Annotated in this window: 45 protein-coding genes; 32 read left to right on the top strand and 13 right to left on the bottom strand. The window is 71.8% G+C overall.

All coding sequences use genetic code 11. The features are described 5' to 3' along the window. The coding region (locus AB0G10_RS27920) for a hypothetical protein (protein WP_360927802.1) at nt 1-303 on the top strand (303 nt) is incomplete at its 5' end. Nucleotides 304-771: 468 nt separating this feature from the next. Here AB0G10_RS27920 and AB0G10_RS27915 read toward each other — a convergent pair. Further along, on the bottom strand, nt 772-942 hold the full coding sequence (locus AB0G10_RS27915; RefSeq protein WP_360927799.1) for a hypothetical protein: 171 nt from the start codon (nt 940-942) through the stop codon (nt 772-774). Nucleotides 943-1284: 342 nt separating this feature from the next. On the opposite strand from AB0G10_RS27915, the gene AB0G10_RS27910 reads away from it, so the two are divergent. Further along, nucleotides 1285-2058 (top strand): NAD-dependent deacylase, encoded by a 774-nt coding sequence (locus AB0G10_RS27910; protein ID WP_360927796.1) that lies wholly within the window; start codon nt 1285-1287, stop codon nt 2056-2058. 78 nt (nt 2059-2136) lie between these two features. On the opposite strand, the gene AB0G10_RS27905 is transcribed toward AB0G10_RS27910, so the two are convergent. Then, nucleotides 2137-2595 (bottom strand): MaoC family dehydratase, encoded by a 459-nt coding sequence (locus AB0G10_RS27905; RefSeq protein ID WP_360927793.1) that lies wholly within the window; start codon nt 2593-2595, stop codon nt 2137-2139. A gap of 230 nt (nt 2596-2825) precedes the next feature. Here AB0G10_RS27905 and AB0G10_RS27900 point away from each other — a divergent pair, with 230 nt between their 5' ends. The 4 genes from AB0G10_RS27900 to AB0G10_RS27885 all read left to right on the top strand — a co-directional run bounded on the left by AB0G10_RS27900 (nt 2826) and on the right by AB0G10_RS27885 (nt 12494). After that, nucleotides 2826-5108: a bifunctional diguanylate cyclase/phosphodiesterase gene (locus AB0G10_RS27900; protein WP_360927790.1), complete on the top strand. Its 2283-nt coding sequence runs from the start codon at nt 2826-2828 to the stop codon at nt 5106-5108. 295 nt (nt 5109-5403) lie between these two features. After that, nucleotides 5404-6960 carry an MFS transporter gene (locus tag AB0G10_RS27895; RefSeq protein WP_360927787.1) on the top strand — a complete coding sequence of 519 codons (1557 nt, stop codon included), beginning with the start codon at nt 5404-5406 and terminating at the stop codon, nt 6958-6960. A 22-nt stretch (nt 6961-6982) separates the two neighbouring features. Then, complete coding sequence (locus AB0G10_RS27890; protein ID WP_360927784.1) at nt 6983-7588, top strand: TetR/AcrR family transcriptional regulator; 606 nt, start codon at nt 6983-6985, stop codon at nt 7586-7588. A gap of 88 nt (nt 7589-7676) precedes the next feature. Further along, nucleotides 7677-12494, top strand: a complete 4818-nt coding sequence (locus tag AB0G10_RS27885; RefSeq protein ID WP_360927782.1) for a DUF4011 domain-containing protein — start codon at nt 7677-7679, stop codon at nt 12492-12494. Here AB0G10_RS27885 and AB0G10_RS27880 read toward each other — a convergent pair. After that, nucleotides 12445-14268, bottom strand: a complete 1824-nt coding sequence (locus AB0G10_RS27880) for a polysaccharide biosynthesis protein (RefSeq protein ID WP_360927779.1) — start codon at nt 14266-14268, stop codon at nt 12445-12447. The genes AB0G10_RS27885 and AB0G10_RS27880 overlap by 50 nt on opposite strands. Nucleotides 14269-14411: 143 nt before the next feature. Here AB0G10_RS27880 and AB0G10_RS27875 point away from each other — a divergent pair, with 143 nt between their 5' ends. The 14 genes from AB0G10_RS27875 (at nt 14412) to lexA (ending at nt 28291) form a co-directional block, all read left to right on the top strand. After that, nucleotides 14412-15830, top strand: coding sequence for a polysaccharide biosynthesis tyrosine autokinase (locus AB0G10_RS27875; protein ID WP_360927776.1), 1419 nt, complete (start codon nt 14412-14414; stop codon nt 15828-15830). Beyond that, complete coding sequence (locus AB0G10_RS27870) at nt 15827-16585, top strand: TylF/MycF/NovP-related O-methyltransferase (protein ID WP_360927773.1); 759 nt, start codon at nt 15827-15829, stop codon at nt 16583-16585. Before AB0G10_RS27875 ends, AB0G10_RS27870 begins: the two co-directional genes overlap by 4 nt. Further along, nucleotides 16582-17388 (top strand): transketolase, encoded by an 807-nt coding sequence (locus AB0G10_RS27865; RefSeq protein ID WP_360927770.1) that lies wholly within the window; start codon nt 16582-16584, stop codon nt 17386-17388. The genes AB0G10_RS27870 and AB0G10_RS27865 overlap by 4 nt, the downstream gene beginning before the upstream one ends. Further along, nucleotides 17389-18327, top strand: coding sequence for a transketolase C-terminal domain-containing protein (locus AB0G10_RS27860; protein ID WP_360927767.1), 939 nt, complete (start codon nt 17389-17391; stop codon nt 18325-18327). It begins immediately after the preceding gene. After that, nucleotides 18302-19411, top strand: coding sequence for a DegT/DnrJ/EryC1/StrS family aminotransferase (locus tag AB0G10_RS27855; protein WP_360927765.1), 1110 nt, complete (start codon nt 18302-18304; stop codon nt 19409-19411). The genes AB0G10_RS27860 and AB0G10_RS27855 overlap by 26 nt, the downstream gene beginning before the upstream one ends. A gap of 1 nt (nt 19412) precedes the next feature. Then, entirely contained in the window at nt 19413-20408 is a 996-nt protein-coding gene (locus AB0G10_RS27850; protein ID WP_360927762.1) for a glycosyltransferase family 2 protein, read from the top strand. Then, a complete protein-coding gene (locus AB0G10_RS27845; RefSeq protein WP_360927759.1) occupies nt 20405-21442 on the top strand; it encodes a DegT/DnrJ/EryC1/StrS family aminotransferase in 1038 nt (345 codons plus the stop codon). The genes AB0G10_RS27850 and AB0G10_RS27845 overlap by 4 nt, the downstream gene beginning before the upstream one ends. Then, nucleotides 21435-22742 carry a GNAT family N-acetyltransferase gene (locus tag AB0G10_RS27840; RefSeq protein WP_360927756.1) on the top strand — a complete coding sequence of 436 codons (1308 nt, stop codon included), beginning with the start codon at nt 21435-21437 and terminating at the stop codon, nt 22740-22742. The genes AB0G10_RS27845 and AB0G10_RS27840 overlap by 8 nt, the downstream gene beginning before the upstream one ends. Next, entirely contained in the window at nt 22739-23998 is a 1260-nt protein-coding gene (locus tag AB0G10_RS27835; RefSeq protein ID WP_360927754.1) for a hypothetical protein, read from the top strand. The genes AB0G10_RS27840 and AB0G10_RS27835 overlap by 4 nt, the downstream gene beginning before the upstream one ends. Then, nucleotides 23995-25230 carry an O-antigen ligase family protein gene (locus AB0G10_RS27830; RefSeq protein WP_360927751.1) on the top strand — a complete coding sequence of 412 codons (1236 nt, stop codon included), beginning with the start codon at nt 23995-23997 and terminating at the stop codon, nt 25228-25230. The genes AB0G10_RS27835 and AB0G10_RS27830 overlap by 4 nt, the downstream gene beginning before the upstream one ends. A 20-nt stretch (nt 25231-25250) precedes the next feature. Further along, nucleotides 25251-25505: a hypothetical protein gene (locus AB0G10_RS27825; protein WP_360927748.1), complete on the top strand. Its 255-nt coding sequence runs from the start codon at nt 25251-25253 to the stop codon at nt 25503-25505. A 371-nt stretch (nt 25506-25876) separates the two neighbouring features. Beyond that, nucleotides 25877-26437: a helix-turn-helix domain-containing protein gene (locus tag AB0G10_RS27820; RefSeq protein WP_360927745.1), complete on the top strand. Its 561-nt coding sequence runs from the start codon at nt 25877-25879 to the stop codon at nt 26435-26437. Continuing rightward, nucleotides 26434-27627, top strand: a complete 1194-nt coding sequence (locus AB0G10_RS27815; protein WP_360927742.1) for an MFS transporter — start codon at nt 26434-26436, stop codon at nt 27625-27627. Before AB0G10_RS27820 ends, AB0G10_RS27815 begins: the two co-directional genes overlap by 4 nt. Nucleotides 27628-27661: 34 nt before the next feature. Further along, nucleotides 27662-28291: a transcriptional repressor LexA gene (gene lexA / locus AB0G10_RS27810; protein ID WP_360927739.1), complete on the top strand. Its 630-nt coding sequence runs from the start codon at nt 27662-27664 to the stop codon at nt 28289-28291. A gap of 465 nt (nt 28292-28756) precedes the next feature. On the opposite strand, the gene AB0G10_RS27805 is transcribed toward lexA, so the two are convergent. The 3 genes from AB0G10_RS27805 to AB0G10_RS27795 are packed head-to-tail and all read right to left on the bottom strand — an operon-like array spanning nt 28757 to nt 32153. Continuing rightward, nucleotides 28757-29872, bottom strand: coding sequence for a hypothetical protein (locus tag AB0G10_RS27805; protein WP_360927736.1), 1116 nt, complete (start codon nt 29870-29872; stop codon nt 28757-28759). Between the two features lie 38 nt (nt 29873-29910). Then, a complete protein-coding gene (locus AB0G10_RS27800; protein WP_360927733.1) occupies nt 29911-31104 on the bottom strand; it encodes a hypothetical protein in 1194 nt (397 codons plus the stop codon). Then, a complete protein-coding gene (locus AB0G10_RS27795) occupies nt 31101-32153 on the bottom strand; it encodes a hypothetical protein (protein ID WP_360927731.1) in 1053 nt (350 codons plus the stop codon). Before AB0G10_RS27795 ends, AB0G10_RS27800 begins: the two co-directional genes overlap by 4 nt. 142 nt (nt 32154-32295) lie before the next feature. Here AB0G10_RS27795 and AB0G10_RS27790 point away from each other — a divergent pair, with 142 nt between their 5' ends. Then, on the top strand, nt 32296-32880 hold the full coding sequence (locus AB0G10_RS27790; protein ID WP_360927728.1) for a TetR/AcrR family transcriptional regulator: 585 nt from the start codon (nt 32296-32298) through the stop codon (nt 32878-32880). A 41-nt stretch (nt 32881-32921) separates the two neighbouring features. Here the strand turns inward: AB0G10_RS27790 and AB0G10_RS27785 are convergent, their stop codons facing one another. After that, nucleotides 32922-33179 (bottom strand): IclR family transcriptional regulator C-terminal domain-containing protein, encoded by a 258-nt coding sequence (locus AB0G10_RS27785; protein WP_360927726.1) that lies wholly within the window; start codon nt 33177-33179, stop codon nt 32922-32924. A 51-nt stretch (nt 33180-33230) separates the two neighbouring features. Between AB0G10_RS27785 and AB0G10_RS27780 the strand changes: the two genes are divergently transcribed. Further along, a complete protein-coding gene (locus AB0G10_RS27780; RefSeq protein ID WP_360927723.1) occupies nt 33231-34541 on the top strand; it encodes a hypothetical protein in 1311 nt (436 codons plus the stop codon). A 65-nt stretch (nt 34542-34606) separates the two neighbouring features. On the opposite strand, the gene AB0G10_RS27775 is transcribed toward AB0G10_RS27780, so the two are convergent. The 3 genes from AB0G10_RS27775 to AB0G10_RS27765 are packed head-to-tail and all read right to left on the bottom strand — an operon-like array spanning nt 34607 to nt 35722. Next, nucleotides 34607-34933 (bottom strand): hypothetical protein, encoded by a 327-nt coding sequence (locus AB0G10_RS27775; RefSeq protein WP_360927720.1) that lies wholly within the window; start codon nt 34931-34933, stop codon nt 34607-34609. A gap of 49 nt (nt 34934-34982) precedes the next feature. Next, nucleotides 34983-35321, bottom strand: a complete 339-nt coding sequence (locus AB0G10_RS27770; RefSeq protein ID WP_360927717.1) for an L-rhamnose mutarotase — start codon at nt 35319-35321, stop codon at nt 34983-34985. A 32-nt stretch (nt 35322-35353) separates the two neighbouring features. Continuing rightward, nucleotides 35354-35722, bottom strand: coding sequence for an Mth938-like domain-containing protein (locus AB0G10_RS27765; RefSeq protein WP_360927714.1), 369 nt, complete (start codon nt 35720-35722; stop codon nt 35354-35356). 22 nt (nt 35723-35744) lie between these two features. On the opposite strand from AB0G10_RS27765, the gene AB0G10_RS27760 reads away from it, so the two are divergent. From AB0G10_RS27760 to AB0G10_RS27735, 6 genes are all read left to right on the top strand, one after another. After that, nucleotides 35745-36590 carry an alpha/beta fold hydrolase gene (locus tag AB0G10_RS27760; RefSeq protein WP_360927711.1) on the top strand — a complete coding sequence of 282 codons (846 nt, stop codon included), beginning with the start codon at nt 35745-35747 and terminating at the stop codon, nt 36588-36590. A 16-nt stretch (nt 36591-36606) separates the two neighbouring features. Further along, on the top strand, nt 36607-37032 hold the full coding sequence (locus AB0G10_RS27755; RefSeq protein ID WP_360927708.1) for a MarR family winged helix-turn-helix transcriptional regulator: 426 nt from the start codon (nt 36607-36609) through the stop codon (nt 37030-37032). Between the two features lie 290 nt (nt 37033-37322). Continuing rightward, nucleotides 37323-38666 (top strand): NAD(P)/FAD-dependent oxidoreductase, encoded by a 1344-nt coding sequence (locus AB0G10_RS27750; protein WP_360927706.1) that lies wholly within the window; start codon nt 37323-37325, stop codon nt 38664-38666. Nucleotides 38667-38717: 51 nt separating this feature from the next. Beyond that, nucleotides 38718-39377, top strand: a complete 660-nt coding sequence (locus AB0G10_RS27745) for a thymidine kinase (protein WP_360927703.1) — start codon at nt 38718-38720, stop codon at nt 39375-39377. Nucleotides 39378-39498: 121 nt separating this feature from the next. Next, nucleotides 39499-40812 (top strand): S1 family peptidase, encoded by a 1314-nt coding sequence (locus tag AB0G10_RS27740; RefSeq protein WP_360927700.1) that lies wholly within the window; start codon nt 39499-39501, stop codon nt 40810-40812. Between the two features lie 90 nt (nt 40813-40902). Next, complete coding sequence (locus AB0G10_RS27735; RefSeq protein WP_360927697.1) at nt 40903-41466, top strand: hypothetical protein; 564 nt, start codon at nt 40903-40905, stop codon at nt 41464-41466. On the opposite strand, the gene AB0G10_RS27730 is transcribed toward AB0G10_RS27735, so the two are convergent. Continuing rightward, nucleotides 41457-42350 (bottom strand): lamin tail domain-containing protein, encoded by an 894-nt coding sequence (locus AB0G10_RS27730; RefSeq protein WP_360927694.1) that lies wholly within the window; start codon nt 42348-42350, stop codon nt 41457-41459. The two genes, AB0G10_RS27735 and AB0G10_RS27730, sit on opposite strands and share 10 nt — an antisense overlap. Nucleotides 42351-42418: 68 nt before the next feature. On the opposite strand from AB0G10_RS27730, the gene AB0G10_RS27725 reads away from it, so the two are divergent. Together AB0G10_RS27725 and AB0G10_RS27720 are read left to right on the top strand one after the other, a co-directional pair. Next, the gene (locus AB0G10_RS27725) at nt 42419-44191 is read left to right on the top strand and encodes an ABC transporter ATP-binding protein (RefSeq protein ID WP_360927691.1); all 1773 of its coding nucleotides are present in this window, start codon (nt 42419-42421) and stop codon (nt 44189-44191) included. A gap of 2 nt (nt 44192-44193) precedes the next feature. Further along, complete coding sequence (locus tag AB0G10_RS27720) at nt 44194-46119, top strand: ABC transporter ATP-binding protein (protein ID WP_360927958.1); 1926 nt, start codon at nt 44194-44196, stop codon at nt 46117-46119. A gap of 276 nt (nt 46120-46395) precedes the next feature. Here the strand turns inward: AB0G10_RS27720 and AB0G10_RS27715 are convergent, their stop codons facing one another. Beyond that, nucleotides 46396-46782 (bottom strand): serine hydrolase domain-containing protein, encoded by a 387-nt coding sequence (locus AB0G10_RS27715; protein WP_360927688.1) that lies wholly within the window; start codon nt 46780-46782, stop codon nt 46396-46398. A 177-nt stretch (nt 46783-46959) separates the two neighbouring features. On the opposite strand from AB0G10_RS27715, the gene AB0G10_RS27710 reads away from it, so the two are divergent. Next, nucleotides 46960-47379: an RDD family protein gene (locus AB0G10_RS27710; protein WP_360927686.1), complete on the top strand. Its 420-nt coding sequence runs from the start codon at nt 46960-46962 to the stop codon at nt 47377-47379. 39 nt (nt 47380-47418) lie between these two features. Here the strand turns inward: AB0G10_RS27710 and AB0G10_RS27705 are convergent, their stop codons facing one another. After that, nucleotides 47419-49944 (bottom strand): M14 family zinc carboxypeptidase, encoded by a 2526-nt coding sequence (locus AB0G10_RS27705; protein WP_360927683.1) that lies wholly within the window; start codon nt 49942-49944, stop codon nt 47419-47421. Between the two features lie 192 nt (nt 49945-50136). Between AB0G10_RS27705 and AB0G10_RS27700 the strand changes: the two genes are divergently transcribed. After that, nucleotides 50137-50961, top strand: a complete 825-nt coding sequence (locus AB0G10_RS27700) for a hypothetical protein (protein WP_360927681.1) — start codon at nt 50137-50139, stop codon at nt 50959-50961. Nucleotides 50962-51020 lie beyond the last annotated feature (59 nt).

Genomic DNA, 51020 nt, shown 5'->3' with positions numbered 1-51020 from the left:
CACCACCGAACCGGCCGCTGGCCCACGCCCGCACCTTCGCTGTGCTGCGCGATGTGGGTCTGCCACCGCTACGCCGACCGCCGGCTGATCCGTCACCGCCGCGCCGACCGCTGGCTGATCTGTCACCACCGAACCGGCCGCTGGCCCACGCCCGCACCTTCGCTGTGCTGCGCGATGTGGGTCTGCCACCGCTACGCCGACCGCCGGCTGATCCGTCACTGCCGCGTCGACCACTGGCTGATCCGTCACCACCGAACCGGCCGCTGGCCCACGGCCGCACCTTCGCTGTGCTGCGCGGTGTGAGTCTGCCACCGCTACGCCGACCGCCTGTGGATCGGTCGGCCTTGAGCCGGCCTCGGGTGGATCTGTCACCGTCGGGCTGATCAGTTCGGCATCCGGCGGTGCCTTGCTGATCCGTGAGGGGTCGGCTGCCGGCGGCGGAGTCGGCATTGGCTGATCGGGCGCTGCGGGAATGGGTGGTGGATCGGGTCGGGATCCTTGTAATCGGCGTAATCGGGTGGCTTGGCGGCGCTTTAGGCCCCATGCTCGGTGGCGCTCGTGGTCGCGGCGGAAATTGTCGGCTATTGGGGAATAGGACTTTGATCTGGTGCGGTCTCGCATCGCGGTTATCTGGGCTCTGGTGAACAGTCCCTGTTGCGTCATACATTGATTGTCCCCGCGCCCGGAGCCGCCCCGTCAGCGTTTGATCTCGTCTTGTTCGGCGGATGGCGCTGAATGCGGTTCGGGGAAACCGTAAACGGAAAAGGGGGCTCAGGATTTGAGCAGCCAGGTCAGCAGCATCGTCACCAGGATCAGGGCGCCGGCTGCCAGGGTCACCACGGCCACCAGGGCGGAGACTTCGGACTCGGAGCGTTCGGGTCTTGCGCCGGGGGCTGTCCAGTCTTCGACGGCTGACCATACGCGGGCGCCTGCCAGTCGCATCCGGCGCTTCCAGACGCGGGGAGCGCGGGGGGAACCGAAGCGCGGCGATCCGGAGCGGGGCGAACCCGAGCGAGGCGGACCGGAGCGGGGCGAACCAGAGCGGGGCGAACCAGAGCGGGGAGAGCCCAAGCGGGGAGAGCCCGAGCCGGGCGGACCTGAACCGGGTGGACCGGAGGGGGGCGGACCGGAGCGGGCGGGGGTCACTGGTTGTCCACTCCGGACATTCGACGCACCTCCACGCACCGCCTCACTCGACCGGTCAACGACCGATGTGCGGATCAGTGATGCGGGGTGACGTACGCCGCTGGGACAATCCCCTGAGGGAACGGCAGAGGGGATCGGATGCCTGACGTGCGGGAGGCCGCGAAACTCCTGGAGAACGCCGCCCGGGTGGTGGTCTTCACCGGGGCGGGGATCTCGGCGGAGAGCGGGGTGCCCACATTCCGCGACGCGCTCACCGGATTGTGGGAACGGTACGACGCTCAGTCGCTCGCCACCCCGCAGGCGTTCCGGGACGACCCCGAGCTGGTCTGGGGCTGGTACGAGTGGCGCCGCCTCAAGGTCAGCAGCGTCCGCCCGAACCCCGGTCACCTCGCCGTGGCCGCCGTCGAGGCCCGCATCCGGGACACCACGGTGATCACGCAGAACGTCGATGACCTGCACGAACGCGCCGGCTCCAAGAATCCGGTCCACCTGCACGGAAGCCTGTTCGCGCCCCGATGCTCCGAGTGCGGCGCGAGCGCGGACCCGCCGGCAGAAGAGGACGAGCCCGGCGAGGGACGCCGTATGCCGCCGCCTCCGTGCGTACGATGCAAGGGGTTGATTCGTCCCGGTGTGGTGTGGTTCGGCGAAGCGCTGCCGGAGACGGCCCTCGAAGCAGCGGCCCGTGCCGTGTCCGATTGTGATGTGCTGCTGACGATCGGCACGTCGGGACTGGTCTATCCGGCCGCCGAGATCCCCCGGCTGGCCGCGCGGGCCGGCGCCGCCGTCGTCCAGGTCAATCCGCAGCCCACCCCGATGGATTCGGTGGCCCTGGTCAACCTGCGTGGCAGCGCCGCCCGCGTCCTCCCCGAGCTGGTGAACCTGGCGTGGCCCGACGCGATGAGCGAGACCTAGGAGACCGCCGTCACCGGCCGCGAGTCGAGACCGGATTCGTTCATCGCGAAGGCCGACAGCCGGGACCGGGATCGTTCATCACGCGTAATGCCGGTAGACCGGCCTCGCCACACACGCCGGCTTCGACGAGCCCTCCACCTCGACGGTGAAGTCGAAGGTGCTCTGCACGCCGTTGCCGGCGACCTCCTCGACGCTGACCACCGTGGCGGACAGCCGGATCCGCGCGCCGACCCGCACCGGGCTCGGGAAGCGGACCTTCTCCAGGCCGTAGTTCACCCCCATCGTGATCCCCTCGACCTGGAGCAGCGCGCCGAAAAGCGGGATGACCAGCGACAACGTGAGGTATCCGTGGGCGATCGGACCGCCGAACGGGCCGGCCTTCGCACGCTCCACGTCGACGTGGATCCACTGGTGGTCACCGGTGGCGTCGGCGAACGTGTTCACCCGCTCCTGGGTGATCTCCAGCCACTCCGAGTAGCCGAGGTCCTTGCCGACGAGCGACTTGAGGCCGTCGAGTCCGCTGACGGTGGTGGTCATTCTCAGTCTCCTTGCGAAGAAGGCGGGAGCGAACGTGTCCGATACCAGGGTATGGGGGAATCGGGCCGGTCGATGTGGACGGACCGCGGCCCATCGCCGCGGGAGTGTCCGGCCGGCGACGATGGGCCACAGCCGGACCGAGCCTCACATCCCGGGCGGTCCGAGCACCACCGCGCAAATCGCCGGTCCACCGGACTCCGCTCGGCCACACTTCTGCCGATCGGGAAGGCATGGGCACGGCGCCGCTGCGGCACCTGTGGTGGATCTACCTGATCGTCGCGTCGGCGGCCGCCGTCGCGTACGTCGCCGTCCCCCTCAACGCCGCCACCCGCTGGATCTACGTGGCGGTGAACTGCACCGCGCCGATCGCCACCTGGTACGGCACGACCCGCTGGTCGCCGCAGCGCCGGAGCGGCTGGCTCGTGATCATCTCCGGTCTGGTCCTCTCCGGGTTCGGCGACGTGCAGTTCGCCGGCTACACGGCCCGCGGCATGCAGGCGCCGTTCCCGTCCGCCGCCGACGTGCTCTACCTGCTCGGGCACGTCGCGATCGCGGCCGGCGTGGCGATGCTGGCGGCCCGGGCCGGGCGCACCGCGTTCATCGACTCGGCGGTCATCCTCACCCCGCTGGCCGTCGTCGCCTGGATCCTGGTGATCGGGCCGATGCGTACGTCCGGCGGCTCCTTCGCCGCGGAGTTCGTGGCGGTCGCCGCGCCGGCGAGCACCCTCGTGGTGGTGTACTGCGCGCTCGCCCTGGCCCTCGGCGTCGAGCTGCGCACACCCGCGGTCCGCGCCCTGCTGCTCGGCCTGATCGCCTGGTTCGTGTCGGACGCCCTCTACACCCATCGGAGCCTCTCCGGCACGTACGCCGAGGGCGGGCCGATCGACCTCGGCTGGATGGCGATGCCGATCCTGATCGCCACGGCCGGCCTGCACCCGTCGATGGTCACCACGACGCCCCGGCGGTCGGCGGTCACGATGCTCACCGTGCCGCGGGCCGTCACGCTCTTCGGAGCCGCGCTGGTGCAGCCGATCGTGCAGCTGTTCGGGAAGCCGGGAGAGCCTGCGCCGGACGACACCCCGCTCGTCCTCGGCTCGGTGATCTCCGTGTCGCTGGTCGCGGTCCGGCTGATCGCGCCGATCCACGAGCTGGCCCGGCGGGCCGGCCACGACCCGCTCACCGGGCTGGTCAACCGCAGCCTGCTGATGGACCGGCTCGGCCTCGCGCTGAGCTCACTGCCGGCCGGGGACCACCGCCGGGACCCAGCCGATAAAACCGGACAGAATAACCATCGACAAGCGCGAGTAGCGCTGCTCTTCTGCGACCTCGACCACTTCAAGACGGTCAACGACAGCCTCGGCCACGACGCCGGCGACCAGCTGCTCGTCGCGATCGCCGGGCGGATGCGGGAGACGGTCCGGGGCGGGGACGTGGTGTGCCGGCTGGGCGGGGACGAGTTCGTGATCCTGATGCCGGCCGTCTCCGACGAGGAGGCCTCGGAGGTCGCCGGCCGGGTCGCCGCGGCGCTCGCCGAGCCGCTGCGCCTCGCCGACGGCAGCGAGTTCTTCGCCTCGCTGTCGATCGGGTTGCGGACCACCGGGGACGTCACGGCCGACCCGGAGGCGCTGCTGCAGGACGCCGACACCGCGATGTACCAGGCCAAGGCGGCGGGGCGGGGCCGGATGGTCCGCTTCGACGTGCGGAGCCGGGCCGACGCCGCCCAGCGCCTGCGCCGGGACGCCGACTTCCGGCGGGCGCTGCACCACCCGGGCGAGCTGTTCTGCCTCTACCAGCCGGTCTTCCGCGTCGACGACGGCACCCTCAGCTCGGTGGAGGCCCTGGCCCGCTGGCAGCACCCGGACGACGGGCTGCTGCTGCCGGCCGCGTTCGTCGGCGTGGCCGAGGCGACCGGGACGGTGGCCCAGCTCTTCGCCGCCGTTCTGGAGCAGTCCCTGCACGAGCAGCGCGCCTGGTACAACAGCACCGGCCGGTGGATCCCGATCGCCGTGAACCTCTCCCCGCGCCAGCTGGAGGCCACCACGGCCGACGCGGTCCTGGCCGCCCTGAGCCACGCCGGCACCCCGGCGTCCGCCCTCACCCTCGAGCTGACCGAGACCGGCCTGGCCGACCCGGCCACCGTCGACGCGGCTCTCGGCCCGCTGCGCCGGGCGGGGGTGAAGCTGGCCGTCGACGACTTCGGCACCGGCTACTCGTCGATGGCCCGGGTCGCCGACCACGGCTGGGACATCGTCAAGATCGACCAGACCTTCGTGTCCGGCATCGCTGGTGACCCGGCTCGCCGGTCGCTCGCCGACGCGATGGTGGGGATGGCGCACGCCCTGGGGATGGTCTCGGTCGCCGAGGGCGTCGAGGACGCCGCCGACCTGGCGGTCCTGCGGGAGCTGGGCTGCGAGTACGCGCAGGGCTTCCTCCTGGCCCACCCCTCCGACGCGGCGGCGGTCCTCGACCTGATCCCCCGGAGAGCCGGCGACAGACCCGACCGGGTGGCCTGAGCACGGCGGCGCGGAAATGGGTGGCGCCGCCGAGCAGGGAACGGTTGGGTGGAGGGCGCGGAGCCGCCGGGGACGGCGGCGGGTCGCGCCGGGCGGAGATGGCCGCAGGTGTGGTGCGCCACGGGACCGCCGCTGATGCGGTCGGTGCGGTGTGGTTCGTACAAGAGAAGGTTCTTGAAAAAGAGACCGAGGACACTTCCGATACGAGACCGTTCCGTTTTGCGCGGCCGCGCGTTAGCTTGCATTGAGATACGGAACGGTTCCGTTTCGCAAAGGTTTCGGGGGAACGTTTCACGTGGAGACCCAACAACAAGGGCACCCCAGGCGCTGGGCCATCCTCGGCGTGCTGGTGATCAGCCTGCTCGTCGTCGTGCTCGACAACACCGTGCTCAACGTCGCGATGCGCACGATCGCCGACCCGCAGGCCGGCCTCGGCGCCAGCCAGAGCGAGCTCGAATGGGCGATCAACTCCTACACGCTCGTGTTCGCCGGGCTGCTGTTCACCGCCGGCATCCTCGCCGACCGGCTGGGCCGCCGGCTGAGCCTCACCTTCGGACTGATCGTCTTCGGCCTCGCCAGCCTGTTCTCGGCATACGCCACCACGCCCGACATGCTGATCGCGGCCCGCGCCGTGATGGGTCTGGGCGCCGCGTTCGTCATGCCGGCCACCCTCTCGATCATCGCGAACGTCTTCGACCCGAAGGAGCGCCCGCGCGCCATCGGCGTCTGGGCCGGCGCGGTCGGCCTGGCCGTGGCGATCGGCCCGGTGCTCGGCGGCGTGCTGCTCGAGCACTTCTGGTGGGGCTCGGTCTTCCTGATCAACGTGCCGATCGTCGTGGTCGGCGTGGCGCTCGTGATGATCCTCGTCCCGGAGTCGAAGGACCCCAGGCCCAACAGCATCGACGTCGTCGGCGTCCTGCTCTCGATCGTCGGCCTCACGCTGATCACCTACGGCGTGATCAAGGGTGGCGAGGACGGCTTCGGCGAGCCGCTCGCCTGGGGCACGCTCGTCGCCGGCATCGTGGTCATGGCGGCGTTCATCCTCTACGAGCGCCGGATCACCTTCCCCTCGCTCGACGTGCGGCTCTTCACGAACCGGCAGTTCAGCGCGTCCACCGGCATCATCGGCCTGGTCTTCTTCGCGGCCATGGGCTCGATGTTCTTCGGCGCGTTCTACCTGCAGATGGTCCGCGGCTACGGCCCGCTCGCCAGCGGCGCGCTGTTCGTGCCGTTCGCCCTCGGTCAGATGATCTTCGCGCCGCTGAGCTCCACCATGGTCAAGCGGTTCGGCCCGAAGGCGGTCAGCACGGTCGGCCTGATCCTGGTCGCCGGCGCGCTCGCCATCTGGGTGTTCATCGGCGCCGAGACCCCGATCTGGATCGTCGCTGTCACGTTCTTCGTGCAGGGCGTCGGCATGGCGAACGTGATGCCGCCGGCCACCGAGGCGATCATGTCGGCGCTGCCGCGGGAGAAGGCCGGGGTCGGCTCGGCGGTCAGCAACACGATCCGCCAGCTCGGCGGCGCGCTCGGCGTCGCGGTCCTCGGCGCGGTCGTCTCCTCGGTCTACCGCGACCACCTGGAGGCGCCGGCCGGTCTGCCGGACGCCGCCGCCGACCTGGCCCGCGAGTCGATCGCCGGCGCCTACGCGGTCGCCGGCCAGGCCGGGCCCGCCGCGCCCGCGCTGCTGTCCGGCGCGAATGACGCATTCGTCACGGCGATGCACTACGCCTCGGTCGGCTCGACCGTGTTCGCCCTGCTCGGGGCGCTGGTCGCCGCCCTCTGGCTTCCCGGCCGCAAGCAGGAGAGCCGACCTGAGGCGTTGCAAGAAGACCGCACGCTGGTCGACGCGTGAACCCCCGGTAACAATGAACACCATGACCACCAGCACCGACGCCGGCCAGGAGCGTAAGGCTCCTGGCCGGCCCCGCAGCGCCCAGGCCGACGAGGCCATCCTCGACGCGGTGCTGGCGTTACTCAGCGAGGGGCAGAGCGCGGCCGCCGTCTCGATCGAGGCGGTGGCCGCGAAGGCCGGCGTCGGCAAGGCCACCATCTACCGCCGCTGGCCGAACAAGGAAGCGCTCTTCGGCGACGCGGTCCGCGCCATGAAGGGCCCGCTGCCGGAGCTCGCCGGCGAGTCGGTCCGCGAGGATCTGATCGCGCTGATCACGGCGAACCGCTCGCCGAACGCCCAGCGGAACGGCAAGGTCACCGCCTGCCTGCTGCCCGAGCTGATCAAGGACGAGGAGCTCGGGCGGATGCACCGGGCGATCGTCGAGCCGCGCCGCGAGGTGATGCGCGAGGTGCTGCGCCGCGGCGTCCGGAGCGGCGAGCTGCGGGCCGACCTCGACGTCGAGATGACGGCGCTGATGCTCTCCGCCCCTTCGATGATCCAGTCGATGCTGCGCCTGCAGGACCTGGTTCCCGACGAGGGCTTCGCCGAGAAACTGGTCGACTCGGTTCTCCGGGGAGCCCACGCCTAAGGATCAAGAGCCTGCCGGGTACGAGGGACCGGCCGTGATCCTTACTGATTCGCCAGCGAAAATGGTTCATTTACGTTGCAATCGGTGCATGAGAGATGACCCGTCCGAATCCGCACAGGCTCGGACCGAGGTTCGGGCGGCGCTGCACGCGTGGCGGGACAGCCTCGTCGACCTCGGCGACACGAACCGGCTGATCAACTTCCCGACCGACCATCCGGACCTCGTCGAGATCGTCGGGCCGGAGCCCGCGACCGTGGTGGGCCTGCTGCACCGCGGCGGCGAGTGTCACCTGGCCGGCACCGGCGGCGACCAGCAGCGCTACGCCGGCGACGACGAGGTGCTGCGGACCGAGATGCCGGAGCTGGCGCTCGACGCGGCGCTGCGCCGGATGCTGAAGAAGGCCCGCCAGGAGTACCTCGACCGCGGCGTGTCCGTGCTGCACCTCGTGCTCGGCCTGCTGCGCTGGCGGGACGAGGAGGAGAACCCGTTCGCCAGCCCGATCATGCTGCTGCCGGTGGAGCTGGTCACGTCCGGCCCCGGCGACCCGCCCCGGCTGCGGCTGCGCGACGACGAGGCCGTGATGAACCCGGCCCTCGCGATCCGTCTGCGCCGCCTCGGCATGGAGCCGCCGGCGCCGGAAAGCCACGCCGAACCGGACGTCGCGGCGATCTGGTCCGGCCTGCAGGGCGCCGTGTCCCGGCGCCGGGGCTGGCACGTGGAGCGGACCGTGCTGCTCTCCTGCCTCACCTTCCACAAGGAGGCGATCTACCGCGACCTGCTGGTCAACGAGGACCGCATCCTGTCGCACCCGGTCGTGCAGGCGCTCGCCACCACCAGCGGCAGGCAGGCCGGCACGTTCCGGTTCGCGCCGGTCCCGCCCGCCGTGGTGGACCGGGTGGCCCCGCCCGAGCACGTGCCGCTGGTGCTGGACGCCGACGCCTCGCAGCGGGCCTGCATCGCGGCGGCGGTGGCCGGCCACAGCTTCGTGATGGACGGCCCGCCCGGCACCGGCAAGTCGCAGACGATCGCCAACATGATCGGCGGCCTGCTGCACGCCGGGAAGCGCGTCCTCTTCGTCTCGGAAAAGGCCGCGGCGCTCGACGTCGTGCACCACCGGCTCGTCGAAGCAGGCCTCGACCGGTACGTCCTCGAGCTGCACGGTCACAAGGCCGGCCGCAAGGAGGTGGCGACCGCCCTCGCCGCCGCGCTGGACGACGGACCGGCCCGGCTCGACGGCCCGGAGCAGGCCGACCGGCGCGGCACCCGGGAGCGGCGGGAGCAGCTCAGCGCGTACGCCACCGCGATGAACGAGGTCCGCACCCCGCTCGGCCGCAGCCTGCACCACGTGCTCGGGATCTGCGCCCGGCTGGAGGAGGCGCCGGCCGCGCCGGTCCCGGTGATCCAGCCGGAGTCGGTGACGCCGGAGTCGGTCCGCCGGGTCATGCAGGCGGTCGGGCAGCTCGCCACGTCGTGGCGCACCGTGGTGGCCCGCGACGAGCTGCCCTGGCGGGACGTGATCCGGCGGGAACCGCTCGACCCGGCGCTCTCCGCCGCCGAGCGGGCGCTCGCCGGGCTGACCCGGGCCGTGCAGGCCGACCGGGCGCCGGTGGAGGCGTTCGGGCTGAACGGCACCGAGGACGCCGCCCGGCTGGCCCGGCTCGCGGCGCACGCCGGTGAGCGGCCGGCGCAGGTCCGCGACGAGTGGCTGACGGCGCCGGCGCTGGACGGCGTACGGCAGGCCGCCGAGGCGCTGGGCCGGGACCTCACCACGGTCCGGGCCGCCCGGGAGGCCGCCACCCGGCGGGCCGGCGCGGCCTGGTCGGCGCTGCCGGACCCGGCGGCCCTGCCGGTCGTGCCGGACCTGTCCGGCCTGGTGCCGCCGGTGCCCGACCTGGGTCCGCTCACCGCGGCCGAGGCGGACCGGCAGGCGAAGACGTGCCTCGAGGCGGCCGACACCCTGGAGCGGCACCGGGCCGTCATCGACCGGGTCACCGCGCGGATGGGCCTGCCGAACGCCGTGAAGGTGGCCGACATCGAGCGGGTCGCCACCATCGCCGAGCTGGGCCGCGGCCCGCACCGGCCGGAGCCGTTCTGGTTCGGTCCCGGCGTGGCCGGCACCGTCGCGGCCGGGGCGCAGGCGCTGCGCCGGGCCCTGGAGAACCTGGTCGCCGCGGAGATGCGGGCCCGGCCGTTCTTCTCCGAGGCGATCCTGACCCAGCCGGTCGAGGAGCTGTCCGACCGGTTCGCCCGGGTGCACCGGGGCTGGCGCAAGATGCTCGGCGCGTACCGGCACGACCGGCGGATCATCGCGGCGTTCGTGCAGCCCACCGCCGCGGTGCGGGACGCGCTGCCCCGGCTGGAGACGGCGGTGGCCTGGCAGCGGGCCCGGCAGGACCTGACCGCGGCGGAGTCGGCGTACGGCGCCGCGCTCGGCCGGTACTGGCAGGGGCCGGGGACCGACTTCGCGGCGATCGACGAGGCGCTCGGCGTCGTCGAGACGGCGCTGCGGGCCGCCCCGCCGGCGTCGGTGCAGGCGGTGGCCGCGTACGTCTGCGCGCCCGAGCCGGACCCGGAGCTGATCCGGCTCGCCACCGACGCCCGCGACGCGGTCTCGGCGAAGAAGACCGACCTGTTCCAGAGCCCGATCGACACGGCCCTCGCGTGGCTGCGGACGAACGCGACGGCGCTCGCCGCGGTGGCCGCCGTGGTGCACGCCTACGACGTGGCGACCGGCCGCACCCTGGACCACGCCGAGGTGCAGCGGCTCGCGGCGCTGCGCCGGGAGGTCGCCGAGGCGGAGGCGTCGATCGCCGGCAACGCGGCGGCGTACACCGAGGCGTTCGGGGACGCGTTCCGCGGCGGCGAGACCGACGAGGCGGCGCTGGCGGCCGCGGTGAACTGGGCCGCCACCACGCGCAGCCTGCTCACCGGCGCCGAGCAGCCGCTCACCCCGGCCCAGGCGAAGGCGCTGCGCGAGCTGCGCCCGGTGTCCGGCCTGGACCGGCTGGCGCGGGAGTGGGCGCAGGCCCGGGAGGCGGTGCTCGACGCGTTCGGCACCGGCCGCCGCACCGAGTTGGAGGCCGAGCTCGGCGACCACGAGCGGGCTCGGCGGTTCCTCCAGCGGATCCGCGGCGACGCGGACGGCCAGGAGGAGTGGTTCTCCGCGCTGGACGCCCGCGCCGTGCTCAGCGGGCACGGCCTGGACGGGGTCGTGGAGTTCTGCGCCGACCGCCGGCTCGACGCCGAGCAGGTGCAGCCGGCCGTGGAGCGGGCGCTCTACCGGGCCTGGGCGGACGCGGTGATCCAGGCCGACCACCGGCTGCGGCCGTGGCGCTCGGCCGACCGGGACCGGCTGGTCGCCGAGTTCCGGGCGCTGGACGGCCGGCTGGCCGCCGCCGCGGTGGCCGACATCGCCGAGTCGGTCGCCTCCCGGCGTCCGGACGGCGACAGCCCGGCCGCCGACCTGCTGCGCCGCGAGGCCATGAAGGCGAGCCGGCACCTGCCGGTCCGGGAGCTCATCGGCCAGGCCCGGGAGCTGGTCCTCGGGCTGCGGCCGTGCTTCCTGATGTCGCCGCTCACGGTCAGCCAGTCGCTGCCCGCGGACATCCGGTTCGACGTGATCATCTTCGACGAGGCCTCCCAGGTCACCCCGGCCGACGCGATCAACTGCATCTACCGGGGCGCCGCGCTGATCACCGCGGGCGACGACCGGCAGCTGCCGCCGACGTCGTTCTTCGACCGGGCCCTCGGCGCCGGCGAGGAGCCGGAGCAGGAGCTCGCGGTCCTCGACTTCGAGTCGGTGCTGGAGCTGGCGAAGGGCTGCGGCGCGTTCGCGAGCCTCGGCCTGAACTGGCACTACCGCAGCCGGCACGAGGCGCTCATCGCGTTCTCGAACCACGCGTTCTACCAGGGCCGGCTCAGCGTCTTCCCGAGCGCGAACACCGGCGGCCCGGACACCGGTGTGGCGCTGCTGCCGGCCGGCGGCGTCTACCGGCGCAGCACCGGCCGGGACAACCCGGTCGAGGCGGAGCGGGTGGCCGAGCGGATCGTGCACCACTTCACCACCCGGCCCGGCCTGTCGCTCGGCGTCGTCACCTTCTCGGTGGCGCAGGCCGAGGCGATCGAGCGGGCCGTCGAGGTGGTCGCGCAGGGCCGCCCCGAGCTGGAGCGGATCCTCGACGACGACCGGCTGCACGGCTTCTTCGTGAAGAGCCTCGAAGCGGTGCAGGGCGACGAGCGGGACGTGATGATCTTCTCGATCGGGTACGGCTTCGACGAGGGCGGCAAGATCAGCGCGAACTTCGGGGCGCTGAACCGGCCGAACGGGTGGCGCCGGCTCAACGTGGCGATCACCCGGGCCCGCTACCGGGTCGAGATCGTCACCTCGATCCTGGCCCGGGACGTGCCGGAGACCGACAACGAGGGGGTCCGGCTGCTCGCCTCCTACCTCGACTACGCCGAGCGGGGCCCGGCCGCGCTGGACATCCCGGTGCCCTCCTCGCAGCTGCCGGACGGCGCGGACGGGCCGTTCCAGGAGTCGGTCATCGAGACGCTGCGGTCCTGGGGCTACCCGGTGCAGGCGAACCTCGGCTGGGCCGGCGGCCGGGTCGACCTCGGGGTGCGGCGCCCGGACCGGCCGGAGACCGGATACCTGCTCGGCATCCGGTGCGACGGCAGCGCGTACGGCGGGTGCACCGCGGCCCGGGACCGGGACCGGCTCAGCGAGCAGGTGCTGCTCGGGCTGGGCTGGAACCTGCACCGGATCTGGGCGATCGCCTGGTACCGGGACCGGGCCGGCGAGGAGGCCCGGCTGCGGGCCGCGCTGGAGATGGCCGGCGGTGGCCCGCGGGCCAAGCTCACCGAGCGGCGGAACCTGGTTGCAGTGCCGTCGCCCGCCAGTTCGTGAGATCCCGCAACTGAGTGATCAGCTGTTCCGGATCGGCTCCCGGGTCGATCCGGAACAGCTGCGCCGCTTCCAGGGGCGGCACCGCGACGTGCGAGATCAGCGGGTGGAAGGGCCGCTGGTCGTGCTCGTCCGCGCCGAACAGGGTCTCGTCGAGCTTCTCCCCCGGCCGCAGCCCGGTGTACCGGATCTCCACCGGCCTGTGCGCGAGCTGGACCATCTGCCGGGCCACCTCGGCGATCCGCACCGGCTCGCCCATCTCCAGGACCAGCGCCTCCCCGTCCCGGCCGATCGCGGCCGCCTGGATCACCAGGTGCACGGCCTCCTGGGTGGTCATGAAGTAGCGGGTCACGTCCGGGTGGGTCACGGTGACCGGGCCGCCGTCGGCGATCTGCGCGCTGAACGTCGTGAAGACCGAGCCGCGGCTGCCGAGCACGTTGCCGAACCGGACGCTCAGGAACATGCCGGGCCGCCGGCTCGCGGTCCAGGCGGTGAGCCGCTCGGTGATCCGCTTCGAGTAGCCCAGGACGCTCGTCGGGTCGGCGGCCTTGTCGGTCGAGATGTTGACGAACCGTTCCACCTCGCCGGCCGCGTCGAGGACGTTGAGCGTACCCAGGACGTTGGTCTTGAGGGCCTCGGCCGGGTAGTTCTGGAGCAGCGCGAGGTGCTTGAGCGCGGCGGCGTGGAAGACCACCTCGGGCCGGCGCCTGCGGAAGATCTCCCGGATCCGCTCGCCGTCGCGCAGGTCGGCGAGGATCACCGCGGGGTCGTCCAGCTTGGCCAGCGGGTTGATCGAGAGCTGGACGGCCTGCAGCGCGCTCTCGTCGCGGTCGAGCATCATCAGCTCGGCCGGGTGGAACCGGGAGATCTGCCGGCACAGCTCGGAGCCGATCGAGCCGCCGGCGCCGGTCACCAGCACCCGCTTGCCGGTGAGGTACCCGGCGATGGCGTGCAGGTCGGTCTCGATCTGGTGCCGGCCGAGCAGGTCGGTGACCTGCACGTCGCGGATGTCGCCGACCCCGACCTGGTGGTCCATCAGCTCGCTGGTCGAGGGCACCACCTTGAAGACGGCGCCGGCCTCGACGGCCCGGTCCCGGACCGCGCGGACCAGCTCGGCCTCGGCGTTGGCGACCGCGAAGACCAGCGTGCCGGCGCCGGTGCGGGCCAGCACGGCCGGGATGTCGTCCCGGCCGCCCAGCACCGGCACGCCGAGGATGTGCAGGCGGCGCTTGTCCGGGTCGTCGTCGAGCAGCCCGATCGGCAGGTAACGGCTGTTCGGGTCGTGCAGCATCGAGCGCAGCAGCAGCGCCCCGGCCTCACCGGCGCCGAAGAGCAGCACCGGGATGGCGGTCCGCTGGTCCGGGCGGCGGCGGCGCTGCCGGCGGGCGCGCTGGGCGTAGCGGACCGCGAGCATCAGGACGAGCGCGACCGCGCCGCCGACGAAGGGCGCCGGCGCGGGCACCGGGCGGCGGGAGAAGAGCACGTCGAGCACGAGGAGGACGGCCGCGGTGCCGGCGGCGGTGACCGCGACGGCGCGGACCTCCTCGAAGCTCGCGTACGGATACCGTCCCCGGTACAGGTGCCGGGCGTGGCCGAACGCGAGCTGCAGCACGACCGCGAGGGCCGAGGCCAGCAGGAATCCGGCGAGCCGGCGCCGGTCCAGGTCGGCGCCGTAGCGCATGAGGACCGCGGCGAACAGGCCGGCCACCCAGGCGGCCGCGTCCACGGCCGCCGGGAGGAGCCGGCGGTGACTGCGGGTCCAGGAGCGTAGAGACAACGTCGTCCTCCCAGCAGCAAACAGCCGGTCCCCGCGACGTTATCACCATATTTGCCCGCAAAAGCGGATCTTGCGGATACCCCTTCTTCGGGAGTAACCGGACCCTATCGTGACAATCAGCCAGGGTGACGGGGAGGTCGGACGTGGGCCTGCGCGATTACCTCGGCGTCGCCAAGCGCCACTGGTGGCTCCTGGCGGTCTGGGTTCTCGTCGCGCTCGCCGGCGCCATGGTCGTGAACCTGCGCACCACCCCGGTCTACGCGGCCCGCGTCACGTTCTTCTTCACCGCCCCGATGGCGGCCGCCGCCGAGCTCTACCCGGCCAGCATGTTCAGCTCCAGCCGGCTCGCCACGTACGCCGAACTGCTCACCAGCGACGAGATCGCCGCCCCGCTCGCCGCGCTGCCGGAGGTGGACCTGACCGCCGCGGAGATGGCCGAGCGGATCAGCTCCGAGACGATCGCCGACACGGTCCTGATGGAGGTCACGGTGGAAGACCCGTCCCGGAAGCGGGCCCTGTTCGTGGCGCAGCGGCTCGCCGTGATGTTCAAGGACGCCGTGGAGAAGCTCGAGTGGCAGGAGACCGCGGACACCTCGGCGATCAAGGTCGAGGTGGTGGACGGCCCGCACCTGGAACCCGACCCGGTCGAGCCGCAGCCGCTCAACAACGTCGCCCTCGCCCTGATGGGCGGCCTGATCATGGGCGCCGGGTCGGCCGTGGTCCGGGAGATCGCGGACAGCACCGTCCGCAGCGCCGACACCCTGCGCACGCTCGCCAGCGCGCCGGTCCTGGCCCGGATCCCGCTCGACGGCCGGGTCCCGGCGAAGGCCGGCCCGTTCGTGTCGGCCAGCGACTCGCCGCGGACCGAGGCGCTGCGCCAGGTCCGTACCCTGCTCCAGTCGGCCGCCGCCGAGACCTCCCTCAAGACCCTCGCGGTGACCAGCGCGGTCCCCGGCGAGGGCCGGTCCGCGACCGCGTGCAGCCTGGCGCTGCTCTTCGCCGAGACCGGCCAGCGGGTCCTGGTCGTCGACGCCGAGCTGCGCCGGCCCCGGCTGGCCCGGTTCCTCGGCCGGGAGACCACGACCGGCCTCTCCACCGTGCTCAGCGGCGGCGCCACCGTGGAGCAGGTGATCCAGCCGTGGGGCGCCGGCCTCTGGCTGCTCGCCGGCGGCCAGTCGCCGCCCAACCCGAGCGAGCTGCTCAGCTCGCCGCGGATGACCGAGGTGGTGGACGAGGTGCGCCGCCGCTTCGACGTGGTGATCTTCGACTGCCCGCCGCTGCTGCCGGTCACCGACGGCGAGGTGCTGGCGGCCCGCGCCGACGGGACCGTCCTGGTGGTCCGCTACGCCAAGACCACCGGCGCCGAGGTGACCGGCGCGGTCCGGGCGCTGAACGGGGTGAACGCCACGCTGCTCGGCTGCGTGCTCAACATGGTGCCGCTCAAGGGCCCGGACGCGTTCCCGAGCTTCGACCAGTACGGCGGGACCGAGCCGAAGGCCCGCCGCGGCGGGCGCCGGCGGGCCAACTTCTGGTCCCACCGGGCCGTGGGGGTGGCCGCATGAGCTCCGTCAAGAAGGGCGCGCCGGGAAGTCTCTCGACCGAGGCCGAGCGGCAGGTGCCGGGCCGGATCGCGGAGATCTTCGCGGCCAGCCCGGACGACCTGCCGGTCCGGCTCGCGAACGCGGCCCGCTATCTGCGGCGCGGTCAGGTGACCCGCTTCGCGGCCCTCTACGAGCTGTTCAAGCTGGTTCTGCCGGTGAAGGGCTCGATCGTCGAGTGCGGCGTCTTCCGGGGCGCCAGCTTCATGACGTTCGCCCAGCTCAGTGCGGCCCTGGAACCGACCAACCTGACCCGGCGGATCTACGGATTCGACTCGTTCGGCGGCTTCCCGTCGGTGTCCGAGCAGGACCGGCCGCAGACCACCGAGGCCCGGCCCGGCGACCTCGCCGCGAACAGCTACGACGAGCTGAACCGGCTGCTCGAGGTCTACGACAACGACCGGTTCCTCGGCCACCTGCCGAAGGCCCGGCTGATCAAGGGGGACGTCACCGCGACCGTCCCGGCGTTCGTCGAGGAGAACCCGCACCTCGTGGTGAGCCTGCTCTTCCTCGACCTGGACCTGTACGAGCCGACCGTGGCGGCGCTGCGGCACTTCGTCCCCCGGATGCCGCGCGGCGCCGTGCTCGCCTTCGACGAGCTGGACAACCCGCTCTGGCCCGGCGAGACCTCGGCCGTGCTGGACGAGATCGGGCTGAACCACCTCGAGCTGCGGCGGTTCGAGTTCGATCCGTACATCGGCTACGCGGTGATCCGATGACCTCGGCCGACCTCGCCCGCGCGGTACGGGCCCACGTCCTGCGGATGACCAGCAGCGGCCGCAGCTCGCACGTCGGCTCCGCGCTCTCCTGCGCCGACCTGCTCGCCGTGCTCTACGCCGACGTGCTCCAGGCCGACCCGGAGCACCCGGACTGGCCGGACCGGGACCGCGTGATCATGAGCAAGGGGCACGCCGGCGCGGCCCTCTACGCGGTCCTCGCCGAGCGCGGCTTCTTCGACACCGCGGTGCTGCACCGGCACTACCAGAACGGCTCCTACCTGTCCGGGCACGTGAGCCACGTCGGCATCCCGGGCGTCGAGTTCTCCACCGGCTCGCTCGGCCACGGCCTGCCGGTCGGCGCCGGCCTGGCCTGGCGGGCCCGGCAGACCGGCCGGTCCTGGCGCACCTACGTGCTGCTCGGCGACGGCGAGTGCGACGAGGGCAGCGTCTGGGAGGCGGCCATGTTCGCCGGGCACCACGAGCTGGCGAGCCTCGTCGCGATCGTCGACTACAACCGGATGCAGTCGCTCGGCACCACCGACGAGACGCTGACCCTCGAGCCGTTCGCGGCGAAGTGGCGCGCGTTCGGCTGGGACGTCGCCGAGGTGGACGGGCACGACCACGCCGCGCTGGTCACGGCGCTGCGGGTGCCCCGGACCGCCGAGCCGGGCCGGCCGCGCTGCGTGCTCGCGCACACGGTCAAGGGCAAGGGCGTCTCGTTCATGGAGAACCGGGTGCTCTGGCACTACCGGCACGCGTCCGCCGAGGAGCTCGAGCGGGCCCTGGCCGAGGTGGGCGCGTAGATGAGGAACCGCTTCTTCGCCGGCCTGCTGACCGCCGCGCTCGTCGACCCCGACCTCGTGCTGGTCACCGCCGACCTCGGGTTCGGTGCGGTGGACGAGTTCGCCGCGGCCCGGCCCGGCCAGTTCGTCAACTGCGGGGTGGCCGAGCAGAACATGGCCGGGCTGGCCGCCGGGATCGCGCTCGGCGGCGGGCGGGTCTTCACCTACTCGATCGCGAACTTCCCGACGCTGCGCTGCCTCGAGCAGATCCGCAACGACATCTGCTACCACCACGCCGACGTGACGGTGGTGGCGGTCGGCGGCGGGCTCGCGTACGGGGCGCTCGGCATGTCGCACCACGCCACCGAGGACCTGGCGATCATGCGGGCCCTGCCCGGGATGGCGGTCGCGGCGCCCGGCGACCCGGCCGAGGTGGACGCCGTGCTCGCCGATCTGCTCGCCGGGGGCGGGCCGGCGTACCTGCGGCTCGGCAAGACCGGCGAGCCGGCCGTGCACCGGGCCGGGGTCACGGCGCCGCGCGGGACGTCGATCCTGGCCCGGAGCAGCAGCGAGAGCGAGGTGCTGCTCTGCTCGACCGGCGCCATCCTCGACGAGGTCTGCCGGGCCGCCGAGCGGCTCGACGCGGACGTCCGGTCCTTCCCCTGGCTGGACCCCTTCGACACGGCGGCGGTCCGGGACGCGGCGTCGCGGTACCGGGCGATCGTCACGGTCGAGGAGCACTCGGTCGTGGGCGGCCTGGGCAGCGCGGTCGCCGAGGTGCTCGCCGAGACGGCCGCCGCGGTCCCGCTGCTCCGGATCGCCCTGCCGGCGCAGTCGTCGTCGGTCGTCGGGGATCAGCAGTACCTTCGCGCCGCGTTCGAGCTGGACGCCGAGTCGATCGTCCGGCGCGTCCGCAACCACCTGGAGGCGAACCGTGGACTGGCGAGTCAGATTCGTTGACTACCCCGAGCAGTGGCGGCGGCAGCGGGCCGAGCTGCTGCCGATCATCGAGGACACCATCGCCCGGGGCGACCTCATGCTGCGGCACCAGCTGCACGACTTCGAGGAGCACCTGGCCGCGTTCAACCACTCGGCCCGCGGCGTCGGGGTGAGCAACTGCACCGACGGCCTGCGGCTGCTCGCGCACGCCCTGGACATCGGGCCGGGCGACGAGGTGGTGAGCGTGGCGCACACGTTCATCGCGACGGTCTCGCCGTTCGTGCTGCGCGGCGCGAAGCCGGTCTTCGTCGACATCGGCCCGGACCACCTGATGGACACGTCGCAGCTGGCCGGGGCGATCACCGAGCGGACCAAGGTGATCATCCCGGTGCACCTGAACGGCCGGACCGTCGACATGCACGCGGTCGGCGAGGCCGCCGCGTCGGTGGGCGCCGTGGTCCTGGAGGACGCCGCGCAGGCCCTCGGCGCCACCTTCGACGGCCGGACCGCCGGCACCTTCGGCCTGGCCAGCACGTATTCCTTCTACCCGGCGAAGCTGCTCGGCGCGCTCGGCGACGGCGGCGCCGTGCTCACCGACGACCACGACCTGGCGAACCGGCTGCTGCGGCTGCGCGACCACGGCCGGGTGCAGAAGGCCGAGATCGACGGCTGGGGCTACAACTGCCGGCTCGACAACCTGCAGGCCGCCATCCTCGACTACCGGCTGGCGCGGCTGCCCGGCTGGATCGAGCGCCGCCGGGAGCTGGCCCGCCGCTACGACGAACGGCTCCGGGACGTCGGCGGCCTGCGGATCCCGGTCGGCCCGGACGCCGACCCGCGGCGCCGCGACGTCTACCAGAACTACCCGGTCACCACGGCCGAGCGGGACCGGCTCGCCGAGCACCTGCGCGCCGACGGCATCGAGACCCTGATCTCCTGGCCGATCCCGATGCACCACCAGCGCGGGCTCGGCCTCGAGCACTGGTATCTGCCGCGCACCGAGGAACTCTGCGAGCAGGTGCTGTCGCTGCCGATGCACGTCGAGCTGGAGGACTGGCAGATCGACCACGTGGCGGACAGCGTACGACGATTCTTCGGGGCATGACGTGAACCTCCCCTTCCTCAGCGTCGTCATCCCGTGCTGGAACGAGGCCCGGTTCATCGGCCCGTTCCTCGACTCGGTGCTCGGCAACTCCTACCCGGCGGACCGGATGGAGGTGCTGCTCGTCGACGGGATGAGCGAGGACGGCACCCGGGAGATCGCCCGCCGGTACGCGGTCCGCGACACCCGGCTCGTCCTCGTCGACAACCCGGGGCACAGCAAGCCGGCCGCGCTGAACCTCGGCATCAGGCAGGCCAGGGGCGACGTGATCGTCCGGCTCGACGTGCACGCCGAATACCCGCCGGACTATTTGGAGAACTGCGTCCGCGGCCTGATCGAGCACCCGCAGGCCGACAACGTGGGCGGGGTGCGGGTCTCCCGGGCCCGCGACGACACCCTGCTCGGCCGGGCCATCGCGCTCTCCACGACCAGCGTCTTCGGCGCCGGGAACTCGAAGTACCGGGTCGGCGTGGCCCAGCCGCAGTGGGTCGACACGGTCTTCGGCGGCTGCTACCGCAAGTCGGTCTTCGACCGGATCGGGCTCTTCGACGAGCAGCTCACCCGGGCCCAGGACCGCGAGTTCAACCAGCGGCTGCGCGCCGCCGGCGGCAACATCCTGCTGCTCCCGGAGATCACCTGTACGTACTACGCCCGCAGCGACCTCCGCGAGTTCTGCTCGTGGACCTTCGAGGCCGGATACTGGCCGTTCAAGGCCAGCCGCATGGTGGGCCGCTGGATCGGCTCGTGGCGCAACGTCGTACCGATGGGGTTCGTCGTCGCCCTCGCGGCCGGCGCCGCGGCAGCCCCGGTGAGCCGCACGGCCCGGCGCGCGACCGGCGCGGTGGCCGCCGCCTACGGGCTCACGGCCCTCACCTTCGCGGCCCGGCTCGCCCGCCGGCACCGCGACCCCGGCCTGGCCGCGGCGATGCCGGCGGTCTTCCTCGCCACCCACGTGATCTACGGCGTGGGCTCCCTGAAAGGCGCCCTGGAGCGGAAATGAGCGACGTCCTGCACTACTACCGCGGCCGGGTGGCCCTGCACGCGATCCTCGAGGGGCTCGGGGCCGGGCCGGGCGACGAGATCGTGGTCCAGTCCTACACCTGCGCCGCCGTGGTGGAGCCGCTGCTGCGCCTCGGCGTGCGCCCGGTCTTCGCCGACATCTCCCGGGACACCTTCGGCATCGACCCGGCCGGGCTGGCCGGGCTGCTCACGCCGCGCACCCGGGCGGTGATCGTGCAGCACACGTTCGGGATCCCGGCCCCGATGCCGGAGATCCTCGCGATCGGCCGGACGGCGGGCGTCCCGATCGTCGAGGACTGCGCGCACATGACCCCGGGCACCGTCGCGCGAAGCGGCTCGGTCGCCTCGTTCTGGTCGTTCGAGTGGGGCAAGCCGGTCGTCGCCGGGGTCGGCGGGAGCGCGGTGGTGCACGACGCCGGGCTGGCCGCCGAGATGCGCGCCCGCTACCGCCGGTACACCGCGCCGCCGCCGGCCCGGGAGGCGGTCATGGCGGCCGAGTACCTCGCGTACCGGGTCGCCGCCGGGACCGGGGTGCTCTGGCGGCTGCGCTCGCTCTACCGGCGGCTGGCCGGCCTCGGCATGGTCACCGGTTCCTACTCCCCCGATCCGATGAACAGCCCGGAGTACGGGTGGCGGATGAGCCGGGGCACCCGATGGCGCCTGCCGTCCCGGGTCGCCGCGGGCCGGGCCCGGGCGACCGGCCGCCGCCGGGTCACCGGCCGGGACATCGGCTACGTCCCGCACCGGATCCCGGTGGTGGTCGGCGACAAGGAGCGCGTGCTCCGCGAGGCCGCGCTGGCCGGCGTCGAGGCCGGCGACTGGTTCGCCACGCCGGTGCACCCGCTGGCCGGGGACGACCTCGCGGCGGCCGGATACACCGCGGGCAGCTGTCCGAACGCCGAGTGGGCCGCCGCCCACGTGGTCACCCTCCCGGTACGCCCCGGCACCCGCCCCGCCGACCTGGACCGCGCCCTGTCCCTGCTGGCGAGGATCGAGGCGAAGACCGATGCCTGACCGGTTCAGGATCTCCGGCGGGCCCTTCACCGAGCAGCAGGTCGCCGCGATCGCCCGGATGCACGTCGACGAGGTGCCGGACGGGTTCCTCTCCTCGCTCGGCGAGCCGGTCCTGCGCCTGCTCTACCGGCACGCCGCGGCGAGCCGGCTCAGCGCCGTGCTCCTCGCCGAGGACGCGGACACCGGCGAGCCCCTGGGCTACATCTGCGGAGCGGTGGACACCTCGGCCCTGTTCGCGGAGTTCGCCCGTCGCCGGTGGGCTGCCGCCGTACCCATGATCGTGCCGCGGCTGATGCACCCGGCCCGCGCCTGGCGGATGGTCGAAACGCTCACCTATCCGGCGGCGCCGGAAGGCGCCCTGCCGCGCGCGGAGATCCTCAACTTCGTGGTGCGGCCGGCGATGCGCGGGCGGGGGGTGGCGGCGCGGCTGTTCGAGCATCTGATGCGCTGGTACGCCGATCGCGGCGTGCCGGCCGTCAAGATCGTGACCGGGGAGGAGCAGCGGCGGGCGCACGGCTTCTACGAGAGGGCCGGGAGCGTGCTGCACGGGCGGACCGCGATCCACCGCGGAACACAAAGCCGGATTTATGTCCATAAGCTCGGTGATGCTGATTACGCTCCGAAGATGAGTGACGCACGCTATGACACGGTCAAGCGAGCGATGGACGTCGCGGTCGCCACCGCCGTGCTCACCGTGACCTCGCCGGCCGCGCTGCTGGTGGCCTGGCGGATCAAGCGGGAGGACGGCGGCCCGATCTTCTACAAGGGCACCCGGATCGGCCGCTACGGCAAGCCGTTCGCGATGCTCAAGTTCCGCAGCATGGTGATCGACGCGGCCCGGCTCGGCGGCCCCTCGACGGCCGACGACGACCCGCGGCTCACCGCTGTCGGCCGGACCCTGCGCCGGTGGAAGCTCGACGAGCTGCCGCAGATGTGGAACGTGCTGATCGGCGAGATGAGCCTGGTCGGGCCGCGCCCACAGGTGCCCTCCGACGTGCGGCGCTACACCGCCGAGGAGATGCGGCTGCTGGACGTGCGGCCGGGCGTGACCGACTGGGCGTCGATCGTCTTCCACGACGAGGGGGCGATCCTGGCCGGCCACGAGGACGTCGACCGGGCCTACGACGACCTGATCCGGCCCGGCAAGATCGCGCTCGGCCTCGCCTACGTGGAGAACCGCGGGCTCGGCACCGACCTGAAGATCCTCGGGCTGACCGCGCTCGCCCTGATCGGTTACCGGCGCACCACCGAGCTCTTGCAGCGCGAGGTCCCGCTCGACCTCGCGCACGTGCGGCGTTGAGACTGATCCGGGCGGTCCCCGATGCGGTGCGGCGCGACTACGCCGCCACCCTCCTGGCGCAGTGGTTCGTGCTCGGGATCGGTCTCTTCCTCTTCTACCTCGTCGCTCGCCGTGGTGGCGTGGCCGGCTTCGCCTACTACCAGATCGCCCGCGGGGTGGTGAGCCTCTTCCAGCCGCTCGCGATGATAGGAATGGGTCAGGGCCTCCATCGCTATCTGCCCCGGGCCAGCGCCGGCTCGGAACGGCTCGCTCTCCGCGCCTTCCTCGTCCAGGCGGGCGTCGCGGTCGGGCTCACGCTCCTCGGCATCGCCCTCGGACCCCACCTCAGCTCGCTTCTCGGCCTGCACGGCGGCACCGGCGCGGTCGCCGCCATCATGATCATGCTGGTCGGCAACTGCCTCTGCACGATGGCGGTGGCGGCCCTCCGCGGCACTCACCAGGTGGCCCGCGCGAACACCATCGCCGCGGTCGGTTTCGGTCTCATCCCGGTCCTGGTCTTCTCGCTCGCGGACCGCGTCGAGGACTTCCTGATCCTCCAGGGCGCGGGCATGACGGTGGTGGCGGCGTGGGGGACGCTCACCGTGCGTCATTCCCCGGGCGTCGAGGAGGGCGCCGGCCAGGCGATCCGCCTGCGCTCCCTGATCGCGTACGGGGTGAAGCGCCTCCCCGGCGACCTGGCGCTGCCGGCCCTCTTCACCTATCCCACCTTCGCCGTGGCGGTGGCGTCGCCGGGCGGCCCCGAGGCGGGCTACGTCGGCTTCGCCACCTCGGCCGTCACCCTGATCTGCTCGATCTTCGGAACGCTCACGCCGGTGCTGCTCCCCCGGCTCTCCCGCTTCTTCCACCTGGCCCCCGCGGACGGCGGCGGAACCACCCGGAAGCTGCTGGTCCGGCTGCCGTTCTACGCGGCGCTGCTGGCCGCCGCGGCCACCCTGATCTTCTCGCTCTTCTCCGAGGCGCTGGTCGCCGGCTTCCTCGGCCCGTCGTTCGCCGCGGCCGCGCCCATCCTCCGGCTCGGCGTGCTCTCGGCGATCCCGCTCGCCATGTTCTACGCGGCCCGGCCCACCCTGGACGCCCTGCTCGACCGGCCGGTGATCAGCCGCCTGCTGCTCGGCTGCCTGGTCCTCCAGGTGGCGGTCACCCACCTCGCCGAACTGGTGCTGCCGCCGGCGCACGCCGGGGTGCTGGCGCTCTGCGTCGCCGCGTCGGTGCTCGGATTCCGCTCCGAGCGTCTCGTGGTGCGAGCCCTGTCATGACCACGCTGGGCGATCCCCGGCCGCACCCCGGCGGCGTCGTCGTCCTCGCCTTCGTCGCCACCCTCGCCGGCCGGTTCACGCTGACCCGGCTCGGCCTCGACGTGCCGGTCATCAACGACGTCCGGGTCCTGCTCTACCTGCTGCTGATCATGTGCCTGCTGCTGGAGTCGCACCGGCTCGGCCGGACCGCGGCGGCCGGCGGATACGCGGTCCTGCCCATCTTCGGCCTGCTCGGATACCAGATCCTCTCGGCCTCGTGGGCGCCGTCCAACGCCGTCACCGGGCCGATGATCGGCGACCTGGCCGCCACCGCGTTCCTGATCCTCGTCTACTACTTCCTGGCCCGCTGGGACCGCGACCACATCACCCGGATGACCCTGCACCTCTTCCACGGCGCCGCCTGGATCTACTTCCTCGCCGCGGCGTCCGGGCGCGGCCACGCCTCCAACGGGCGGTGGGCCGCTCTCGGCGGTGGCCCCAACGTCTTCGTACGCATCATGATCCTGGGCTGCATCACCTCGCTCTACCTCTACGTCCGCAGCGGGCAGAAGATCTACTGGCTGGCGCCGATCCCGGCCTTCATGTTCGGCGCCCTCGCCTCCGGCTCCCGCGGCGGCATGGCGGCCCTCGGCATCACCGGCGCCGTCGCGCTCCTCGCGATCCGCCCGAAGCTCCGCTGGAACACGATCGCGAAACCCCTCGGCTTCCTGGTCGTCCTCTCCATCATGGTGGCGCTCACGGCCGGCCCGGTCATCGCCGGCTTCGTCCAGACCCGGTTCGTCGAGGCCACCGTCGGCCAGGGCTACACCTCCGACCGCGACGTGCTCTTCGCCTGGGCGCTCCGGCTCTTCTGGCAAAGACCCCTCTTCGGTACGGGGATCAACGGCTTCCACGCGATCGCCAACCTCGGCGAGGGCGAACGGTACGTCCACAACCTCCCGCTGTCGGTCGCGGCCGAGGGCGGTTTCGTGGGTCTCGCCCTGCTCGGGCTGGCGTGGCTCGGGTTGTGGCACGCCTACATCCGGGCGCCACGCGCCGAACGCAGCCTGGAGGCCCGGGCAGCCTCCTACTGCGGCATCTTCATCGGCGCGAGCTGCCTCTTCTCCGGCGACTACTTCGACGCCCGCATCATGTGGATCATGCTGGTGCTGGCGGCGGTCCGCCCCAGCCGCCCGCCCGGCGTCCCCGCCGACGACAAGATCAGCCATCCCCGGTCCCGGGTACCGACCTGATCCGTGATTCGCTGGTGTCCATGGCCGGGCACCGGGAGACGATCCGACGCCGGCTCGCGGGCGAAGTCGTCGGCGGGTCGGTCGGCATCCTCCTCAGCGGAGGCCCCTTCGACGGCCGGATCCGAATCGTCGAACTCGACCGGGACCAGGCACCTCCGCCGCGATTCCGGGCCCGCGGAGGAGCGGCCGGCCGGACGTGGCACACCTACGAGGCGGTCCGCTCTCCGGCGGCGGCCGCGGGCTGGGTCTATGCCCATGTCGGACCCTCCGAGTGACCGATCGCATCGGGGGGGGTGCGGCTGCGGTCCACGGCTGTGGCGGGTGGCACTGCCGCAGAGATAGCCGGAGAGCAATGGGCTGCAGCCGGCGCGGCGCGGCGCGGCGTGGCTTGGGGTGGCTTGGCTGCACCACAGGGCGACAATTCGGGCGCGAGGGCAGCCCTGCGGTACAGCCGGATGCGGCATGCGGCGGTGATCGTGCCACCCATGCGCCGCGGGGCAGCGACCGTGCCAGCCATGCGCCCGCCCGAGCCGGGGACGGTCACGGCAGCGGAACGGCGCCGGCGACGTACACAGGCACCAAGAAATTGGAAATAAAACTTACCGAAGGATTGAGAAGACCTCTTTGCATCGATAGATTCTCATTCATGGACGATCTGCGACCACGGCTGCTTTCGGACATCGACACTCTCAAGGCGTTCGCTCATCCGCTCCGCCAGCGGATGCTGACGCGGCTCCAGCGGCAGGGGCCGGCCACCTCGGCCGATCTGGCCGTGGAGTTCGGGGCCGACCGGGGGGCTACCAGCTATCACCTGCGGCAACTCGCGCGGTACGGCTTCATCGAAGAGGATTCGGAGCGGTCGGCGGGGCGGCGGAAGTATTGGAGGTTCGTGCCTCAGGACCTGCGGCTGCCGCGGGAGCTCGACGATCCGGACATCACCGCTGTCGTGAACGAGATTGGCCGGCAGTGGCTGGAGCGGGCTGATCGGGACCTCACCGCCTATCTGACGAACCGGGAGGCGTACGGGGAGTTCGCGACGGCGGCCGAGCACTCGTTCGGGGCGACGACGCTGACGGCGGAGGAGCTGAGGCGGTTCGGCGAGGAGTATCAGGCGTTCCTCGGCAGGTGGCAGCGGCCGGCCACCCCCGGGAGCCGGCAGATCACGGTGCTGTTCCACGCGTTCCCGACGCCCGGGGAGAACCCGTGACGCTCTGGCGCAACCGGGACTTCACCCTCCTCTGGACCAGCCAGGCGATCTCCGGCCTCGGCGCCCAGATCAGCGCGACCGCCACCCCGCTGCTCGTGCTCTCGACCACCGGCAGTCCCGCCGAGGCGGGGCTGGTGGGCGCGGCCGGAAGCCTCCCGCACCTGATCGCGAACCTGCCGGCCGGGCCGCTCGTGGACCGCTGGAACCGGCGGCGGATTCTGCTGGTCAGCGAGGTCGTGGCCGGGGCCGGCCTGCTCACCGTACCGCTCGCGATCTGGTCGGGACTGCTGTCGACGGCCCAGCTCTGTCTCGTCGTGTTCGTGCAGGGACTGTGTTTCGTCTTCTTCGGACTCGCCGAACGGGCCGCCCTGCCGCGGGTGGTGGATGCTCCCCTCGTACCCGTCGCCATCGCCCACAACGAAGCCCGCAGCCGCGGCACCTCGCTGGCCGGACCGCCGCTCGGCGGAATGCTCTTCGGCGTCGATCGGGCGCTGCCGTTCCTCGTCGACGGGATCTCCTACCTGATCGCCGCGGCGAGCCTGCTGCTTCTCCGGCGCGACCTGCAGGAACCGGCGACGGAACCGGCCGAGCCGGTGTGGCGGGCGGCGGTCACCGGGCTGCGCTGGATGTGGCGGCACCGGTTCGTGCGGACGGCGCTCGCGCTGATCGCGACGAGCAACCTGGTGTTCCAGGCGCTGATCCTGGTCATCGTGGTGCTGGCGCAGCAGCGCGGCGCCACGGCCGGGGAGATCGGCGTGATGCTCGGCGTCTACAGCGCGGGCGGGCTGGCGGGCGCGCTGGCCGCGGGACGGCTGCACCGGCACGTCACCCTGCGCACCGTCATCCGGGTGTGGGCGGCGCTCCTGCCCCTGTTCACGATCGCACCCGGACCGATGGCGATCGGCGCGGTCGGCGCCCTGTGCGCCTTCGCCGGCCCGATCTGGAACGTGCAGATCTTCACGTACGCCAGCCTGGTCGTCCCGAACGAGCTCCTCGGCCGCGTGATGAGCGCCGGCGCGACCCTGACCTGGGGCGTCATGCCGCTGGGCTCGCTCGGCGCGGGGTTCCTGCTGACCGTGGCGGGCCCGATCCCGGCCATCCTGGTCCTCTCCGCGATCATGCTGGTCGCGGCGCTTTTCAGCACTAGTCTCTCGACTCTCCCCCTAACGAGCATTTCCGGTCACGGTTAGTACATCTGATCTAATCATGCGGTAAGGTGCGGCCATGAGCATCGACAGTGGTGAGGGACCGAGTCGCCCTATCACCGCCAAGCAGGAGCGCATCCTCGCCGTCATCCACGAGTCGATCCGCGACCGCGGCTACCCGCCCACCGTCCGGGAGATCGGCGCCGCGGTCGGCCTGGTCTCGCCCTCCTCGGTGTCGCACCACCTCAAGGTCCTCGAGCGTCACGGCCTGCTGCGGCGCGAGCCCCACGGTTCCCGGGCCGTCGACGTCCGCTCCGCCTCCGCGTCCACCGACCACACCCTCAGCATCCCGCTGCTCGGCGACATCGCGGCCGGCACGCCGATCCTCGCCGAGCAGAACGTCGACGACCACATCTCGGTCTCCGCGAGCATGGTCGGTCACGGCACGTTCTTCGCCCTCAACGTCAAGGGCGACTCGATGATCGACGCCGCCATCTGCAACGGCGACGTCGTCGTGGTCCGCCAGCAGCCGGTGGCCGAGAACGGCGACATCGTGGCCGCGATGATCGAGAACGAGGCGACGGTCAAGGTCCTCCGCCGCCGCGGCACGAAGGTCGAACTGGTGCCCCGCAATCCCCTTTACCAGATCATCCCGGGCGACGAGGCGACGGTTCTCGGCAAGGTCGTCTGTGTGATCCGTCGCCTCTGACAACCCCTGATTCGTACGTCGGAAGCACCCGCCCCCGGCGCACCCGCATGGCCGGAGTTCGACGCCGTCCGGAACTGTCGCTGAGCCGGCGGCGACGGGGTGGCCCAGAACGGTCACCGCCGCATGCCGCATCCGGCTGTACCGCAGGGCTGTCCTCACGCCCGATTTGCCGCTCTGTGGTGCAGCCACGCCAACCGGCTGCACGCCACGGCTGCCCCCGCGCCCGAATTGCCGCTCTCCCGTGCAGCCACACCCAACCGGCTGCACGCCACGGCTGTCCCCGCGCCCGAATTGCCGCCCTCCCGTACAGCCACACCCAACCCGCTGCACGCCACGGCTGCCCCCGCGCCCGAATTGTCGCTCTCCCGTGCAGCCACACCCAACCCGCTGCACGCCACAGCTGTCCACGCGCCCGACCTGCCGACGACGGCTCGGGCGCCAGAAGAGGGATGACGCGACCTCGGATCAGCGGACGAAAAGCAGGAACAGGCCCGTCCACGTGCAGCCGATCATGAAGAGGACCATGGGCAGCTCATCGGCGAGCGTCGCCAGCAGAGGACGGTCAGGAGAGTCGGCCACGGCCTGACCGTGAGCGACCATCACCCCCAGCACATGACCGATCAGGATCAGCGCAATCTGGCAGCCGGCGATGACTGAAGGGAACGGGACGACGTTCCACTCGGCGCCCGGCGCGAGACCCCACTCCTGGACCATCAGGAGCACGCCCCGCGGCCCCTCCACCAGCAGCAGCGAGAGGTAGTGGGCGAGCGTGTATCCGACCGCGATCGGGATCAGCGACGCAGTCACGTCGAGGCGGCCGGCGGTCCAGCGGACGGCCGCGTGGACCAGGGCGCAGATCAGCGCCAGGGCGAGTGTGGCCAGGACGGACGGGAAGCCCGTGCGCTGCACCAGCCCCGCCCAGAACGGTGACGCCGAGGCGCTGTCGAAGACCGTCGACGCCCACCAGATCGCCAGGAAAGCTGCCGAACCGGGCAGGAGTGGCGCCGCGAGACCGGACAGCCACGGCCTCCACGCGATCGGGCTGAGGCGGCCGGCGAGATCCGAGTACACCTCGAGGAAGTCGCCGCGCGCGAACCACGAATCCCCGCGGAGGGTGGCCAGCCACAGCTGCGTCACGACGTACAGAAGAAGGAATGATCCGACCGCGACCGGATCTCCCTGATGGGGCACCGCCAGTTCGAACCAGACGAAGAGGAGCAGGAACGCGGCCGCCGGCCAGGCGCTGCGGGAGGGGTGCGGGCGCAGCCCGCGGTGCGGCAGGCGGAGCAGCGTGAAGAGGGTCCGGAGTGGGTTGATCTGCTGCCAGACGGGTCCGAAAAGGATACTGATCGGAATCAGTCCCACCCAGAGCCAGACGAAGAGCGCGTGCGCCACGAAGGGAGCGCCGAGGAAGGCGCTGACGACGACGTAGACGCTCAGCGCGAGCACCGGATAGCGCAGCCAGTGAAGCCGCAATTCCGACATTTCGCCCGGTCGAAAAGCCACCCGCCACCGCGCGGAGATCAGGAACGACAGGACCACCACCGCGGCGCCGGCCTGCAGCACCAGATCGAGTGGCAACGGCAGATCGGAAGAACTGCCGACACCGTGAGCGATGATCACCGGACCTCGATCTGCACCAGCAGCGTCGACGGATGCATTTCGACGTCATGCAGGCCGGCCACGTCCGCCGCGAAGAAGACGCATGACGACTGCCCGGCCTGCACCGGAAACTCCAGGTCATAGCCGTGCACATGAACATCCCCGGCGACGTCGGCGGCCACCCCGAGCAGCACCGTGCTGTCCAGCGGCACCGCAACCCGATGCGGTGCGGGCTCCGCGCGCCCTTCACGGAGAGCGACATTGATGGGTACGGAACCAGGCGCGGCCGACCCGCAGGAGGCGGGGACGGCCTCGGCCGGATCGGCCCGGGTGCAGCCGCCGAGCAGCAGCACGCCGACGAGCAGGAGTGCCGACGGCTGCCGGGCCAGCGTCCGCAGCACGCCGGCGCCCGCCACCGCGACGCCGGCGCCGAGCCCGAGGGCGAGCACGACCAGCACCCGCTCGACCGCGGCGGGGCCGGCGAACGGCACGACCGCCCGGTGGAACGACGTGACGTCGGGCAGCACGAACACCGCGGTGAGGGCGGCCCCGCCACAGACCGCGAGGACCCCGCCGGCCCGGCCGCGCAGCGCCGTCACCGCCCCGCCGATCAGCAGCGGCCAGGCGAGCAGGTTGATCCCGGCCGCGCTGAGGAACGTGGTGGCCGGCGGTCCGGACTCGACGATCAGGGTCGATCCGGTCACGTGCGCGATCGAGGCGGCCGCCGCGACCAGGCCGGCGCCGCAGAGCAGCAGGTCACCGCGGGCGATCCGGCGGGACAGCACGACCAGCGCCGCGCCGAGCAGGACCGCCGCGGCCCACCAGGCCGGAGCGAGCGGCGGTTTCCCCCCGGTGATGCGGCCGCTGACGACGACGGTGGTCCCGCCGGCCGTGACCGGAATCGTCCAGTCCACGGCCTCCCCGGCCGACAGCGAGCGGCCCTCCGGGGTGGTCCGGGCGTCGATCCAGGTGTGGGTGCGGCCGGGCGGAACGGTCCTGTCGCCGACCGATACCGGACCACCGGTGCCGTTGCGCAGGAGCAGCCGGGCGCCGTTCTCGATCACCCGGATCTCAAGGCCGGGCACCTCGGGTGTGATCGAGATCAGCGTGGTGCGGCCGTCGGTGGCGGTCAGGCCGCCGGCGTGCGCGAGCGCGGGAGACGGAATGCCCAGGAATATCGCGACGAAGGCGAGTGATCCGAGGAGCCTCACTTCTGGAGATACTGCACGCTGCGCGCCACCAGCACGGTACCCACCCCGGTGAGCGCCGTGTACATCAGCAACCCGGTCACCATGTGGATGTTGAACCCGACGCTGCCCTCCTCGATCTTGCCGACGAGCAGCACCGAACCCCAGGTCAGCGGCGGCGCGAGCAGGCCGAGCAGGATCCACCGGGCGTTGACCGGGAGCGTCGTGAGCCGGTTGCCGATCCGGAACACGATCTCCAGGACCAGCGCGGCGGCGGCCACGGTGAGCGCCGGCCACCAGGCGTCCTCGGAGTCGAACATGAGGTGCATCAGCACGGCCGGGATGGCGATCAGCGCGGTGGGCAGGCCGAGCGGCAGCGGCCAGCGCCGTCCGATGACGATCAGCGGCAGCAGGAGCAGGAGCGTGCTGAAGATGTAGCCGTGCACGAGCTGCGCGTCCGGCGAGAAGATCGGCGTCGGCTCCTCGCCCATGCCGAGGTGGCGGAAACCGATCGCCGAGGCGTGCAGCGAGTAGATGTGCACCGGCAGCACCGCGAAGAGCACCGAGGTCCCGACCAGCCAGCCACCGGCCGCGCCGAGCGTCGGGGAGGGCAGCGTGGCCTGCATGAGCGCCGGGCCCATCGCGACCAGCGCCATGCCCAGGATGATCAGCTCGTGGCTGGGCGACACGAAGATCTCCATGTCCCGCTCGATGCCGAACAGGTTGTGCCACAGCGTGTCCATGCCACCGCCGACGAGCAGCGCGGCCATCCCGGCGAGCGGCAGGCGCAGGGCGTTCGGCAGCGCCAGCAGCGACCGGTAGGTCGGCACGCTCGGCAGCCGGCCCCGCATGATCCAGAGCAGGGTGAAGCCGGAGACCGCGATGCCGGAGTAGAGCACCCCGTGCCACGGCGTCCAGAACGTCTCGAGCTCCGGTGTGGTCGCGTGCGCGTACGCGTCCAGCTGCAACCCGATGACCAGCCACGCGCTCGCGACGACGAGCGTCCACCGCTCTCGCGCGCTGAACGGCACGGCGACCGGTGTGACCGCCTCCCGTTCCACCGATGTCGACATGCGAACCACCCCCGTGAAGAAATCCAGCGCACGTAACCTACATCGTCGTTGTTACATGATTCGATCGACCGCGAGAGTGGCCGGGCCGAGTGGGTGGGAGAGTCGGCGACAGCGGAGAGTGATGCGACTAGGGTGACTCACCGTGGCGAACCTGCGCGCGACACAGAAACAGATGACCCGCCGGCTGCTTCTGGATCACGGGCTCGCCCTTTTCCGTACGAAGGGTTACGCCGCGACCACGGTCGATGAGATCGCGGCTGGCGCCGGCACCACGCGGACCACGTTCTACCTGCACTTCGCGTCGAAATCGCTGCTCATGCAGGCGCTCATCGAGGACGTCCGCGATCTTCTGGACGGCGTCGACGATCCCCCGCTCGCCGAGGTGATCGAGCGCGGCGAGCCGGCGCTCGTCGAGCGGTGGCTGGCGCGCCGGTTCGACCAGTGGGCCGAGATCGGGCCGTACCTGCGCAGCGCCTACCAGGCCGCCGCGATCGAGCCGGAGATCAACGCGACGCTGACCGCCTGGTTCGACGCGACGACGGCGGCCATGCGGGCCGGCCTCGACCGCGCCGGCCGCTTCGACCCGGCCACCCGGCAGGTGCGGTGCATGCTGGCGTTCGGCCAGTTCGAGCACGTGGCGCGGCGCTGGTTCGAGTCCGGCTGGACCTTCGACCGCGACGTCACCCTCTCCACCATGACCGACAGCTGGCGGCATCTCCTGATTTAAGACCTTTTCGGGTACGAGGGAAATGGCCGCTGCCGTTCGTGTCACCGCAGATCCCGCTCGATGTGACGCGCCGTGACGGCAAGCGCCGCGACGATCTCCGGCAGCCGCTCCCGCGAGAACCGGCGGGCCGGCATCGGGATGGAGACGGCCGCCTCGACCCGCCCCACCGCGCCGCCTTGCGCCGCCGCCGGCATCGCCGAGGGCGCCCGCCGCCCCGCCGCCGGACTGCGCGCCTGGGTGGCCGACGCGGCGGTGGCCCTCGACGCCGCCTTCCAGCGCCTCGGACCCATCGCGCTCACGCCGATCAGGAGCCGCCGATGTTCGCCTGGCCCGCGCTCTACTGTGGTCGCATGCGTCTCGATCCGCCGCTGACCTACCGGGGTGCCCAGCGGTTCGCCTACCGCGAGGCGACCAAGCAGCTCCGCCACGACGACCCGGCGGTGGCGACCGCGATCAGGGATCATCTCTGGCGCCTGCGGGTCGCGGGGCTCGCCATGTTCAACCGCGGCGCGCAGAGCGTCGGCGACGAGGACCTCGGCAACGACCTCAAAGCCCTCGGGCGTGGGCATCACGGCGAACGGGCCGCGGTCCTCGGGCAGCGGACGATCGGCCAGTTCTTCTTCATGCACGCCGCCGAGTCCGACGCCGACGATCAGCGGCGCGCTCAGGCCAGCTACGAATTCCTGCACGCCACGTTCGGCGAGTTCTTCGTCGCGGATCACCTGGTGGGTGAGCTCGGCCGGCTCGCCGGGCCGGAACTCCACCCGGACGTCAACGACGACCTGCTGCACGCGCTCATCTCCCAGCAGATCCTGGCGAAGCGCCCTTCGGTGCCGGCCTTCGTCACCGAACTCGCCGCGCACCTGCCGGAGGATCGCCGGGAGCGGATCGTCGCGTTGATCGACCAGCTCGTCGCGGGAGCCCGGCAGCGGCCGCCCTCGGTGCGCTTCACCGACTACACGCCGATGGGCGTGGACCGGCTCCGCGAGATGGCCGTGTACACGGCGAACCTCGTGCTGCTCCGCGCGGCGATCGACTCGCCCTTCCCCGTCCCCGGGTGGGAGCAGTGGGATTCGCTCGTGCACCTCTGGAGGGCAGGTCTCGACAACGAGAGCTGGATCGCCGTCCTGCGCACCGTCGAACGGGTCGGCGACACCCTCACGACGGAGATCCCCGAACGGACCTCGTGGATCTATGCCGTCATGGCGGCGCGCTTACGCGGTGACACCCATGACGAGCAGATCCTTCAATACGGGAGCGCCGCCGCGCGCGGAGTCTACGACTCCGGTGGTGACAACCCGGTCGAACTGATCATCTCGGCCTTGATCGGTCTCGCCTCCGCTCATGACGAAGCGTGGACGGACTTGCCGCGTCCTGCCCCTGCCCGAAATCGACGCTCTCGTGGGGTGGTCGCTCCGTCACCGCCCGCAGATCGAGTTGAGCCCCTTCACCCTCGCGGTCGTCGTCAGCACCCGCCCGGAGGTGCTGACCTCGCACCCCGAGCTTCTCGATCCCGCCCTCTACGCCTCCGACGGGATCACCGCGGAGATCCTTCTCGATCAGTCCCGGCATCATCAGCTCAGCGTGGACAGCGATCGTTTGATCGCACTCCACCAGCAGGTGCGCGAGCTGGCTCACCGCACCGGGGCCCGGACGCCTGACAACATCATCGGAGCCGTCCGGATGATGCTCGCCGCCCTGTCGAGGAAACCCGGCGAGGAGCGATCTATCGGAATCGGCGAGCCATGGCTCGATGATGAGCCGCCGCCTCCTGCGCCTGGGCCGGCGTGAACGGGCTGCCCGGCATCGCGCCGAGGGTCTCCACCTGTTCGGCGAGGCGCTCGTGGGCGGCCGCCGCGAATTCACGGCAGGGAGGGCAGGTGACGGCTTCCGGGCGTACGGATGTCATCGCCCGCGGAACCTCGCGGCCGCAACCGGAACGCACGGCCGGGGGCAGGTCGGCGACCAGGCCGAAGGTGGAGGCCAGGATCGACCGGGCCGCCACCGGACCGCCCAGCTGGGCGTCGACGTGAATGGGCGGGCCGGCGGACATCAGAGCCGCGCCGGCTGGGCGTCGACGTGGATGGGCGGGCCGGCGGACATCAGAGCCGCGCCAGCTGTTCCTCCAGGTGGAAGACCTGGTCGAGGACGAGCATGCCCTCGTCGGGGCGGGCGTCGCCGAGGGCGGGGAAGAAGCCGGCCATGGCGGCCTGCCAGCGGGCGTTGACCTCGGTGCGGGCCATCGCCTCCTGCGCCGCCGCGAAGTCGTCGGTCTCCAGGAAGCCGACGAGCAGGCCGTCCGGGCGCAGGAAGAGGCGGTAGTCGTGCCAGCCGGTATCGGCCAGCGCCCGGAGCATGTCCGGCCAGACCGCGGCGTGCGCCTCGCGGTAGGCGTCCAGCTTCGTCGGGTCGACCTGGAGGGTGAAGCAGACGCGTGTCATGCCGGGATTATGCACCGCCGTTTGAAACGTTTCTAGCAGGTCGAGTGGAAGAGTCCGCCGACCGGCTGGTGACCGGCCAGCTCGTTGTAGATCCGGACCGCCTCGGTGGTCTCCGCCTCGTGCACGACCACGTCGCGGTCGCGCAGCGACTGGAGGGTGGCCGGGTCGGTCTTGAGGCGGTTCTCCATGCCCCGGGAGAGGACGACGACGGTGGCGCCTTGCTCCAGCAGCTCCTCGACGTCGGCGGGCTGGATGCCGGGCTCATGCTCGGTGCCGGTCTCCCGCCAGTCCCACGGCCGGCCGCCGCCCGGATAGAGCTTGAAGTCCTTGCCCGGCGCCAGGCCGGCCACCTCGATGCGGCCCCAGGAGATCGACTCGATGCGCGGAGAGTCAGCGGTCATGACCCCAGGCTATATTGTTCGCATGCGAACTAACGAGGTCCGGATCGGGCAGATCGCGGGAACGCTGCGGGAACCCGACGAGACTCCGGCCGCCGCGCTGGTCATCCACCCGGCGACCGCGACGCCCGAGCGGTTCTACGCGAACTTCGCCTCGTACCTGGCCGGCAACGGGATCGCGACGCTCACCTACGACTATCGCGGCACCGGGCGGTCCGGCTCGCCGCGCGCCAACCGCTCGCTCGGCATGCGCGACTGGATCACCGAGGACGTGCCCGCGGTGACGGCCTGGACCGCCACGAGATTCCCCGGTCAGCCGCAGCTCGCGATCGGGCACAGCGTCGGCGGTCATGCGCTCGCTCTCGGGTACGGGGGAAGCGGGCTCGCCGGTCTCGTCATCCTCGCGTCGCACGCCGCCTCGGTCGCGGCCATCCCGGATCCGGCCGAGCGCCGGCGGGTACGCCTCGTGCTGCACGTCCTCGGCCCGGCACTCGCGGCGGTGCTCGGCTACGTGCCCGCCCGCCGGCTCGGGCTCGGCGAGGACATCCCGGCCACCGCGATGCGGCAGTGGGGCGCCTGGGCGAAGCTCGACGGCTACTTCTTCGACGACCCGGCCATGGAGGCCGCGGCCCGGGCGGCGACGGTCACCCAGCCGGTCCTGGCGGTGGGGTTCACCGACGACAAGTGGGCCACGCCGGCCTCGATCGATCGGCTGACCGGGCATCTGACCGGCGCCGACGTGGAACGCCGCACCTACTCCCCGGCCGACGGCGGCGTGGACGCCATCGGGCACCACGGGTTCCTGCGCCGCGGGGTACGGGACACCCTCTGGCCGGAACTGCTCACGTGGCTGCAGAAGCAGTGCCGGTGAGCACTAGTCTCCGGTTATGACGGCGCCCCTGACCCCCCGGCTTGTCTTCGAGATGATGACCGCCGAGCGCGCGGTCCGGCGCTGGATCGACGGGCGGGCCGGGGACACCGGGATCGGGGCCGCCGGAGCGGGAGTGCTGTTCTATCTGGCGGCGCACGACCACGCGCTGGTCGGGGACGTGACAGCGGCGTTGTGCGCGTCCCCGTCCGGGATGAGCGGGTTGATCACTCGACTAGAAAAATCCGGATTTTTAGCGAAAAATCCGGATGAATCGGATGCACGGGCCGTGCGGCTGACGCTGACCCCGCTCGGGCGGGAGGCGGCGGACACGGCTCGGGTCGTGGTCCGGGATCTCAACGCGCATCTGACCGAGGGCTTCACGGCGGAGGAACTGGCCGTCGTGGCGCGCTGGCTCTCCCACGCGGCGACACTCCAACCCTGAGCGCCGGCGGCTGCTGAGCGGGGAGGCCGCGGCTGCTGAGCGGGGAGGCGGCGGCGGGCGGGACGGGTCCGGCGTTCGGGCGCGCCTCACGCGAAAGGCGCCTGGCGGCCGGGACGGGAGTCCCGGCCCGCGTCGTGGCCGGGGAGGCCGGTGATGCGGTCGGGGGCGGTTCTGACCTCGTACGAAAAAATGGTCTTGGAATTTGTGGCGGAAAGCCCAGGCCGCGTGACTTCCGCTCGAAGCGTGGGCATACCAGTGTGGAATCGGGTGCCCTACCGTTGGGAGCGAGCATGCGTCATCGGGTCGTGGTTGTCGGAGCGGGGTTCGGCGGGCTCTTCGCCATCAAGGCGCTGCGCCGGGCGAACGTCGACATCACCCTGATCAACGGAACTGCGTATCACCTGTTCCAGCCGCTGCTCTATCAGGTCGCCACCGGCATCCTGTCCGAGGGCGAGGTGGCGCCGCCCATCCGGGAAGTGCTGAAGCGGCAGAAGAACGTCGACGTCCGGCTCGGCTGGGTGCAGGACGTGGACGTCGAGAACAAGGTCGTGTCGGTCAGCGGGCCGGGCATCGACTACACCGTCGAGTACGACACGCTCATCGTGGCGGCCGGGGCCTCGCAGTCGTACTTCGGCAACGACGAGTTCGCCGAGTACGCGCCCGGCATGAAGAGCATCGACGACGCGCTCGAGCTGCGGGCCCGGATCTTCGGCGCCTTCGAGGTGGCCGACCTGCAGACCGATCCGGCGGACAAGGAGCGCTGGCTCACCTTCGTGGTGGTCGGCGCCGGCCCGACCGGCACCGAAATGGCCGGGCAGATCGCCGAGCTGGCCCACCGGACGCTGCCCGAGCAGTACCGGCACATCGACACCCGCAAGTCCCGGATCCTGCTCGTGGACGCGGTCGGGGCGGTGCTCAACACGTTCGGCGACCGGCTGTCCGGGCGTGCGAAGGAGCAGCTGGAGAAGCTCGGCGTCGAGGTGATGCTGAACACCAAGGTGGTCGGCGTCGACACCACCGGCATCGAGGTCGAGACGTCCTCCGGCCGGCAGCGGATCCCCACCATGACGAAGGTGTGGGCGGCCGGCGTGGCCGCGCCGACGATCGCCACGAAGCTGGCCGACGCGACCGGGGCGAAGACCGACCGGGCCGGCCGGGTGCACGTCGAGCCGGACACCACGCTGCCCGGGCACCCGGAGATCTTCGTGCTCGGCGACATGATGAACCTGGCCGGGGACGACGGCCGGCCGCTGCCCGGTGTGGCGCAGGTCGCCATCCAGAGCGGCCGGCACGCGGCCGACCAGATCAAGCGGCGGCTCACCGGCAAACCGGACAAGCAGCCGTTCAAGTACTTCGACAAGGGCAGCCTCGCCACGATCTCCCGGTTCTCCGCGGTCGCGAGCATCGGCAAGGTGCACCTGTCCGGCTTCCCGGCGTGGGTGGTCTGGGTCGCCGTGCACCTGTTCTACCTGGTCGGCTTCAAGAACCGGGTGACAGCGGTGCTGCACTGGGCGGTCAGCTTCCTGGGCCGGGGCAGGTCGGAACGAGTGGCCACCCAGCAGCAGGCGTTCGCCCGGCGGGCCCTCCGCCTGTACGGCGACCCGTTCAGGCGTGAGGCGGAGGAGAGCCGCTAGGACCGCCAGGTAGCGTGTACCGGCCCCCGCAGTCTTGAGGAAGGTTCATTCGTGGTTCCGGTCACGTCCCCGGTCCAGCAACCCGTCGTCGTGCCACGGCAGCGGGCGCTGGCCCCGGTGTTCCACGAGCTGACCCTCTTCCACGGGAGCATGGGCGCCGGCAAGTCGACGCTGGCGTTGCAGAACGCGTACAACCGCCGCCAGGCCGGCCGGCCCGGGGTCCTGCTCACCAGCATGGACCGGGCCGGCAGCGGGGTCCTGTCGTCGCGGCTCGGCGTGGCGGCGGACGCCATCGAGGTGCTCGACGGCGCCGACCTGGTGACGCTGATCGAACAGCAGGTGCCGGCCGGTGGCTTCGTGATCGTCGACGAGGCCCAGTTCCTCCACCCCGAGCAGGTGGAGCAGCTTGCGTACGCCGTCGACGAACTCCACGTCGACGTGGACTGTTACGCGATCTCGACGGACTTCTTGTCCCGGCTCTTCCCCGGCTCGCAGCGGCTCCTCGAACTGGCCGACCGGATCGTCTCGCTGCAGGTAGAGGTGACGTGCTGGTGCGGCCGGCCGGGGCGGCAGAACGCGCGGATCGAGGACGGGCGGGTCGCGCGGAGCGGCGCCCAGGTGGCCGTCGGGGACATCGACGAGGCGGCCGAGGTGACGTACCGGGTGCTCTGCCGGCGGCACTGGCGCAACGGCAACGCCGGGCCTGAATAGACGTCCGTCACCGAGAAACTCACATATAGCCGCTTGTCGATATTGAGTGGTTTGCCGGGCAGCCGGCGCGCCACCCCGCTCTTAGGGTGCCCTCAGTTGATCGTCCAACTTGGAGGGCCACTTGATCGTTCGACAGGCACTGTCCGCGGGGGCCGCGGGACTGCTGCTCACCGCCGTCATGGCGGCACCCGGCTCGGGGGCTTCGGCCGCCGCGGCCGCCGACTGCACGGTGGCGGCGCCGGACACCGCCCGCCTCAACACCGCCCGCACGATCGACGGCGGGCCCGTCTATGCCAAGTGGCTCGAGGAAGGCGCCACTCCGGCCACCAACGCCGCCGTGCAGAAGGCCGCGCAGCGGCACTTCAAGATCGCTGAGAACGGCAAGGAGTCGATCGCCGAGCTGGCCCGCCGGGGCTATCTGGGCGCGGCCGTCGACCACAACACCAAGAGCGTCAAGGTCGTGGTCACGCCCGAGTACGCCGGAAAGGCCGCCGGCCTGCGCGGCGCGATGAGCACCGCCCGCGCCGCGGGGGCCCGGGCGTCCACCGAGGCGACGCCGCTGCAGTCGGACGTCATCGCCGGCTGCCACAGCGGAGAGAAGATCGCCAAGGCCGACGAGCTGCTGCGCGGCAAGGCCTGGCACGCGTCGGCGAAGAAGGCGACGTTCAGCTACTACCTGGACGCGTCGGACTCGCGGCTGCACGTGAGCTTCGACCCGGACGACACCGCGGCGGCCGAGGCGGCCCGGACCGCGCTCGGGGACGTCGCGGTGGTCACCGTCGGTGAGGCGGCCCGGTCCGGGCGGCTCGACGACGGCGAGGCGCACTACGGCGGCGCCGGCGTGCGGGCCGGATCCGGCGGCATCAACACGAACACCTGCACGACCACGTTCGCGGTCCGGCGCAACTCGAACGGCCAGCGGGGCGGCCTGACGGCCGGGCACTGCTTCTCCAACGGCCAGGCGATCTACTCGTCGACCCAGTTCTGGGGAACGGCGTGGGGTGAGGCGAACTACCCGACGTACGACATGATGGGCGTCGCGTCGTCCGCGGAGACGTACGACAACCAGATCCACGTCGACCCCTGCTGCCCGAACACCCGCAACATCACCAGCAAGCGGAACCCGGTGGTCGGTGACTCGGTGTGCCTCAGCGGCATGATCACGCGCGCGGTCTGCGGCCTCGTGGTGAGCTCGGTCAGCGCCTCGTTCTGCGACGACGAGGGCTGCACCACCGGTCTCATGCAGGCCCGGCGGGCCAACGACGTGACGGTGCGCGGCGGTGACTCGGGCGGGCCGGTCTACATCAGGAGCGGCACGGCCAACGCGGTCGCGCTCGGCATGATCATCGCGTACACCGACAGCGGGCGGAATGCGTTCGCCGAGCGGATCGGCATCGTCGAGAGCCATCTCGGCGTGACCGTTCTGACGTCGTGAGCCGAGGCGGCCCGGTCCGGTGGGAACCGGCCGGGCCGCCCGTCCGTCTCATCGACCACTCGGCTCTCGTCCCGCCTGGAGGCTTCCGTCATGCCGCTCCGCCTCGCTCCCGTGTCCCTGGCCGCCGCCGGACTCGTGCTCCTGCTGGCGTCCTGCGCCCAGCCCGTGCCGTCCGAGGAGTCCGCGAAGCCCACGGCGGGCGACGCCTCGGGAAAGGCGGGCGACGCCTCGGGAAAGGCGGGCGACCCTTCGGGGAAACCGGTCGGGGCGCCCGGCTCGCTCGACGAGCTGGTGGCCGCGGATCCGGAGCGGTTCGTCGGGCTGACCGCCGACCCGGACGGGACACTGGTGATCGCCCTGGCCGCGGGCACCGACGAGCGGCAGTCCGTGGCGAGCCTGCGGGACGCGCTGGACGGCCGGAAGTACCGGACGGTCACCTGCGCCACGAGCCGCGCCGAGCTCGAGAAGGTCCTCGCCGACGTGCGGGCCACCGATCTGAAGGCGAGCGGCTACGCCATCGCCATCGATCCGGCGCTCTGCTCGGTGAAGCTGGAGGGGAACATTCCGGCCGGCGTCGTGGCGTCGCTGAAGTCCCGGTTCGGCCTGTCCCTCGTGATCAGGAGCGGGCCGGGGGCGTCCCGCGCTCAGGGATAGATCTGCCAGGCCCGCAGGTCGCCCTGCGGGTCGAAGAGGTAGCCGCCGTCGCCGTAGCCGTGGTTGGCCGGGTCGACGTTCGTGAAGATCGGCTGGGTCAGGCCCCAGAACTTGTCGGTGGCGGTGTTCGTGCCCCTGCCCACGTGCACCGTGAGGGTGCCGCCGGCCGGGATCGTGGTGCCCTTCGCGAAGGTGTAGCGGCGGTAGGCGGAGTCGCGGACCCACCAGCCGGCGACGCTCACCGGCGATGTGCCGCGATTTTCCACGAAGAATGCTTCGCCGTTCAAGTGTTCAGCGTCGGAACCGTCCGGGTCGGGGTTGACGGTCAGCGACACGTCGGCCGCCGGCCCGGCGCCGCAGCCGTCCGTGTCGTAGAGGCCGCGGTGCGCCTTGGCGGCCGCCTTCGCGGCGGCCAGGTAGCGCTGGTCCCACGTCCACTCGCCGGAGAACGGCAGCCAGAGCGCGAGGCCCCGCCCGACCAGGTCGAGGCCGATGTCCTGCCACTTTCCGCCGATCTTCACGGCGGCCGAGCGGAGCGGGCGCTCACCGCTGGAGCTGGACGCCTTCAGCGCGGTGAGCCGTACCTTGTTGCCGCCGGCCTTGACCAGCTGCTCGACCCGCACGGTCGCGGCCAGCGCGTGACACTCGCCGCGCCGCTTCGCGGGCTTCGGGGAGTACACCGTCTGCTCCATGGCCTGGATGCCGATCAGCCGGATCGACTTCAGGGCGCTGGTGCCGTCGCCGTGCACGTCGACGCGGAGGGTGTCGCCGTCGGCGACCCAGTCGACGGTCCCGGTCCAGGTGAGGGTCGCCGCCTGCGCGGGGGTGGCGGCTCCACCCAGCGCGAGCGCGGCGGCGGCGACGACGGCAGCGAGACGGCGCATCATGAGACGCCTATCGGCGCGGACCTCGGACACTTGAGAAAACCGGGTCGTTAGCTAGGCTAAACATCGTGACCTCCCCGCCACGCCGGGCCCCCAAGGCCGGCATCGATCCCGATCCCGGCAGATCCTGGTTACGGCGAGCGTGGCCGCTGGTCCGCGCCCACCGCGGTCTGCTGATCACGTCACTGGTGCTCTCGTTCATCGGCCTGATCGTCCAGGTGCAGATCCCCGACCTGGTGCGGGTCGGCATCGACGAGGCGCTCGTCGACCGCACCGCGAGCCTGAGCCGTTACGTGTGGCTCATCGCGATCCTGGCGGTCGCCCAGGGGATCATCAACTACTTCGCGCGGCTCCATCTGTTGCGTACGGCGTACGAGCTCGAGTACGACCTGCGGAACACCGTCTTCGGCCATCTCATGAGGATGTCCTACGGATTCTACGACCGGGTCCAGTCCGGTGAGCTGATGTCCCGGGCGACGAGCGACATCCGGGCCGTGCAGATGTACCTGGCGTTCGGCCCGTCGATCCTCGTCCAATGCGCCATCGCGGTGATCGCTTTCGGCCTGATGCTGTCGATCAATGCGCCGCTCGCGATCGTCGCGATGGCGGCCATGCCGGTGATCGCGTTCCTCGGCGTACGCATGCGCAAGGCGATCTTCCCGGTCTCCTGGCTGATCCAGGCCCGGCTCGCCGGGGTCGCGACCGTGGTCGACGAGAACATCCAGGGCGTCCGGATCGTCAAGGCGTTCGCGGCCGAGCGGCGGCAGATCGCCGGTCTCGCGGCGGCGGCCGACGGGGTGCGGTGGGCGTACACCACCGACGCGCGGATCCGCAGCCGGTGGATGCCGGTCATGGACAACCTGTCGCGGGTCGGGCTCGCACTGGTGCTGCTGGTCGGCGGGCTCATGGTGCTCGACGGCGACGCCACGGTCGGGACGATCGTGGCGTTCAACTCCTACGTGCTGATGCTCCAGCCGCCGTTCCGGATGCTCGGGATGATCATCATGATGGGCCAGCGGGCGGCGGCGTCGGCGCAGCGGATCTACGAGATCCTGGACACCACACCGGATATTTCAGAAATATCCGAAATAGGAAGCGCGCCCCCACCTCGCGGCGCGCTGCGCTTCCAGGACGTCCACTTCAGCTATCCCGACGGGACACTCGCCCTGGACGGCCTCGACCTGGAGATCGCGCCGGGCGAGACCGTGGCCCTGGTCGGCGCGACCGGCTCCGGCAAGTCCACTGTCGGCAGGCTGGCGGCCCGCTTCTACGACGCCGGCGCCGGTCGGGTGCTGCTCGACGGGCAGGACGTACGCGACTACCGGCTCACCACGCTGCGCGACCGGGTCGGGATCGTGCCGGACGAGCCGTTCCTCTTCTCGGTGTCGCTGCACGAGAACATCGCCTTCGGCCGGCCGGGCGCCTCCCGCGACGAGGTGGAGGCGGCCGCCCGGGCGGCCGGCGCCGACGCGTTCATCAGCGAGCTCCCGGACGGGTACGACACCGTCGTGGGCGAACGCGGCTACACCCTGTCCGGCGGGCAGCGGCAGCGGGTCGCGATCGCGCGGGCGCTGCTGGTCAACCCGCCCGTGCTGATCCTCGACGACGCCACGAGCGCGGTCGACGTACGGGTCGAGCACGAGATCCACGCCTCGCTGCGCGGGCTCATGGAGGGGCGGACCACGATCGTGGTGGCGCACCGGCTCGCCACGATCGGCCTGGCGGACCGGGTCGTGCTGATCGAGAACGGCCGGGTCGCCGCCGACGGGACCCATGCCGACCTGCTCGCGAACGTCCCGGCGTACGCCGGCGTTCTCGCCGCCCAGGAGGTCTCCGCGTGAGCATGTTCGGCGGCGGCTTCGGCGGACCCGGCGGCGGGCCGGGCTCCGGCGCGATCGGCGGGATGGGCGGCACCGGCGCCGGTCGCCGCGGCGGCAGCCCTTTCGCCGGCATCCCGCCCGAGCTGGCCGCCGGGATCGCCGTCCTGGAATCCCGCGAGCCGGATCACGGCCGGCCCGGCGAGCCGTTCTCGCAGCAGCCGGACCGGACCCGGCTCACCCTCTGGTCCCTGCTGTCCGGGCGGCCCTGGTTCCTGATCACCGCGGCCGTCGCCGTGGTCGTCGAGGCGCTGCTCCTGCAGACCGGGCCTCTCCTCGTACAGATAGGAATCGACCACGGCATCAGCGCGGGCGATCGGCAAATCCTGATCGGGTCGGCCATCGCCTTCCTCGCCTCCGTGGGCCTGACCGCGCTCGCCTCCGGGGTGCGGATCCGGCAGAGCGGGCGGCTCGCCGCCTACGCCATGCGCGACCTGCGCGTCCGCATCTTCACCCACCTGCAGCGGCTCAGCCTCGACTTCTACGTGAAGGAGAAGGCCGGCGTCACGATGACCCGGATGACATCCGACGTCGAGGCGCTCCAGCAGCTGCTCCAGGAGGGCTTCGCGCAGTTCCTCATCCACGGCCTCACCATGGTCGTCGTCACCGCGATCCTGATCCACTACAACGCCCTGCTCGCGGCGATCACCCTGGTCCTCGTCGTGCCGCCGCTGCTGCTGCTCTCGCTCTGGTTCCGGCGCGCCGCCGACGCCGGCTACCACCGCCAGCGGGACGCCATCGCCTCGCTCTTCTCGCACCTCTCGGAGAGCCTCAACGGCGTCCGGGTGATCGCCGCGCACAACCAGCAGGACCGCAACGTCGTCGAGCACCGCGAGGTGGTCGGCGCCTACCGCGACGCGAACGACCACACCGGCCGGATCAGCGCGATCTACGGGCCCGGCACGTCGGTGATCGGGCTGCTCGGGCTGGCGGCGCTGCTGCTCATCGGCGGCCGGATGGTGCTGCGGGGGACGCTCACGATCGGGGAGCTGACCGCGTTCGTGCTGTACTTGAACGCGTTCTTCCAGCCGGTCCAGCAGCTGGTGCAGTTGTACACGAACTACCAGCAGGCGCGGGCGGCGCTCGGGAAGCTGCGCGGCCTGCTAGGCACTTTTCCGACATTTCCGGAAAGTCCGGCGGCGGTTCCGCTTCCGCCGGTCGCCGGGGAGATCGTGCTGCGGGACGTCACGTTCGGCTACTTCGACGAGCGGCCGGTGCTGCGCGACGTGAACCTGCACATCGCACCGGGTGAGACGGTCGCCTGCGTGGGCCCGACCGGCGCCGGCAAGTCGACGCTCGCGAAGCTGGTGGCCCGCCTCTACGACCCGTCCGCCGGCACCGTGCTGATCGACGGCCACGACCTGCGCGACGTCACCCTCGACTCGCTGCACCGCCAGGTCGGCGTCGTCCCGCAGGAGCCGTTCCTCTTCGCCGGAACCCTGCGCGACAACATCGCCTTCGCCCGCCCCGACGCCACCGACGCCGAGGTCATGGCCGCCGTCGAAGCCGTCGGCCTCACCGACCTCGTCGGCCGCTCCCCCGGCGGCATCCACACCACCCTGCACGAACGGGGCCAGTCCGTCTCCTCCGGCGAACGCCAGCTGATCGCCCTGGCCCGCGTCTTCGTGGCCGAACCCCGCGTCGTCATCCTCGACGAGGCGACCTCCAGCCTCGACCTCCGCTCCGAACTCCGCGTCGAGGCCGCCATCCAGCGCCTCCTCCAGGGCCGCACCGCGATCCTGGTGGCCCACCGCTTCTCCACCGCCGCCCGAGCCGACCGCATCATCGTGGTCGACGAGGGCCGCATCAAGGAATCCGGCACGCACGCGGAGCTGGTGGCGGCAGGCGGTCATTACGCGGCGATGTACGCCACCTGGCAGTCACACACATGATTTGTACGAACTAGGCCATCCCCAACCGCACCGGCGCCGTCCCGTGGCGCACCACACCTGCGGCCACCTTCCGCCGGCGCACGCCGCCGCCGGCCCCGGCGTCCCCTCACGCTCCCAGCCCCGGTCCCCGCCCTCCCCCATCGGGCGAGCTGCAGCGTGTTGTCGTGACACGCCGGGCGGGACAGCGTTGGGCTGCAGCCGGGCGGGGTCAGCGCTGGATTCGGGACAGGATCAGGTCGTGGACGGTGGCGAGGCTTCGCACGTAGTCCGCCGGGATCAGGCGGCGGCCTTCCCACACGCCTTCGGCCAGGAGCAGGCGGGCGAAGCGCGAGAGCTCTTCGGTACGAAGGAACAGGTCGCTCTCGGCGAACGGTCGGCCGCGTCGATCCGCTCGTCGGCGAACCACTGGTGGCCGGTGCCGCTCGTCATCGTCACGAGGTGCCGCAGGGTGACCCGCTCGAACCCGTCGGCCGCGAGCGGCCGCAGCTCCGGCAGGTGGTCGAGCAGCGGATCGTCGAGGGTGAGCCGGCCGTCCGCCTCGGCCAGCCCGAGGGCCACCGACGTGAAGGTCTTCGCGACCGAGTACAGGTTGACCCGGTCGTCGGACCGGAAGCGGCGGCTCAGCGGCTCGTGGCCGTCCCGGTGCACGTGGATGCCGTACACGCCGAGGTCCCGCTCCCGGTGGGCTCCACGAAGTCGTTCAGAAGATCGTCGTCCACGGCCGGACGATACGACGGGGACGGTGGCCTCGGGTGAGGGGGACACCCACCCGTCCGATGTATTGCCCTACCCGCGCGTCGGGAAGAGGGTGGGCAACCAGGACGGACGAAGGGTACGGAGATGACCACACCGGCCGAGGCGGGCAATCCGGATCTTCCCTATGGATGGGCGCCGCTGGTCGCTGATCGGATTCCGCCCGCGCCGGCGCTGGTCACGCCGGGCCGGCGGGTGGTGGCGGGGCTGCTCGATCTGCTGCTGTTCGTGGTCACGCTCGGCGTCGGCTGGCTCGGGTGGGCGATGTTCACCTGGCCGGCCGGGCAGACGCCGGCGAAGCGGCTGCTCGGTCACGTGGTCGCGGACGGGGTGACCGGGCTGCCGTTCGGGCGGAAGCGGATGGCGGTCCGCGAGATGTGCCTCAAGGTGGCGCTCAACGTGGTGACGCTGACGGCGTTCGCCTGGATCGACTGCTTCTTCGTGTTCAGCGAGCAGCACCGCACCCTGCACGACCGCATCTCGAACTCGGTGGTGGTGGAACGCTGACCCGGTGGCCCACACGCCACCGGGTCAGCGGGTCATCGGCTACCCGGCCGTCCAGAAGAGGGCCCGGGCGTACTGCGCGTACAGGCCCTTCGGGTGCGCCCGGAACAGCGGCTCGGTGCCGAAGAGGACGGCCCGGCCCGCGCCGGCCGTCGTGCCCGACACCACCGCGGCCTGGCCCGCCGCCTGCGCCGGGCCGTTCGTGCCGGCCGCCGTGGGCAGCCAGTGGCCGGCCACCAGCGGATCCGCGCCGTACCGCTGCTCGACGGTGAAGCCGGTGCCGGTGAACCAGATCGGCGAGTAGACGAACGAGTGCGGCAGCGAGCCCGCCCCCACGACCGGACCGGCGTTCACCACATCGACGACGCCGTTCGCGTCACCCCGGCCGGCCGTCGCCACGGCCGGCAGCACGCCGGCGGCCGCGTTGAAGTTCGCGCCGGTCGCGCCGCGGGTCACCACGCCACCGCCGCGCGCCAGGAACGCGTCGACGGTCGCCTTGCCGGTGGCGTTCAGCGCGGCGTAGGACAGCCCGGACGAGACGATCAGCGTGTCCGCGTCGTCCAGCGAGGCGCCCCCGTTGAGCAGGGCGGTCGATACCGTACGGACCGTGAAGCCCATCTCCTTCAGGGCGAACAGCTCGTCCGCCGAGATCGCGCCGGCGATCACCGGCCGGCCGAGGACCTCACCCTTGGCGCCCGGGGGCGCCGCGGTGAAACGTACGCCCAGGCTCTGTGCCAATGCAGTGGCCTCGGGCCGCGCCTCGGCCGGGACCACGACGGTGGCCGCGCCCGTACGCCGCAGTTTGATCCCCTGCGTGAGCAGCTCATTCACCGCGCGCACGTCGTTGCCGTCCCTCAGCGTCAGCTGAAGATCCCGGCCCTTGCGCGCCTCGACCCGGCCCTCCAGCGCGGCCTCCCGGACCGGGGCGGTGGCGACGCGGGGGAACGCGGTGCGGCTGATGTCGACGGTGGCGCCCCAGAGCAGGCCGTGGCTCCAGCCGGAGATGTCGTACATCTGCGGGACCAGGTCGGAGATGTCCCGGCCCGCCTCCAGCAGCACGTTGGCGAGACCGCGCTTCGGCTGGCGCATGTCGACGAGGTAGGTGCCGGCGGCGTACCGGCGGTGGTTCAGCGTGAAGTCCCGCTGCGCCCGCTCGACCCGCACGTCGTTGTCGATCAGGTGGTTGACCAGGCGCGTCGCGGCGGGCGTGCCGGCCGGGATCACGTAGGCGCGGGGGAACGTCGTCGAGTAGCGGTCCTCCGGGCCGAAACCCTCGACGAAGCCGTCCGGGATGACCGGCGACGGCTCACCCGCCCAGCCCCGGCGGAACTGCTCGATCTGGCCGGCGAGCAGCGACGACCTGTTGGTGTCCGCGTAGGTGAGGGCGGCCTCGATCGTGGCGGCCGCGACGTCCGTGTTGATCGCCGAGCGGCGGCGCAGCTCCTCGACCGGCAGGGTGGTGTAGTTGGCGTTGTTGACCGCGAGCGGGATCTCCACGGTGTGGCCGATCGCGCCCTGGTACATGGCGTACATCGGGGTGAAGATCGGCGGCCAGTCGTCCCAGTCGCCGGGCGCGTAGTCGCGGAACGGGATGTCGGCGCGGGTCGTCTCCGGGTACCCGAGCTTCTGGATCGCCGCTTCCATGCCGAGCGCGTTCGGGAGGGCGTGCTTGATGTAGAGGTCGTACTCGTAGTTCTGGCCGTGCGGCGGGGTGGCCGGCTCGATCAGCGTGGTGCCGGTGTAGCCGTGCTCGTCGAGCATCACGAACGGCTGGGTGCCGATCACGACGTCGCGGACCGCGCGGGACTCGGGCTGGGAGCTGGTGGCGTGGTCGCGGTTGATGTCGAAGCCAGCGCCGTTGGCCCGGGTGCCGGCGATCCGGCCGTCCGGGTTGTTGGTGACCGTCACGTAGACGCGGCTCCGCTCGAGGAAGCCGGTCGTCGCGGCGTCGGTGGCCGTGGCGAGCCGTTCGATCACGCGGAGGGCGCCGTCGGTGCCCTCCCACTCGTTGCCGTGGATGTTCGCGTTGATCCAGACCGGGGTCTTATAGCCGCTTTTCAGGGATTTATCGTATTTGGCTGCCCACGGTTTGTCCTCGATCAAGGTCTTCCACTGATCCTGCCTCGCCGCCTCCCTGGCCGACTCCGGCGCGGTCACCGTGACGAGATACAGGTCGCGGCCACCTGCCGACTTGCCGATCACCTCGGCGGAGACCCGGTTCGAGGCCTTCTGGAGGGCGTTCAGCTTGGGCGCGATGGCGTGGTAGGGAATGAGGCCGAGCTTGATCGACCGATCGTCGGGGTTCTCGGGATAGACCGGGAGCTCGGTCCGCCGCGGATATCCGCGCTGTCCCGGCCTCCACCTCTCGTGCGCATCCCCGGCCGCCAGCGTCCGCGCGAGGACACCGGCGCTCTCCAGGGCCGCGACCTCGTTGCGCTCCGGCCCGTTGCCGAAGTCCCTGGTCGACGGCGTGTCGGCGGGCGCCGCGGTGGCGGGCCCGGGTGAGACGATGAGGGCCGCGGTCAGCAGCGCGCTTCCGAGTCCGGCCAGCGTTCGTGACAGGTCCATCCGCCGACCCTCCTCGGCCATCGATGCATGCGCAATGATCTATGCGGCCATTTCCTCATACCGTTAGGGTCATCGATCCCCTGGCCGGCACGGTTGTCCCCATCTCATTCGCAGGGACGTTATCGCAGGTCCCGGCGGGGCCACGTCTATGATCTGCGCGCTTTTCCCATGAGATTCACAGGAGCAACCCCCATGAACGCAACCCGGCCCCTCGCCGGTCTCGCCGCCCTCACCGCCGTCGCGCTCGGCCTGACCGGATGCGGTTCGTCGTCCTCCGACTCCCCCTCCGGCACCGCCGCCGCCGCGCCGTCCGCCTCGGCCACCCCGGCCCCGGCCGAGGAACTGCTCGCGTCGATCCCGGACGAGAAGGTCGCCGCGTACGTGTTCGCCAGCAGCGGCGCCTGCTACGCCCTCACCGGTGTCCTCGACGCGCCGGGCAAGGCGATCAGCACCAAGATCTCCGAGGACATCCCCGAGGTCGGCGGCTCCCTCACGATGTCGTTCCTCGCGTTCGGCGCCGAGAAGCCGTACGCCAAGTTCGCGATCAAGCCGGCCGCCGTCGCCGAGCAGCTGGGCGTGGGCAAGTCCTGGTACGCGGCCGACCCGGCCGAGCTGACCGACTTCGCGGACAGCCCGCTCTCCTACAACGACGAGACCGACCCGCTCGGCGCCGGCGTCCTGATCGGCACCGCCACCGACGTCGCCCGGTCCGGCGACGGCGTCTTCACCGGAACCGCCGACCTGAGCGAGATCGCCGCGGCGCACCCGGTGCTGAAGGAGGAGGAGGTCGAGCAGCTCGGCGACAAGGCGAAGTCGGTGCCGTTCGAGGCGACCGTCGACGCGAAGTCCGGCCACCTCGCCGAGCTGGCCGTGAAGATCCCGTCGGCCGGCAAGGTCAAGGGCGGCACCTGCACGATCGCCTACACCGGGTACGACGCCACGAAGGCCCTCACCGAGCCGGCCGCCGGCGACGTCAAGAAGGCCACCGCGAACGTCTACGACCTGTTGAACAGCTGACCCTCTCGTCGCGATCTTGTTGATCCGTGCGGGAACGGGGCAGCGCGAATCAACAAGAT

The organism is Actinoplanes sp. NPDC023714 (assembly GCF_040639855.1).
In the GTDB taxonomy this organism is placed as follows: domain Bacteria; phylum Actinomycetota; class Actinomycetes; order Mycobacteriales; family Micromonosporaceae; genus Actinoplanes.
This window is presented reverse-complemented; position numbering and strand designations above follow the sequence as displayed.

Coding starts and splice junctions, on each gene's coding strand:
- AB0G10_RS27705 (WP_360927683.1), bottom strand. CDS start 49,944: ATGGACCTGTCACGAACGCTGGCCGGACTCGGAAGCGCGCTGCTGACC.
- AB0G10_RS27755 (WP_360927708.1), top strand. CDS start 36,607: ATGACGGCGCCCCTGACCCCCCGGCTTGTCTTCGAGATGATGACCGCC.
- AB0G10_RS27845 (WP_360927759.1), top strand. CDS start 20,405: ATGAGCGACGTCCTGCACTACTACCGCGGCCGGGTGGCCCTGCACGCG.
- AB0G10_RS27750 (WP_360927706.1), top strand. CDS start 37,323: ATGCGTCATCGGGTCGTGGTTGTCGGAGCGGGGTTCGGCGGGCTCTTC.
- AB0G10_RS27900 (WP_360927790.1), top strand. CDS start 2,826: ATGGGCACGGCGCCGCTGCGGCACCTGTGGTGGATCTACCTGATCGTC.
- AB0G10_RS27720 (WP_360927958.1), top strand. CDS start 44,194: ATGTTCGGCGGCGGCTTCGGCGGACCCGGCGGCGGGCCGGGCTCCGGC.
- AB0G10_RS27830 (WP_360927751.1), top strand. CDS start 23,995: ATGACCACGCTGGGCGATCCCCGGCCGCACCCCGGCGGCGTCGTCGTC.
- AB0G10_RS27885 (WP_360927782.1), top strand. CDS start 7,677: ATGAGAGATGACCCGTCCGAATCCGCACAGGCTCGGACCGAGGTTCGG.
- AB0G10_RS27840 (WP_360927756.1), top strand. CDS start 21,435: ATGCCTGACCGGTTCAGGATCTCCGGCGGGCCCTTCACCGAGCAGCAG.
- AB0G10_RS27905 (WP_360927793.1), bottom strand. CDS start 2,595: ATGACCACCACCGTCAGCGGACTCGACGGCCTCAAGTCGCTCGTCGGC.
- AB0G10_RS27775 (WP_360927720.1), bottom strand. CDS start 34,933: ATGTCCGCCGGCCCGCCCATTCACGTCGACGCCCAGCTGGGCGGTCCG.
- AB0G10_RS27870 (WP_360927773.1), top strand. CDS start 15,827: ATGAGCTCCGTCAAGAAGGGCGCGCCGGGAAGTCTCTCGACCGAGGCC.
- AB0G10_RS27765 (WP_360927714.1), bottom strand. CDS start 35,722: ATGACCGCTGACTCTCCGCGCATCGAGTCGATCTCCTGGGGCCGCATC.
- AB0G10_RS27735 (WP_360927697.1), top strand. CDS start 40,903: ATGCCGCTCCGCCTCGCTCCCGTGTCCCTGGCCGCCGCCGGACTCGTG.
- AB0G10_RS27890 (WP_360927784.1), top strand. CDS start 6,983: ATGACCACCAGCACCGACGCCGGCCAGGAGCGTAAGGCTCCTGGCCGG.
- lexA (WP_360927739.1), top strand. CDS start 27,662: ATGAGCATCGACAGTGGTGAGGGACCGAGTCGCCCTATCACCGCCAAG.
- AB0G10_RS27820 (WP_360927745.1), top strand. CDS start 25,877: ATGGACGATCTGCGACCACGGCTGCTTTCGGACATCGACACTCTCAAG.
- AB0G10_RS27710 (WP_360927686.1), top strand. CDS start 46,960: ATGACCACACCGGCCGAGGCGGGCAATCCGGATCTTCCCTATGGATGG.
- AB0G10_RS27860 (WP_360927767.1), top strand. CDS start 17,389: ATGAGGAACCGCTTCTTCGCCGGCCTGCTGACCGCCGCGCTCGTCGAC.
- AB0G10_RS27760 (WP_360927711.1), top strand. CDS start 35,745: ATGCGAACTAACGAGGTCCGGATCGGGCAGATCGCGGGAACGCTGCGG.
- AB0G10_RS27780 (WP_360927723.1), top strand. CDS start 33,231: ATGCGTCTCGATCCGCCGCTGACCTACCGGGGTGCCCAGCGGTTCGCC.
- AB0G10_RS27865 (WP_360927770.1), top strand. CDS start 16,582: ATGACCTCGGCCGACCTCGCCCGCGCGGTACGGGCCCACGTCCTGCGG.
- AB0G10_RS27795 (WP_360927731.1), bottom strand. CDS start 32,153: ATGTCGACATCGGTGGAACGGGAGGCGGTCACACCGGTCGCCGTGCCG.
- AB0G10_RS27730 (WP_360927694.1), bottom strand. CDS start 42,350: ATGCGCCGTCTCGCTGCCGTCGTCGCCGCCGCCGCGCTCGCGCTGGGT.
- AB0G10_RS27770 (WP_360927717.1), bottom strand. CDS start 35,321: ATGACACGCGTCTGCTTCACCCTCCAGGTCGACCCGACGAAGCTGGAC.
- AB0G10_RS27910 (WP_360927796.1), top strand. CDS start 1,285: ATGCCTGACGTGCGGGAGGCCGCGAAACTCCTGGAGAACGCCGCCCGG.
- AB0G10_RS27915 (WP_360927799.1), bottom strand. CDS start 942: ATGCGACTGGCAGGCGCCCGCGTATGGTCAGCCGTCGAAGACTGGACA.
- AB0G10_RS27825 (WP_360927748.1), top strand. CDS start 25,251: ATGGCCGGGCACCGGGAGACGATCCGACGCCGGCTCGCGGGCGAAGTC.
- AB0G10_RS27700 (WP_360927681.1), top strand. CDS start 50,137: ATGAACGCAACCCGGCCCCTCGCCGGTCTCGCCGCCCTCACCGCCGTC.